We start from the raw sequence: 54,682 nt of genomic DNA, 5'->3' as shown, positions 1-54,682 counted from the left end.
AGATCGAGCGTGTTCTGGCCCAAGCCGGACTTGCGAGCGTTCCCCGTGACGCGATGTCCGTGCTCAGCGATCTGGCCACCGAACTCAGCCCGGGCGACTTTGCGCAAACCGTTGAAAAGCTGTCTCTGTACAAACGCGGTGATGCCTCAGACGTTGCCGTCGAAGACATCGAGGCCTGCGCGCCGCAATCCAATGAGGCGGCCCTGGATGACGTTCTCAACGTCGTTGCCGAAGGCCGATCCGGTGAAATCGGGCCCCTGATCCGGCGGTTGCAGGCGCAAGGAACAAATGCAGTGTCCCTGTGCATCGGCGCGACCCGCCATTTTCGCACGCTCTATGCCTGCGCCTCGGACCCCGGTGGCGCAGCGCAAGGGATCGGCAAACTCCGGCCGCCGGTTTATGGCAAGCGGCGTGACCGCATCCTTCGGCAGGCGCAGACTTGGGGCGCGCACAAGCTGCAGACGGCTTTGACCGTGCTGACGGATACGGATCTGTCTCTCCGGTCGGCAGGGCAGACTGCCCCGGCCATGGCCCTGGTCGAGCGCGCTCTGATCCGGCTGGCCATGCTGGCGCGGTCACGCTGAATTGAACTGACGGTGCGTCCGACTTGACGCGGCGGCGCAGTCCCCCACCCTGACGCCAGAGCAACCACGTAGGAGCATGACATGTACAAGATCTACGGGCGCATCCAGAGTCGTGCCTCTCGGGTGATCTGGCTATTGGAGGAACTGGGGCAGGACTATGAGTGGATCGATGCGGGCCCGCACGACCCGCGCGTTCTGGACCTGAACGGCACGGGCAAGATTCCTGTCCTGCAAGATGGTGATGCAGTCATTTCGGACAGCGCGGCGATCATGACTTATCTGGCGGACAAGCACAGGGCCTTCACCTACCCCGCCGGCACCCCGGAACGGGCCGAGCAGGATTCGTTGTTGCACGCGCTGTTGGAAGAATTCGATGCTCCGCTGTGGCTGGCCGCCCGCCATATGTTCATCCTGCCCAAGGACAAACGCGTTCCACAGGTCGTCGAAACCGCCCAGTGGGAGTTTGACCGCAGCTTTCAACGCATGGGGCAGCGATTCAAAGGGCCATTCCTCCAGGGCGAGCAGATGACGATCGCGGACATCCTGTGCATTCACTGCATGAGCTGGGCAAAGTCGGCTGGATTCCCGATGAATTCAGACAGCCTGAAAGCCTACGGCAAGCGCGTTCGCGAGCGTCCGGCCTACAAGAAACTGGGTGAAATGGCCAAATCCGCCTAATCCGCTTGGGGCAGCCCGGCCCATTCTGCGGCCGAGCGCCCCGCCCAACGACCTGTCGCCAGGCATGCGGTCAGCAGATAGCCACCGGTCGGGGCTTCCCAGTCCAGCATCTCGCCTGCGCAGAACACGCCGGGCTTGGCGTTCAGCATCAGCCCCGAGTCCAGCCCGCTTCTCGCAACCCCGCCTGCGGTCGAAATGGCTTCGTCCAGCGGGCGCAAGCCTGCGTTGCGAACAGGCAAAGCCTTCAAAGTCTTGACCCAATCATCCCGGCGCAGATTCTGCCCATGTGTCATTTCGTGGAACAAGGCGATCTTTGGCGGCGGCAGTCGCAGGCCGTTCTTCAACCAACGGGTCAAAGTGGTTTTCGGGCCAGCTTTTGACAAACGCCTGGACAGATCCTGAATCGTGCGGTCCGGCGCGAGGTCCACATACAGATCAGCACCCTGCCGCAGCGCGGGTGTCAGCGGGTAAAGACCGCCCCCTTCCAGGCCTTTGGCTGAAATGACCGCCTCGCCACGGCTGGCAAGGTCGCCCGCGCGCCACCGAACAGATTTCAGCGCCTGACCGAAATACGCGGCCATATGGGGGCTCCATTCGACGGACAGTGCGGCGTTCGATGGTGCAAAAGGGAACAGCGAAACCCCGGCATCGGCCAGAGCCGGCGCCCAGGCGCCATCCGACCCCAGACGCGCCCAGCTGGAACCGCCAAGCGCCAGAACCGTGACGTCAGCAACCACTTTCTGCCGACCTGCCGGCGTATCAAAGACCAGCGCGGGGCCGTCCCAACCCAGCCAGCGCCAACGGGTACGGATCTCGACCCGCATCTCTTCCAGCCGCGCCAGCCAGGCGCGCAGCAATGGCGAAGCTTTTTTTGATTTGGGAAATACCCGCCCTGTGGACCCCGTGAACAGATCTTGACCCAAGTCCCGCGCCCAGCTTTGCACGCTCTGCGCATCGAAGGCGGCAATCATTGGGTGCAACCAGTCCGCCGCATCGCCGTAGGCCGAAATCAGGCGGTCAAACGGCTCGTCCTTTGTCAGGTTCAGACCGGACTTCCCCGCCATCAGGAATTTGCGGGCCACCGAGGGTTTGGCCTCGGCAACCAGCACATTGTGCCCGGCCCCGGCAAGTTCTTCGGCGGCCATCAGCCCGGCGGGGCCTGCCCCGATCACCACTGCCTGTGCCATATCTGCCCTCTTGCCTCACTTGCGTTCAGCCGCGACTGTGTTCCGGTGATGACGAACAGCGATCCGATCTGCCCGCTCTGCAACCGCCCGATCCCGAACGGGACCGGCAGCCTGCACCATCTGATCCCAAAACTCAAAGGTGGCAAGGGCGGTCCCACGGTTCTGCTGCACAAGATCTGCCACAAGGAGGTGCACGCCACCCTGACCGAAGCCGAGCTTGCGCGAGACTTCAACACTGTCGAAAGCCTTCGCACGCATCCCCGGCTGAACCGATTTCTGGACTGGGTACGCAAACGTCCGCCTGGATTTCAATCCAAAGTCCCGGGCCGACGCCGCGGCCGTTGATCAGGCTGGCAAGAACGGGTCACCCATCGGGTCTGTTTCCGTTGCAGCCAGGCCCTCGACCTCGATGCCCAGAAAGTCTGGCGCGGGAACGATCCGCGCATCGGGAATATGCTGGTATTCCAAGGTGGTATAGGGACGTTTCCACAGCCATTCGCGATTTGCGACCGCCCAGGGATCAGGGTCCGGCGGCACCTCGGTCGTGAAGGCATAGAAATGCAGATCAAACCCGCGCGAGGCCACGTCCTGCATGGAGAGCAGGCGCAGGCCCAAATCCCTGCAAAACGCATCCTCTGCCGAAATGTCGCCGGTCCGCAGAGTGATCTGGCCCACGGCGGCCTGTCCGAACGGGGTCGCATCCCGCGGCTTTTCGGGTCGGTTCCCCTCGAAATCATGCTGAAGAAGCTCGATCGAGAAGTCTTCGGGGTCCGACAGATGGCACATGTAACCGATATCTCGAAACTGGGCCGGACGGCTAACGTTGATGCCAGCGCGCCGAAGCCATTCCGCAGCTTTGTCGAGATCCGGCAAGGTGATGCCGATTTTCCAGTATCTCTGACCCCGGTCGTGGGCGTATCCGCCGCCTCCGGGCAACAGCAGAAGGTCGGCGCTGGGTCCCGGATAGCCCACTCGCCGCGCATCTCCCTCGGCACGCACGATCATGCCGAAGTTTGCCCTGTAGAAATCGGCCAGCCGTGCGGGATCAGCCACACGCAGGCGAAGGGCAGCGATCCTCATCCGCACATCCCGGCGATACCGGCCGCCGTCTGCGGATCAGCGGCCAGGCTGTCGGCAACCAGGTCCCGCGCGGTCTGCATCAGATCTTCCGAGGCGACCACCCGGTCCACCAGGCCAAAGGCAAGCGCTTCGTCCGCCGTGACCTTCTGGCCTGCCATCAGGATCAGCTTGGTCCGGGCGGGGCCGATCAGCGCCCGCATGCGTTTCACGTCCGATGGCTGCGGCAGGAACCCCAACCGCATGACCGGGTAGAAGACCTTGGCCGTGGGCACCGCGATGCGCAGGTCACAGGCCAATGCCATACCGTTGGCCCCGCCCGCCATGGTGCCGTTCAACGCAGCGACGGTCAGGCAGGGCAGCGCCGCGATGGCTCCGGACAAACGCTCCCACAGGCCCGAGGTCGCAAGGCCTGCCCGCGCCTCGTTCAGATCGGCACCGGCACTGAACACCTTGCCCGCTCCGGTCAGGATCAGGGCGCGCGCCTCTTGGGCCGCTTCGGCGATCTGCAACAGGTCCGACAACATGGCCCCGGTCAGTGCATTGGCCTTGCCGGGGTTGTTGATCGTGACCGTCCAAAGACCGTCCTGCTGGGTCAGGTCGATCACGTCAGGCCGATCCTCTGGCGAATGTCGTCACGGCGCAGCGAAATCTCGGTTCCCAGAAACTCGTCCGCATCTTCCGAGCACATCCACAGCAGCGCCCGTGCGGGCCAGTCGGCAGGGATGTGATCGTCCCAGTCCAGCTGGCTGACCGGGTTGATGCCGCTGGCCTTGATGACCCGCTGCATATCGGTCGCCACCGTGCCCGGGGACAGGCCCATGGCGCGAATGCCGTGATGCGCCTCTTCCAGGTGCAGACATTCGGTCAGCATTTTCGCCCCGGCCTTGGACGCGCAGTAGTGGCTCCAAGCCTCGACCGGATTCGAGGCGGCTCCGGAGGAAACGGTCAGAACCGTCCCGCTGCCCGCCGCCCGCATCAGCGGCAGAACCGCGCGCATCCCGTGGAACACCCCTTTGAGGTTGATGTCGATGGCCTTGCTCCAGGCTGCTGGATCGGCATTTGACAGGTGAAAGATTGGATCGATCACACCCGCATTGCCGATCAGCACGTCCACGCGGCCAAAGCGGTCGGCGCAATCCGCAACCGCTTGTTCCACCTGCGCAAAATCGCTGACGTCGCAGGACAGCGCGATGGCGTTCTCACCCAGTGCCGCGGCCAATGCATCGATCTGATCATGGCTGCGCGCTACCAGCGCGACATTGGCGCCGGCTGCGGCAAATACGCGCCCTGCTTCGGCGCCGATGCCGCGGCTGGCTCCGGTGATCAGTACTGTTTTGCCCTTCATATGCATCCTGTAATCCTTTTGGATTGAAATCGGGTAAAGTGGTACCGCGCAAACGGGGAAATCGTCCAGCCCTTGCCCCTTGACGGCAGCCGCGACAACCACGACCATGCGCGCAATTTTTACCGAGAAGGGTTCCCTAATGTCCGTTTTCTTCCGCCGCAGCTGCGGTGCCGCGCTGGCCTATGCCGTTGCAACCCAAGGCGCTTTTGCCGATCTGTCCGCCAACGATGTCTGGTCGGATTGGCAGGCCTACATGGGCAGCATGGGGTACACCATCACGGGCGAGCAGAACACCTCTGGCGACGTCACCACCATCACGAACATGACCATGAAGATGGACCTTCCCGAGGGAGAAGGCTCGTTCGACATGGTCGTTCCGGAAATGACCCTGACGGAAAACGGCGACGGAACGGTCAGCATCGAATTCCCCGAAAGCTTCCCCATGACGGTATCCGGCCAGGCCGAGGAGGAAGAATTCTCGGTGGATATCCTGTACTCGCAGACCGGGTTGAAAATGCTGGTTTCGGGGTCGCCCGACGACATGACCTATGACTACTCTGCCAGCAAGCTGGCGCTGGCGCTCGACAACATCATGGTCGATGGCGAAGCGATGCCCGACGACGCGCTGGATCTGGGTTTTGAGATGATCAACCTGGCCGGTGCATCCCGGATGCAGATCGGAGAGGGCCGCAAGGTCGACCAGAATTTCACCGCGGCAAACCTGACCTATGACCTGAGTTTCCAAGACCCGGAAACGGGCGAAGATGCCCGCATCAACGGCAAGCTCGACCAGCTGGAGTTTGAAGGAAAGAACGTAATCCCCGAAGGCTTCAGCCTGGCGGACGTGGAAGGCGCATATGAGGCTGGTTTTGCCTTTGACGGGACCTTCACCTACGGCGCCGGCCAAACCAGCATCGCAGGCACCAGCGAGGGCGAGGCTTTCTCGATGGCCAGCAGTTCGGACGGTGGCCGCTTCGGTGCCAGCATCGACGCCGAGCGTCTGGCGTATGACGTCGAACAGAACAATGCAAAGCTCGAAGTAACCACGGCAGACCTGCCGTTTCCCATCGAGATTGCAATGGCGAAGGCCGGTCTGAAACTCGAGGCACCCATTCAGGCATCCGAAGAGGTCGAGCCGTTCGGCTTTGCGATGAATCTGACAGACTTCACCATGTCCGACATTCTGTGGAGCATGTTCGACCCTGCGGGCGCCTTGCCGCGCGATCCAGCCACGATCGCGCTGGATGCGACGGGCACCGCAAAGGTCCTCCTGAACTTCCTGGACCCGGAAGTTGCCGAAGCATTGGAAGGCTCGGACGAGGTTCCGGCCGAACTGCATTCGCTCAAAATCAATGAACTGCTGGTCTCGATGGTCGGTGCCAAGCTGACCGGCACCGGTGATTTCACCTTCGACAACTCCAACACCGAAGAGTTCGGAGGCGTTCCGGCGCCGGCGGGTGAGGCAAACCTCCAGTTGGTGGGTGCCAACGCCCTGATCGACAAGCTGATCGGAATGGGGTTCATGTCCGAGAACGACGCCATGGGCGCGCGCATGATGATGGGGATGATGGCCGTTCCTGGCGACCAGCCCGATACGCTGAACTCCAAGATCGAGTTCACCAAGGACGGCCAGATTTTGGCCAATGGTCAACGGATCAAGTAAGAAATTTTTCCTCAGTGAGGACGCCAAAAAAAGGCGGCCTCACACGTATACTACAGTTGCACGTTATTGTTTTCGAACGCGGCGGAACAGAACTGACCCGCCGCAACTAACTCTTTGATCGTATGCGAACCCCAATGCGGACAAGGAATCGAAACAAGACTGAATGCCGCGCAACCCGATCTTCCGAGTGTGCACTTCTAGGTAGATTTTTTGGATACCTACCAAATCTATGTCATCGAATAGAGTTCTTTCGCCCCCTTCAATATCGACAATCAAAACATTTGCTCTGGTCTCCCTTAGCACATCGGACAAAGGAATCTTGTCCACTTCTATTGACTTTTTGTACTCAGGCTCAGGATCAAGTGACGACGACCAGAATGGCTCCCGCAAGTAGAACCTTGATTTTCCCGCAACTTCACTGGCCCCTACTGCCACCGTGTTTAGTACGTTCAATCCGGTTGCGTCATTAGCTCTGTGAACACGACCGATGAACTCGCAGAGCGAAGGATTTGCTTCTATACAGGTTAACTTTGACACTCCAAGCTGCGTATACAGAAAGGTCGAAATAAAACCTATACCCGCACCAAGCTCAACAACGCGGTCGTCAGCCTGGATGAACTTCGGCAACCCCCCAACCTCGTCCCTCTCGTATCTTCCAGCGAGTATCGAGCGTTTAACTTGGGGGGTTATGATTTGAGGGTCGTCGGGAATCTGGACACCGCGTAGCGTAAGGTGTTTCTGCATCTTTCTCCTGTCTGTGACTGGCACTCCGATATTTCGTTTATGGCAGTGCTTGTTCCTTCGCATGAGCAGGTTGTGCGAACAACAACCAGCTCTTCCACGAAAAGGATGCTTCAACAAGTTGAAGAGAATTGCAAACGATCACAGGGCTTGCGAGGCGGGTTGACCAAGGCTAGGTCCAATACAATCAATTGGAGGCACCATGACCCGATCACTCGAAGCAATCAGCCACGAAATGCTGGACCTGGCCCGCAAGGCCGGAGCCGAAGCGGCCGACACGATCGTGATCGACGGATCCTCGGTCTCGGTCGAGGTGCGTGGCGGCGCTTTGGAGCACGCCGAACGCGCCGAAAGCACCGACGTGGGGTTGCGTGTTTTCATCGGCAAGCAGCAGGCCATCGTGTCCGGCTCGGACAGTCGTCCCGAAACGCTTGCCGCCATGGCCGAACGGGCCGTAGCGATGGCGTGCGAAGCGCCCGAGGATCCGTTCGCTGGCCTTGCAGATCCGGAACAACTGGCCAGCGATTTTTCCGTCGACTCCTTGGAGCTTTTTGACCCCACGCCCGAACCTTCAGCAGACGCTCTGATGCAGGACGCGCTGACCGCCGAGGCTGCGGCCCTGGCGGTGGAAGGCGTTACCCAGGTATCTGATGCGGCGGCATCCTATGGCACGCACCGGGTTCATCTGTCCGCGACAAATGGATTTTCCGGTGGCTATGGGCGCAGCAGCCGCTCGGTTTCATGCGTGGCGATCTCGGGCGAAGGCACCGGGATGGAACGCGACTATGACGGAGACAGCCGCAGCTTTCAGTCCGACCTGCGCAGCCCCGACGAGATCGGCCGGATCGCGGGAGAGCGTGCCGTGCAGCGAGTGGGTGCCCGAAAGCCGGAAACAGGACGTTTCCCGGTATTGTTCGACGAGCGGATTTCGTCCTCATTGATCGGGCATCTTCTGGCGGCCAGCAACGGCGCGGCGGTGGCCCGCGGCGCCTCCTGGCTCAAGGACAGCCTGGGCCAGCAGGTGCTGCCTGCACATCTGTCGCTGATCGAAGACCCCCATCGCCCCAGAATTGCAGGATCGCGCCCGTTTGATGCCGAAGGATTGCCGACCGCGCGCCGGATGATCGTCGAAAACGGCGTGCTGACCGGATGGACACTGGATCTTTCAAGCGCGCGCAAACTGGACATGAATTCCACCGGGAACGCCGCCCGTGGCGTGTCCGGTCCTCCATCTCCCAGCAACTGGAACCTGAGCCTGACCCAGGGCGAGTTCAGCCGCGACGACCTGCTTCGCGATATGGGAACGGGGTTGCTGGTGACCTCGATGATCGGGTCCACCATCAACCCCAATACCGGCGATTACTCACGCGGTGCGTCGGGTTTCTGGGTCGAAAACGGAGAGATCTCGCACCCGGTCAACGAATGCACCATTGCCGGAAACCTGCGGGACATGCTGATGCGGATCATCCCGGCCAATGACGCGCGTACCTATCTGTCCCGGGTTGTGCCCTCGCTTCTGATCGAAGGGATGACACTTGCCGGAAACTGACCTGTCCCTGCTGATCGACGCCGCACGTGAGGCCGGCCGGATTGCCGTCGCCTATGCAGGCCGCGAGATGCAGAGCTGGGACAAACCCAAGGGCGCCGGGCCGGTGACCGAGGCTGATCTGGCCGTCAACGCGATGCTGGAACAACGCCTGCCCAGCGCGCGGCCCGGATATGGCTGGCTGAGCGAGGAGACCGAGGACAATCAGGACCGGTTGACCCGTGACCGAGTGTTCATCATCGACCCGATCGACGGCACCCGCAGCTTTGCCGAAGGGTCGCGCACCTGGGCGCATTCATTGGCGGTCGCCGATCGCGGACAGGTCATCGCCGGCGTGATCTACCTGCCGATGCGCGACATGCTGTTTGCAGCCGCGCGGGGACAGGGGGCAACCCTGAACGGTCAGCCGATCCGGGTGACCGCGGCGGCCACAGAGGCCGAAGCCGAGGTTCTGGCCGCAAAGCCGAACCTGAAACCGGATCATTGGCAGGACGGGGTCGCGCCGATCTTCCTTCGGGCCTATCGTCCGTCGCTGGCCTACCGAATGGCACTGGTCGCACAGGGCAGGTTCGACGGGATGCTGACCTTGCGCCCAAGCTGGGAATGGGACATCGCGGCCGGAGACCTGATCCTGCGCGAAGCAGGCGGCACCTGTACTGACCGTACCGGGCACCCGCTGCGGTTCAACAACCCCAACCCACGGCTGAACGGTGTTGTTGGCGCCGGGTCTGAATTGCATAAGGTGCTGATGGGTCGACTGGATCAGCCAATTCAGGGGCAGCGGGCATGAGCAAACCGCGATCCCTCAGCCTGGCGGCCTATCGCGCGTTGTCCTGGGGTGTTCCCAAGCCCCCTGGACACAACACACCGCCTCGCCCCGCAGGTGAGTTGCTGTGGATTCATGTTGCCAACGTTCAGCGCCTGCGCGCGGTGAACGACTTTTGCAAGCGGCTGCAGCAGTCCCGGCCGGGGCTGTCGATTCTGTTGACCGTCCCGCCTGACGCTGACCTGACACGCTGGGCAGGCTGCGACATGGAACTGGTTCCGCTGCCTGACGAAAAAACCGGCGCGGCGCGTGGATTCCTGGAGCACTGGCAACCCGACATGGGGCTGTGGGTCGGCGGCGGCCTGATGCCCAACGTGATCACCCGCGCGGCCGAACGCGGTATACCCATGGTCCTGCTTGAGGGCGAGAACGACGTTCGTGTTGCCTTTGTCGGGAAATGGCTGCCGGACATCAACCGCTATACCTTTGACTGCTTCCGTGCGATCCACGTCACGTCCGAGGACGCAGCCCGGCAAATCCGACGTCTGGGCGTCCCGGCTTCGAAGGTGGCACTGTTTCCGCCGCTCAGTATCAGCCCCACCCTTCGCCCCTGGCCCGAGGACGAACTGATCGAGACGAACCATGCGTTGGCAGGGCGGCCGGTCTGGCTGGCGGCGTGGGTCGACGCCAAGGAATTCATCTCGGTTCTCAGCGCACATCGGCAGGCCATGCGGATGCTGCCGAGGCTGGCCCTGATCCTGCATGTTGCGGACATGTCCGAGGCGGCGCCCCTGCGCAAAAGGCTGGAAACGATGGACCTACGCTGTGCCAACTGGGAAGATGGGGACATGATCGAAGACATGACCCAAGTCATCCTTGCGTCGGACCCCGAGGCCCTTGGCCTTTGGTATCGCGTCTCTCCGGTGACGTTCATGGGCAGCACGCTCGAGTCGGGAATAGGCGGGCATGACCCGATCGCGGCCGCAGCCCTGGGCTCGGCCCTGATCCATGGACCGGACGTGAGCGGCCACAAGGCCCTGTATGACGCGCTAGATGGTGTAGGAGCCGTTCGAGAGATTCGCACCGCCACCGAACTGGGCGACACTGTCGTTGAACTGCTGGCCCCGGACCTGGCCGCGAACATGGCCCTTGCCGGCTGGCAACTGGTGACCGAGAGCGCGCCCCAGGTGGATACTCTGATCGACATGGTACAGGAACATCTGGACCAGCACGGAGCGGAACATGAGGGCGCCTGAATTCTGGGACAACGCGCCGGATCACCCCGGCCTGCGCGCAAGACTGCTGGCGCCGCTGGGCCGCGTCTATGCGCGGGCTACGGCCCGGCGGGTGGCGTCGGGGCCCGGGGTTGATCCGGGTGTACCCGTGATCTGCGTCGGCAACCTGAATGCTGGCGGCACCGGAAAAACGCCGACGGCGATCTGGGTTCTTGAACAGCTGCGCGACGCGTATCACACGCCGCATGTGGTCACCCGCGGCCATGGCGGATCGCTTGAGGGGCCGGTTCGGGTCGACCCGGTCCGACACACGGCGGCGCAGGTTGGTGACGAGCCATTGTTGCTGGCGGCCTTCGCCGAGGTCTGGGTCGCCAAGGACCGTGCCGCCGGCGCCCGCGCCGCAGCCGAGGACGGCGCCACCGCGATCGTGCTGGACGACGGATTCCAGAACCCTTCGGTGGCCAAGACATTCTCGGTCGTCGTGGTGGACGCGGTCCGTGGCTTTGGCAACGGCTTGTGCCTGCCGGCCGGACCGCTGCGCGAGCCGGTCGACGTGGGGCTGCAACGGGCCGATCTAGTACTGTCGCTGGGCGACTTGGCCGCGCAGGAACAGTTCGCGCAGCTATGGGGCAACAAGCTGGGCGTTGCGCACGCCACCGGTCAGGTCACGGCACTGCAAACCGGGATGGACTGGAGCGAGACTCCGGTTCTGGCCTTTGCCGGTATTGGCCACCCCGAGAAGTTCTTTCAGACATTGCGCCAGCAGGGCGCGCGCCTGCTGCGGGCCGAGGCGCTGGACGATCACCAGCCGCTGACGCCGGCCCTGATGACCCGGCTGGAAAACGAGGCGCGGTTGCTGGGTGCGCAGATGGTCACCACCGAAAAAGACGCCGTGCGCCTGCCGCCTGCTTTTCGCAGCAAGGTCATCACCCTGCCGGTGCGCCTGCAGGTGGATCAGGCCGACGACGTGCGTCAGCGGCTGCTGACGGCCGCGCCGCCGCCCTAGTCGTCTTCGCCCAGTTTCGGGGCAGGGCGCGAAAGGTTCAGATCGGCATCCGAAAAGACGAATGGCGCGCGAATCCCCGGCACCCCGTCCAGGTCGAACTGCATGCCGCGCGCGATCACCTGCGGATCGGCCATGACCTCGTCCAGTGTATTGATCGGCCCGGCGGGGATGCCTTGCGCCTCGCAGGCGGCCAGCAGGTCGGCTTTGGCCCAGGTCGCCGTGGCCCCGTTCAGCCGTGCAATCAGGGTGCGGCGATTGGCCAGCCGGTCCTTGTTGTGCAGATATTCGGGCGCCTCGGCCATGTCAGGCAGGTTCAACACCTGGCACAGGCGCCGGTACTGCCGGTCATTTCCGGTGGCGATGATGATGTGACCGTCGGCACAGTCGAACACCTGGTAGGGCGCCAGGTTCACATGCGCGTTGCCCATGCGCTGCGGCACCTGGCCCGTGGTCAGATAGTTCAGCGCCTGGTTTGCCGTGACCGCCACGGCCACGTCCAGCAGAGCCATGTCCACATGCTGCCCGCGCCCGGTGCGCTGGCGCTGGTGCAGCGCCGCCAGAACCCCGGCCACCGCATAGATGCCGGTGAACACGTCGGTGATCGCCACGCCTGCCTTCTGCGGCTGGCCGTCGGGCTCTCCGGTCACGGACATCAGCCCGGACATGCCCTGGATGATGAAATCATACCCGGCCCGATGCGCATATGGCCCGGTCTGCCCGAACCCGGTGATGGAGCAATAGACGAGGCGCGGGTTCAACTGGCTGAGGTTGTCAAAGTCCAGCCCGTATTTCTTCAGCCCGCCGACCTTGAAATTCTCGATCACCACATCGGCGTCAGCGACCAGCGCGCGCACCTTCTGCTGCCCTTCGGGGGTCGAGAAATCGGCGATCACAGACGCCTTGCCGCGATTGGTCGAATGGTAATAGGCCGCCGAGACATCCTGATCGCGGGTCACGAAGGGCGGACCCCAGGCGCGGGTGTCGTCGCCGGCCGGGGATTCCACCTTGATGACCTCGGCGCCCAGATCGGCAAAGGTCTGGCCGGCCCAGGGGCCAGCCAGAATGCGCGCCAGTTCGACAACCTTGAGACCGGCCAGAGGCCCGGTCATCAGTTGCCCAGTTCCTTTTCGATCAGCGCCTTGAACTCGTCATAGGACTGGTTGTCGACCTTCTTGCCGTTGACGACAAAGGACGGGGTGGCCTGGATACCGTCTTTCTCGGCGTTTTTCTGATACCAGGCGACGAGGGTCTGCGCCTTTGTGCCGTCCTGCAGGCAGGCTTCCAGCTGATCGTTGCTCAGCCCGGCCAGACGGCCGATCTTGCGCAGTTCTTCCACGATCTCGGCCGGGCCGCCGGCGCGTGTCCATTCGGACTGGCCCTGATAGATCAGGTCAGTGATGCCAAAGAACTTTTCGGGGCCACCACAGCGCGCCACCATCGACGCCCAGATGCCGTAGCGGTCGAAATAGACCTCGCGGTAGATGAACTTGACCTTGCCTGTGTCGATGTATTCCTTCTTGAGCTGCTTGTACGGCCCCTGATGGAAGTTCGCGCAGTGCGGGCAGGTATAGGACGCGTATTCGATGATTTCGACCGGTGCATCCTCGGCCCCCTGCACCATCTCGACGATGATCGAGGTGTCCAGATCGGCGTTTTGCGCTTCGGCGCTGCCGACCAGTTGTGGCACAGGCACGGTGCTTGGCGATTGGGTCAGCCAATAGCCGCCTGCGGCTAGCGCCACGGCCGCGCAGATTACGGTTGCAATACGGCTCATACTCAGCCCTTTCTCAGCGTTTTTGTTTGGATAGAACGTTCCGGCCCAGTCGTTCAAGGGCAGCACGCAAGTCTTGGTCGTGAACCTCGCGCGTCACTTTGTCTGCCTCGGCAACGATTTCCGGTGCGATGGTGGGTTTCGCCTGTTTCGGCCGATGCTCGAAACTGGCCTGCCCCTCGGCAAATCCTGTGGGAGCGGTCTGGGTGATGCGGATGCGGCTGATGGCACTGTAGCCATAGACGGCATTCACCTTGTCGCGCAGACGGTCCTTCTGCATCTCGAGCATCGGGGCCTGAGGTCCGGTGGTCAGCACGGTCAATGTGGCGCCGAACCCACCCTTTCCATAGCCCACCTTGACCGGTCGGGCGATGGCGGCGATGTCGGGGCCCACGATATCGGCCCAATGGGTCAACAGGCGCGACACGGCAAAGCCGCGGCTTTCACCGGCTTTGCGGATCCGATCGCTCAGCAAGGACGCGGTGCGTTTGAACCCGCGGGTGGTGGACCGTCTTGGTTGCATCTGGTTTCCAGCTCCTGCGCCGCTATTGTAATGGGCGTGCATCCGGGCGCCAGCGAAACCCGACAGAGAAATGGATAAAACTTGCGTGACACCGCCACTTTCGACCTGAGCCGCAGCCTGCTTGCCTGGTACGACCGCCATGCCCGCGACCTGCCGTGGCGGGTCAGCCCCGCCGACAGGGCGGCAGGCGTGCAACCCGACCCCTATCGCGTGTGGCTGTCCGAGGTGATGCTGCAGCAGACCACGGTGGCCGCCGTGCGGGATTATTTCCTGCGCTTCACCGCGCGTTGGCCGGATGTCCGGGCGTTAGCCGCTGCGCCCGATGACCAAGTGATGGCGGAATGGGCCGGGCTGGGTTATTACGCCCGCGCGCGCAACCTGCTGAAATGCGCCCGCGCGGTGGTGGACCAGCACGACGGACGCTTTCCCGACAGCCATGATGCGCTGCTGAAGCTGCCCGGCATCGGCCCTTACACCGCCGCTGCCATCGCGGCCATCGCCTTTGACCGGCCGGAAACCGTGCTGGACGGAAATGTCGAGCGGGTCATGGCCCGGCTGCATGACATCCACGACCCGTTGCCGAAGTCGAAACCTCTGCTGAAGGCGAAGGCCGCCGCGCTGACCCCTGACGAACGCCCCGGCGACTATGCCCAGGCGGTGATGGATCTGGGGGCCACGATCTGTACGCCGAAATCTCCGGCCTGTGGCATCTGCCCCCTGCGAGACCCGTGCCAAGCCCGCGCTGCCGGAACACAGACGGACCTGCCGCGCAAAACACCCAAAGCGCCGAAGCCCACCCGTCTTGGCCACGTCTACATCGCGCAGCGCGCCGATGGCGCAATCCTGTTGGAGCGCCGACCGGAAACGGGGCTGTTGGGCGGGATGCTGGGCTTTCCGGGCTCGGACTGGGCCGAGGACGCGGCCGAGACGCCGCCCTTTCCGGCTGATTGGACACTGTTGCCCGCCGAGGTGCGCCATACCTTTACCCATTTCCACCTGATCCTGCGCGTCTGGACCGCCGCCGTACCCGCAGAGGTGGACCCCGTGGGGTTGGTCGTGATGCCTAAACATGCCTTTCGCCCCGGCGACCTTCCGACCGTGATGCGCAAGGCGCATGATCTGTGGCGCGGCAGTTCTGCATCTGGGAAAATGGATCGGGCAGGATTATCCTGACGGCAGAGTTTCGGAGCCTGACCATGATCTCGACTGACACCCTGTCGCGCTGGCAAACAGCCCTTCCTTTCTGGGTTTCGTTCCTATTGATCCCGATCCTGTGGTTCACCGCTTTCGCCGGCGGCTGGTGGGTATTGCTGGTGCCGCTGTCCACCTGGTGGTTGTTTGCAGCGCTGGACGGGCTGACCGGGCTGAACCTTGAAAACGCCGACCCCGAAACGCCTGAGGACGCGCTGCGCTGGTACGTTCTGCTGACCAAGGCCTGGGTTCCGGTCCAGTTTTTCACGCTCTATGGCCTGATCTGGTACGCCACCCGCGCCGAACATCTGTCATCACTGGAAAAGATCGGGCTGTTCTTCGGGATGGGCGTGATCTCGGGCACGATCGGCATCAACTACAGCCACGAACTGATGCACCAGAAGGGCCGGCTGGAGCGGTGGCTGGGCGACATCCTGCTGGCGATGGTTCTGTATTCGCATTTCCGGTCCGAACACTTGCTGGTGCACCACCGCTATGTCGGCACGCCCCGCGACCCGGTGACCGCGCGCTACAACGAAGGGTTCCACCGCTTCTACCCGCGCGTCCTGCGCCAGTGCCTGGTGTCCGCGTTTCATGCCGAAAAGGCCAAGCTGGCGCGCAAGGGGCTGAACTGGACGGACCGGTCGAACCCGTTCTGGCGGTATTGGGCGCTGCAGGGATTGATGCTGGTGCTGGCGCTGCTGCTCGGCGGATGGGCGGGGCTGGGGCTGTTCCTTGTTCAGGCCGGCACCGCGATCTGGCAGCTGGAGCTGGTCAACTATGTCGAACATTACGGGCTGACGCGCAAATACCTGGGCGACGGAAAATACGAACATGTCCGGCCGCGCCATTCGTGGAACGCAGCGCACAAGGCCTCGAACTGGCTGCTGATCAACCTGCAACGCCACTCGGACCATCATTACAAACCCAACCGGCGGTTTCCGCTGCTGCAAAACCATCCTGCCGAGGCGGCCCCGCAACTGCCCTATGGCTATCCCGTGATGACGATCGCGGCGATGGTCCCGCCGCTGTGGCGGCGTGTGATGAACCCGCGGGTGCGGGCCTGGCGGCGACAGTACTACCCCGAGATCACGGACTGGAAGCCGTACAACAAGGCAATGCTTCCGATGCCGCGGTCCTGAGAGCGGTCAACGCAGCGCCCAGATATCGACCGGCCGCTCGACGCCGCCAACCGCCTGTGCATCGTGGCGCTGGAACCCGTCCATCAGATCGGCAGCCGTTGACGCTTCGCTTAGGGCCTTTTCGCGCAGCGCGTCGCTGATGACGATCCGCGCACCCATTTTTCGCGTCATTGCTTCAAGCTTGGCAGCCAGATTGACCGCGTCTCCGATCACCGCGAATTCCAGCCGGTTGGCCCCGATGTCGCCCAGAACGACCGGACCGTAGTGAACACCGATGCCAACCTGAATCTCCTGCTCGCCTGCCCGTCGGCGTTCCAGATTCCAACGGTCGATGATGTCAGCCATTGACCGCGCGCAGGACAGGGCATTGACCGCGTCCAGCGGGGTTGGAACCGGCGTGCCGAACGTGGCCATCAGCCCGTCGCCCAAATACTTGTCCAAGGTGCCGTGGTGATGGAACACCTCGGCCTCCATTCGCGCATGGAAGCCCCGCAGCACCTCGATCACCTCATACGGGTCGCGGCCGGCAGCGAATTTCGTGAAGCCCACGATGTCGATGAACAGAACCGCGATGTTTTCCTTGCGCACCTGCTTGAGCGGCTCGTCGTTCTGGCTCAGTTCCTCGACCACGTTGGGCGAGAAGTATCGCGACAGGTTGGCGCGTTCCCGCTCCAGCCCGGCATTCGACATCAACAGGCGATTGAGCCGCCGCATCGACACTCCCAGCGTAACCGCGACCATCATGAATACGATCACCTCTTGGACGCGCATCGGAACCATGAAGCTGTTGGGGTCCAACAATTCAGCCACGGCCGGATAGCCCTGCAACGCGGCCGCAACCTTTTCGCTGAGCCCGGGGATGGGCGTGGCCACCCACCAGGCGACGACCCAGCCCGCCGTCCACATCAGGGCCGTCCAGCTGCCCATGGCGATCACCGTGCGCCAGGAATAGGCCAGCGTACCTGCGGCCAGGATGATGAAGAAGTACTGGAAATTGTCGAACCGGTACTGCATCGCCAGCGGGCGTACATCGTCGCTGAACGGGTTGGGAACGACCATGCCCAGCGTCATGATCAGCAGATCGGCGAATATCAGCAGAAGCTCGATCCGGGATTGGCCCACACGGCCAGCGCGCCGGATCAGCCAGCCGTTGCCGCAGAGCAGCAGCAGGATGAAATGATACCACATCACATCCCAGTTCGGATTCAGAAACACCAGCAGGACACCGGTCAACGCCATGGCGATCCAGCGGGCGCGGACGGCCAGTTCCAGCCCCTCGCGCTTGTGCCGTTCCAGCGCGGCTTCGGTGTATTTGTTGTCCAAATTGAGTTTGTCCGGCGTGGTCACGAAAAACCGCTGAAACCGGGATTGGCGGGCCGTGGTATCAGACATTTCTGATGCTCCCTCGCTATGTAGCGGGATATGGGGTCGAACCATCCAAACATCACGGGGCCAAAAACAAAAGACCCCGCCGGGTTCGGCGGGGCAAGGCTTGGTACCATGTGTCAGGCCACAGGCACCGGCGGTATTGGTGTGATCAGTTGTGCAGTTCGGCCCGGATCTGCTGGCGCAGCACGTCGATCGGAACGGTTTTTCCGTCGCGCTTGAAGCACCAGTATGTCCAGCCATTGCAGGACGGCGCGTTTTCCAGATGCGCGCCCACCTGATGGATCGAGCCCTTGATGTTGTCGCCCACCAGCGTGCCGTCGGCCCGCACCTTGGCCTTGTGCCGCTGGTTCATCGAATACAGCTCTTCGCCCGGGCGCAGCATGCCGCGTTCGACCAGCTGGCCGAAAGGCACGCGCGGCTCGGCGCGTTTGCTGGCGCTGACCTCGAGCGCGTCACGGTCGAACTTGCGCACCTTGGCGATGCGCTTTTCGGCCACCTTGCGATAGCTGTCCTCTCGCTCGATCCCGATGAACTCGCGGCCCAGCATCTTGGCCACCGCGCCGGTGGTTCCGGTGCCAAAGAACGGATCAAGCACCACGTCGCCCGGATTGGTCGAACCGACCAGAACCCTGTGCAACAGTGACTCGGGCTTTTGCGTTGGGTGCGCCTTGTCACCATTTTCATCCTTTAGACGCTCGTGGCCCGTGCAGATCGGCAGCACCCAGTCGCTGCGCATCTGCACGCCTTCATTCAAGGCCTTCAGCGCCTCATAGTTGAAGGTGTATTTCGCGCCTTCCCGCTTGCTGGCCCAGATCATCGTTTCATGCGCGTTGGTGAACCGCTTGCCCCGGAAATTCGGCATCGGGTTCGATTTGCGCCAGATCACGTCGTTGAGAATCCAATAGCCCGCATCCTGCAGGGCCGAGCCCACGCGGAAGATGTTGTGATACGAGCCGATCACCCAGATCGCCCCATTGGGCTTGAGCAGGCGATGCGCGGCCTTCAGCCACTCGCGGGTAAACTGGTCATAGGCGGCAAAGCTCGAGAACTGGTCCCAATGATCATCGACCGCATCCACCTGGCTGTTGTCCGGGCGATGCAACTGTCCTTTCAGCTGCAAATTATACGGCGGATCCGCAAAAATCAGGTCGACCGACGCCTCGGGCAGACTGTTCATCACCTCGATGCAGTCGCCAGATAGAATCGTGTTTAAAGGGAGCGCGGATGCGCCCTTTGTCTTGGTAGTTGTCATGTCTCTGCCTCAAGTTCCACGGCGCTTTTGCGCTCATTTGGTTGAGACTAGGATGAGTCAAACCGGATTCGGCGTCAAATTCTTTTTTGAATCAGAGGGTTACGATTTACTCTTGATACAAGATATTGTGGACGGGCTTGAATGAACGTCTATGGTGTGGGGTTACCCCAAGATTTTGCAGCGCCTCGCGGTGTTGTTTGGACGGATAGCCCGCATTGGTTTCCCAGCCGTAGCCCGGATGCTGTTGCGCCAAATCCACCATCAGCTGATCGCGCCAATTCTTTGCAAGGATCGACGCCGCCGCAATCGAGACTGACTTCGCATCCCCTTTGACCACAGCCTGCGCCGGCAAGGTCAGCCCTTTGGGGATCAGATTGCCGTCGATCAACAGGTAGTCCGGCGCAGGATGCAGGGCGGAGACTGCGCGCTCCATCGCCAGATGAGAGGCATACAAGATATTGAAGTCATCAATTTCCTCAACCGACGCCTCGGCAATGGCAAACTCGGCCCGGGCGCGCAGATCTTCTTCAAGGGCGAGCCGCCTGCGCGCCGTCAGCTTCTTGGAGTCATTCAAACCGTCGGGAATGTCTTGCGGATTCAGAATGACCGCAGCCGCCACGACCGGACCGGCCAATGGGCCGCGGCCAACCTCATCTACACCTGCTATTCGGGGGTAGCCCTGCGCAATCAGCGCCTGTTCCAATTCAAACGTCGGAGTCGTCATCCCATCGGCAAACCGTTTTTTGGCCCGAACCGCAACAAAAAAGAAGGAGGCGACCCAGGCCGCCCCCCTCCCGCACAGCGCTTCTGCGGCGCTGCTCCTGCTCGAAACCGATTACTGGTAAACCACGCGGTATCCTTTCTGGCGCAGGCAGGCGGGTTCGTAGGCCCGCTTCACCTTCTTGCCGTCCCAGAACCCCACTTTGCACTGTTGTGGTAGGCTATTGGCATGTTTGTAGTGTTTCTCGAGGCAGTTCGGCCCCAGCAAAGGACGTTTCTTCGAATAGCCGTTGTAGGTCTTCAGGCAACGTTGCGGCAGGTCATAGCGGGCGACACGCCGGGGCAGAGGGCGGATATGATCCGGCCGAACGTTTTGCGGCTGGTGGACATAGTTGTTCTGCCGGGTGACACGCTCTTTGCGCTTTTCCTTGTTATAGTGATTGACGGCCGCGCCGATGATGGCAATGGCCGCCAACCCGCCCAGAATGTCATGGGCGTCGGCCGCCTTGGCCTGGGATGCGGAAACGCCGGTGATGGCGACTGCGGTGGCGACGACGAGGGCGATGAACTTCCGGTGCATGACAAGTGTCCTTTCAAAGCTGGACGCGGCGCCACTGGCTAACCGCGAAACTGATGCAACAGCTTTCGGCCACCCGCCGACAGACAAGCAATAACGGCCCGGTGTTATCCGATATCATCGCCGCAAACCCTTTGAGATATTGAATATCGTGCCAAGCCATGCGCAGGATGCAGCCTATGAAACAGATCCTCTCTTTCCTGGTCGTTGCGACGTTGATATCGCTGAGCACCACCGTTTCGGCGGCCGAATGCTATGCCGATTACAAGGCCAAACAGGACAACCCGCTGCGCCTGCACTATGGCGTGATGCAGGTGTCCGCCTGCAAAAAGGGGCAGGCCAAGCAAGAGGTGGCCAAAAGGCTGAAATCCTCGGGGTGGACGTTGCTCAACGTGATCAGCGTTTTCGGACCGGAAGGGTTGGATCAAAGGAAGGCCAATGCCGGAAAATTCTATCTCCGTTTCTGAGGCGCGGCGGTCTGGCACCCGGCTGGTGGGAGCAGGCATCGCCGCAATCGTCGTGATCCTGATTACGGCCGCCGCCTTCTTGTTCTGGACCCTGCCCGATGCCAATGCGTTCAACGCTCGGGTCGAGCGGCTGTTCGTCGAAAGTGATCTGACCACCCAGGCTGAAATCCGATTGCTGGAGATCCTCGCGCAATCCGGAACCGCATTTGCCGATACGCTGGCCAGCTACCGGATGGTGATCTTCGTGCTGCTGATCTTTGCCACGGCCATGCTGTTGGCCGCCTTGGTGTTTCTGGTGATGCTGGTGACGTTGAACCGTCGAATGGCCCAGATCGAGCGCACGGGGATCCAGGTCACGTCGCTGCTGATCAGTCGCGAAGAGAACACCGTCTACCTGAACAACATGGATTTCAAGCTGACGCCCGCAGCGATGGAAACGCTGGCCGTCCTGGCCGAGTCCCGCCTTGACGACGAAGTGCTGTCGGGGGTTCAGATCGAAGCCATGATCTCTGGCCGAGACATATCGGACTGTGACGAAGCTGCCGGGGCCACGCGCATCAAACGGTTGCGCGACGCGCTGGGCAATCAGATGGTCAGCGAGTTGTTGGTCAAAAACATCGCCAAAAAGGGCTATATGCTGGCGATCGAAAAAGACGTGATCCAGATGGTCTGACCACCTCGGCCGTGGATCGCGATCGGTAAATTCTGTGTCGCGCCCCTTGGAAATCGGGCTGCAAAAGCCCATCCTCTAGGGACCCGGGCAAGGGAGACGGCCGATGAATGTCCACGCCACACGGAATACGAACGGCTACGGAATTTCGATCGAAACGCTTGACGGCAGGGTTGCCATCTACCGCGATGACATCCTTCTGGCTGAAAGCACGAATGCCAAGGTCATGTATGAAACCCGCCTGCCGCCTGCGATTTATGTTCCGCGCGAAGACGTGCGCGTTGATCTGAGCGGCGAGACCGAGTTGCAGACCTTCTGCCCGTTCAAGGGCACAGCAACCTATCACGATGTCCTGATCGGCGACGAACGGTTGGCAAACTCGGTTTGGGCCTACGAGGATTCCCTGCCTGAAAGCAAAGCCATCCAGAGTCACATCGGCTTCATGCCGGCGGCCTACACTCATATCGATCTGGGCGACAATCAATTGCGCCAACCGCGAGACGGCAACATCAGCGGCCCGTTGATCGATTGGTTGATGCGTGGCGCGGGGTCGATCTCAACACCGGAAGATTTCACCAAGACCCTGGCCGAAAAAATGCTGGAACACGGCATCGCCATTCAACGCCTCAGCATCCTTGTCTGGTCGCTGCATCCCCTGATCGCAGGCAAGCACTACATTTGGGAAAAGGGTGCCGAGGAGATTTCGACCAATATTCCAACCTACGAGATTCACGACCACCCCGCGTTCATCAACAGCCCCTTGCGGCATGTCTCGAACGGGTTGGGCGGCGTTCGGCAACGGCTGAACGTCGACAACCCCCACAACAGCTTCCCCATCATGGAGGACCTGCGCGCCAAGGGGGGCACCGATTACGTGGCAATGCCTCTGCCGTTTTCCGACGGGCGTATCAATGTCCTGACGTTGACCTGCGACCACCCCAACGGCTTTACCACGGAAAACCTGGGGCTTGTCTTTGAGTGCTCGGCCGTCATCGCCCGCTACTATGAGGTGTTCATGCAGCGCGAGAATGCCCAGGCCCTTCTCGAGACCTATGTGGGCAAACGAACCGGGGCCCGCGTTTTGGGCGGCGACATTCGTCGCGGCGACGGAGACGACATCGACGCGGCCATCATGTTCTGTGACCTGCGCAACTCAACCAGCCTGGAAGAGGATCTGGGCCGCACGGAATACATCAACCTGTTGAACGAATTCTTCGAAACGGTGTCCGGCATCGTCCACGACAACGACGGTGAGGTTCTGAAATTTATCGGCGACGCCGTTCTTGCGGTTTTCCCGGCAGATGAGGACCCCGGCAAGGCACGGTCAGACGCTCAGCGCAGTGCCGTTGAAATCGTCGAGAAATTGGCCGAGCTGCGTCGCTCCGACAAGAACCGGCAATGCGATTGTTCGATCGGCGTATCGTTCGGACGTGTCACGTACGGAAATGTCGGTTCGCGCGAGCGGCTTGATTTCACGGTAATCGGACATGCAGCCAATGTCGCGGCGCGGTTGGGCGAGTACGGCAAGCTCAATGGCCATCGGATCGTCGTGTCCGAAGATATCGAGCCGGCCTGTTCCCGGGCCGTCCCACTGGGGCCGGTCGACCTCCACAACGTTTCGCATCCGGTGAAGTCTTTTGCCTTGCAGACATCCGCTGACACGGTTCTGGACGCCTGAGCATCCGGCACCCTTGCCCCCCGATCCCAAATAGCCACTCATAGCTGCGCACGGCACTGGTGCGCATTCTGATCCTGGCGCGAGGTACTGACCTTAGCCCGAACGGTTCAACTTGTGGCGCCCAGCAAAATCAACGCAGTCTGCGCGGGAGAAATCGAACTTTGCATCTGTGCGATCTGAGTTCGGGCGAGATAAGTATCCGTCAGTTCGGCAATTGCATCGGCATCGACGAAGTGCGAAAGGTTCGGCGAACCAGTCACTCTGCTCAGCTTGTCCCGAAATACGTCCAACTGCTTGTCGATATCCAGCTGCCCAAAGCTTGACGGCAGGCCCAGCGCTGTTTCCATCATGCTGCGCAACGGCGGCAGGCTCATCAGATCGTACCACTTCTTGGTCTCGCTTCCGGACTGCCCGGCAAGGTCTTTCAAAGCGTGCTGGGCAAAAAGTGCGATCCGCATGGAGTCGTCGGTTTCTCCGACCGAGCTTTCGAACCGGGCGACGGCATTTTTCTGAGCGATCTTTTCCATGTCAGTGATCAGTGCGGTTTTCCGAACCTCGCCCGGACCCAAGCCGAATGCTTCGGAAAACTCCCGATATCTGCTGTCAGCAAGCCGGTTCGCAAGGGTGTCATCCGAACTCGTACCGTCTGACAAGACCTTTTGAACGAAGTACCGATTGTCCAGGTCACCTTCCAATCCGAACGCGCCCAACGCGACCTGCAGCAGGCGTCGGTCAGAGACCAGATCTTCTGCCGATCGGACGTTTCGGATGTTTTCCACAAAATACTGCGTGTCCCGGTCATTGACCGCCGAGGTGGAAAAGGCCTGCAACTGGGCGTCATAAGTGCGCTGCAAAAAGCGCCACCCCACGATACCCCCAGTTGGAACGACCGGCAGGAATGTCATTGCCGATAGGCCATCAGACGCTCTTCGCGCGGCAGCAACGATCGAAGCGCCTTCAGGCATTTGTAGTACTGCTCGGTCACCAGGGCTTCGGTCGCCTGTGCAAGGACCCTGCGACTGTCGACATCCGTGAAGACCTGGCTCAGTTCCTCGATCCGTCGCAGCAGCTGTTGTTTTGCGTCTCCGGCTTCCAGATCTCCTGACAGGACCAGCTGGGCCGCGTAACACACGCGCCGGACCGGGGTTGTCACTTCGTCGGGATGTATCGCGTCGCGCAACCGAAGGACATTTGCCTCGGGCGTCATGATTGAAAAGCGGGTCCGTCGGTCGCCGTTCTCGATCACTACGCCATTGATCAGAACCTGCTCTTTCGGAGCCAGCTTCAGAACCAGCCCGCCCATTACGCGGTCCCCCGCTGACGCAGCCCGCGCAAAACCGCCAGATTGATTTCAAGCAGCGGCTCGACTCCGGCCTTGCTGGCCAGAACCTGGCCCGTGTGCTGCTCGGTGAACTCGGCCAGATAGAAGATCCGCGCGCGCAGCTCATTCGGCAGTGCATTATCCGAGTCCACGACGCCATTGGCCAGGACGGACCACAAGCGGCGGTTTTCATGCAGGGCCTGAACAAAGCCCGCGAAATCCGAGGCTTTGCGCGCAGCCGCTGCCTTGAGCTGATGCGTGATCTTTGAAATCGCCTCATACTCGGTATCACGCGGGGTTCGCGTCGGAGCGGCGGACTGAGCATATGCCCGTTGTGCAAGCGTTTGCGGGGTCACTTGAAATCCTTTCAAAAGGCCGTCGTATTTGCAGTCACAGCCGGGGCGCGTTGGTGACGCCCCGACCAAGTTTCCGCCTTAGCGGAACAGCGACAGGATCGACTGCGGGGCCTGGTTGGCGATCGACAGCGATTGTGTCGCCAATTGCTGCTGGACCTGCAGGGCCTGCAGACGGGCCGAGGTTTCTTCCATATCGGCGTCCACCAGCGAGCCGATGCCGGATTTGAAAGAGTCAGTCAGGTTCGAGATGAACTCCTTCTGGGTCTCGATCCGGCCTTGCGCCGAACCGAACGCGGCCGAAGCGTCAATCGCCGTATCGATCAAGGTTTCGATCGTGCCCAGTGCTGCGGCAGCGCCGGCGCTGGTCGAAACGTCAATCGACGACAGCGCGCCAAGACTGCCAGAACCGGCATTGGTGAACTGGGCCGAAACGGTTACGTCGCGATCTGCGTCAGCACCAGCGGTTGCGGTCCCGGTCACGAAGGACAGGGTGCCCGGCGCGCTGGAGTCATAGTCGATCGCTACACCGGTGATCCCAAGCGCGTCGATCTGGTTCTTCAGCCCCACTGCCACGATGGCATCTGTGTAGGCAGAGTCATAGGTTCCCGAAGGGTCCAGATCGCTGGCTTGCACGGTGTATGATGCAACTTTGTCCCCGATGGTGATCGACACCTTGTCACCGACGGCGAAGTTGTCGGTCGAACTGTCGATCACGATGTCACCGGACCCGCCGGACTTGTCCATTGTGAACCCGGCGGCGTCATTGTCAGTGGTCGCGTTGTCCGAGCCGGCCAGAACGCCCTTGCTGGCATACCCACCGGTCGACAGGTCCTGGCTGGCCACCGAAATCGACGACGCGGTCACGTTGCCTGCGCTGTCGCGATCCAGCGACGACAGGATCGATGCGGTGCCCGCTGACCCATCCACAAGATTGAGGCCGTTGAACTGTGCGGCACCGACAACCGATGCGATCTGGTCCCGCAGGGCGGTTACGTCATCATTGATCTTGCCGCGGTCGACGTTGTCCTCCTGTGCGGCGACGATCTTGTTCTTCATCTGGGTCAGCAGGTCGGTCACGGTTTCCGAAGCGTTCCGGGCCACGGCGACAGTCGATTCACCCAGTGCCAGGCTATCCTTGATCGCATTGAAACCGTTGACGTCGGATTCCATCACCTTGGAAATCGCCCATACGGCCGAGTTGTCCTTGGCCGTAGCGACATCCTTACCTGTCGAAATCGCGTTCTGGGTTGCTGCAAGGTTCTTGTTGACCGATTTCAGAGTCTGCAGCGCAACCATCGCGCCGTTGTTTGTCAGAATGCTGGACATGTTTTTCATCCTTTTCCATTCGGGCCTTCTTCGCCCAGTGACGCCCAACCATCATTGGCGGACGTGTTGTCGTTCTGACCTGTGCGAGCTACCGATCGGTGCTCGCGCCACCTTCTTTCGAGGTGCGGGACCACTTTTGGGCCTGATCTCCTAACGGAGTGCTAAGGCGGCCCGACGGAAAAAGACGGATTTGAATCAAACCCGCCGCTAGGCACGTTTTTCCAGCTTGGGGTCCTGACGGACGGCGAAACCATTGCGTTGCCCAGCCGAGTCATAGGTCGTGAATTCCTGCCGGATTTTTTTGAGCTCAGCCATCCGGTTCATGACCGCCCGAATCCCTTCGGCCGCGCTGTTCAGCAGGCCTTGATTGCGCTCGACCTTCTTGTGCAACCGAATCAAGTCGTCACTGTCGTGCACCTGCATCTCGTTGAGTGCGCCGATCAGTTTTTCCTTCTGCGGCATCATCTGGCCCAGCCGATCCAGGTCTCCTTCGACCAAAGCCCTGCGCTCGAGATCGAGAACCTCCTCGAGAGCCTGAATCAGTCCCTGCTTGTGCTCAGTCGGCATGGGTCTTCTCCATCATTGCATTGAATAGGGTTTCCGACAGTCCGATCCCGCCGGATCGGGCCAATTGCCTGGCCTGCTCCTGCAGCAGGAAAGACGAGAACTGGTCTTCGCCCGCGCCACCTCCGAAAGCCTGCCGCGCCTTGTCCAAGCCTGCGGCTTTCAGCATTTCGGCTAGAAAAGTTGCCTCAAGCTCGACCGCTGCGGCCTTGAGTCTTTGTTCGGTCATATTGCTGCGTGGTACCGGCGCGAGGTTTGGGATTTCCATCGCCCTCTCCGAAAATTGTTTCGATCTTTGTCGATCAAAGCGAAGAGCGGTTAAAATAAACGTAACTACCTTGAGGGCAGGTTTGGGCCAAACAACCGGAGCCGGAGCAAAATGCCCAACGCCCTGACCATGATGACCAATGTGATTTCCGGCGGAAAGCCGAATTGGGCCGCAAAGTCCGAGCCCCAAACAAAAGGCGACTCTGATTTCGCGGAACTCATGGCCGAAGATGAGATGCCGAACCTAGAGGCCGAGGCGAAACCTCATCCGGACAGCCGCGCGGGTCCGGAAATCGTGGATGGCGATGAAAACACCGACCCTGACGTCCCGCAAGCCGAACCCGATTTGGCTGAACCGCTGGATTTGCAGGGATCACAACAGGACGCCCGACAGAAAGACACGCCTCTGTCCGCGGCAACGCCCGGTGAACTTCCAAAGCGCGAGGCGACGGCGCACGCCACTCTCGAGGCAAGTCCCCCCGCGGACGGGCGCCAGTCAACTGCCGCCGCGGCCATGCGCGCAGCAACCTCTGATCCCGATCGCCGATCGCTCGCGGGCGACACGGGCAAGGGAACCGAAGCGCCCGAGCGTGTCGCGAGCACAGCGTCTCAACATGGGTCAGCGGCAAAAGAGCAGTTGAACACCACCGAACCTGGAATGAGTGGAGGGCTGCAGAACCGAAAGGACGAATTGCGCACTGCAACCGGTAAAGATGCCAGGCGCGACGAGCAGACCACCGGATCGTGGGGGGTGGATCAACGGCCGGCCAAACCTGCGGGCCAAAGAACGGACTCCATCATCCGGGCGCAGATCGTCGGTACATCGGAACGCGCAGCACTGAAGGACCGGATGCCAGAGGACAGTCTGCACGACCGGATGCCAACGCCGGACTTGGGTACGACCCCAGCGCAAAGGGATACAGGCCCGACCAACGGCGCCCCGTTCTCGGGCCGGGCGGAAATTGCTCGGGCGGTCGCCGGGCAAATGGCGGCCACCATCGTCGCAAAGCCGGGAAGCGGTAGCGTGGAGATCGCACTGACTCCGGAAGAGCTGGGCAAAGTTTCGATCAAGGTGACCGCGCGCGAAGACGGGTTGCACATGATGATCGTCGCTGACCGGCCTGAAACCATGGACCTCATGCGCCGGCATGTTTCGATCCTGTCAGCCGAATTCAAGGAGATGGGGCTGGGCGATCTCTCCTTTGATCTGGGCACCTCGGCGAACCCAGATCAGAATGCTGAGCCACCTGAACGCAGCACATTCATCACCGCGGGGGAGCTTGCCCCCGCAACGGAAACACCCGCTCGGGCCCGCCCAACCCAGGTGGACCGGGCGTTGGACCTGAGGCTTTGACCCATGATCACCACAGCGGCATCCGCGACACAAACGCCCTCAACAGCGCAACCAACAGGAACGTCGGCGGCAACAGGCCTGACCTCGGACTTCGAGACGTTTCTGATGATGTTGACGGCGCAGGCGCGCAACCAGGACCCTCTGGAGCCACTTGATTCGTCGGAATATGCATCGCAGCTCGCCCAGTTTTCGATGGTCGAGCAGCAGGTTCAGACCAACGACCTTCTGGCAAACCTCACCGCCGCCCTGAGCAGCGTCAACCTGGATGAGCTGTCCAACTGGATTGGGGTCGATGTGCAGGGGGCAACCACCTTCCGGTTTGATGGCCAGCCACAGACCATATTCACTCAGCCCGACCTGGGCGCGGATGCGTCTGTGCTGGTCATCAAGGATTCTGACGGAGCCGAAATCGACCGAATCTCTGTTCCGGTATCTGAAACCGAGTTTCTTTGGGCTGGAGTGGATGCATCGGGCAACCCGCTGCCCAACGGCACCTATTCCGCAACACTGGAAAGCTATTTGGGTGATGAACTGTTCTCGGCGCGGCCCGCTGCCACCTACAGCCGCGTCGTCGAAGCACAAGTCGGGGCCGGTGTCGTCATGTTGACCTTGGACAGCGGCGTCGTGATTCCGGCGACCGACGTCGTTGCCGTTCGTACCGGCGCTTGAACTTGGGAGCGCTGCGGGCCAAGGATTGGCCGTCCAGATTCGCAACGCTCCGGTGTCCCAACTGTCCGTTCCAACCGCTCCTCCACCTGGCCTTTCAGACCAACTTGTCGAAAGCGGGTTGATCGCAAAAGACGCCCAGTTCGAGACGCTGTATGGCGGACGCACGAACCAGGTGTGGAAGGTATTGGACGCCGAGCCGGACCGGGTTTTGAAGTTCTACCGGTCTTCGCTACAAAACCCGCTGTTTCGCAACGACGCCCAACTCGAAGCAGCCTGTCTGCACGCGCTTGCAGCGACGGGGTTTGTTCCGCGGCTTCGCGCGTCGGGCAGCTTTGGCCCGGATCGCTGGGTTTTTTATGACCATGCGGCTGGGACTCCATGGCGAGAAGGCACCGCGCAGGTGGCGAAACTGCTGCATGATCTGCACACTCAAGAAGTCGTGCTTGAGGTCCCTAAGGGATGCAATGGAAGCGTTGATCTCGATCATCACGGCACCCGTATCTTGAAGGGTTGCCGCTCGGAACTCAGCGCCGTTCTGGCCGACTGCAAACCCGGGACCCAGGTGCCGCCAACCCCCCGAGTATGCCTGATCCATGGCGACCCGGTGGCCGGCAACATCCTCGTCTCCTCTGCGGGACTGACACTGATCGACTGGCAATGCCCGGCGATGGGTGACCCATGCGAGGATCTTGCCCTGTTCCTGTCACCCGCTATGCAGCACCTCTATCGCGGCAAGGCGCTGAGCCCCGAGGAAGAGGCTACGTTTCTGTCGGCCTATGACAGCCCGCAGACGGTGCGCCGATACCTCGCGCTGAAGCCCTGGTACAATTGGCGCATGGCTGCCTACTGCCTGTGGCGGGCCGAGAATGGCGCGCCAGCCTATAGGGCCGGCTTTGACCTTGAGGTTGCGGCCCTCTGACTGTGGGCCGTATCACAAATCGGCAAGTGCCATCGCCGCATAAGCCGGTGGCATCAGAAGTCGCCGCCAGCGCCCGAAGGGGAACTTTGACGGCGGTTTGGCGATGACGTCCGGAATATTCGCGGGCTCACCCAAAACCAAGCGGGCCAATGCCCGCCCGCAATAGCTGCCCATCGCCACGCCGTTCCCGTGATAGGCCAGACCGGCAAACAAGCCCGGGTGGCCCGGAACCTCCCCGACAAAGGGCAGCAGGTCACGGGTCAGGCAAACCATACCTGACCACATATGAGTTGCCTCAACCTCGGCCCAACCCGGGAACATGCGATCAAAGTCACTGCGTACTTTGCGACGGATCGCAGCTTCGGCGCGCGGCGAGGACATTAGGCCTCCTCGCATTCCGAAAAGGAACCGGTTGTCCGGCATCAGACGGAAATAGTGCAGCAGGTTGCGCGTGTCGTACGCCATCTGGCGCGAAGTCCAACCCTGTTCCTGCAATTCAGCTTCGGTCAGCGGACGTGTCACCATGACCGTAGACTGGGCGGGCATGTAACGGGCGTCCAACCAGTCGGGCAGATCGTCGCTGGAATAACCGTTGGTGCAGATCAACACCGTCTTGGCCTGGATACGGCCCGCGGGGGTGGTCATCTTGTACTCGGACCCGGCTTTTCTGATGTCCTGAACCGGGCTTTTCGAGAATACTGCGGCACCTTGCGCCTGCGCGGCCCGGGCCAACCCGAACAGGTATTTCTGCGGGTTCAGCCCAAAGCCGACTGGATCGGTATATCCGCCAAAGAAACGGCCCCCCATACCGAGGCGTTCCAAATCCGACGGCTCATGCAGAACCCCACCGCTTTCCGCGCGACGCCGCAGCCGCTCCATCGCGCGCGGGCTGTGCGCAAGCTGCGTCTCTCCTTCGGAGTGAACGTCTGCGTCGATCCGAAAGCGCTGCAAAAGATCCGCAACCAAGGCGACCGCGTCGGTTTCGGCCTGCGCGTAATCCTGTGCCGCCGAAATCCCATAGCGCCGCGCAAGTGTCGCCGAACCAAGCTTGGACCCTCCTTGGCAGCAAAACCCACCATTGCGCCCCGAAGCGCCCCAGCCCGGAGTTTCGGCCTCGAACACTGCGACAGACACACCGCGTTCGGCGAGGTGCAGGGCCGCAGACAATCCGGTGAACCCGCCGCCGACAATCGCAACGTCGGTCGACAAATCACCCGAATGAACGGGCCAGTCAGGCGCCGTAGTGGTTTCATCCCACCAACACCCCTCACGGGGGCCGGGGCCATAGGTATAGGCCGGAAAGATCCGCCTCATTCGGTGCGCGCGGCGGCTTGTTCCTCTTGCCGCTGCCGGACCATCGCACGTTTCGACACCAGCGACGCAGTGATCACACCGACGGTGACCACGGCGATCATGATGGTCGACAGCGCGTTGATTTCCGGGCTGACCCCCAGACGCACCGCCGAGAAGATCTTGATCGGCAGGGTCGTGGCCGAGGGGCCGGACGTGAAGGACGCGATCACCAGGTCATCCAGCGACAGGGTGAAGGCCAGCAGCCACCCCGAGATCACCGCCGGCGCGATGATGGGGAGCGTCACCAACCTGAAGGCCTGTGCCGGCGAGCAGCCCAGATCCAGCGCCGCCTCTTCCAGCGACTGATCGAACGTCACCAACCGCGAGGACACCACGACCGACACGTAGCACATCGAAAAGGTCGTATGCGCCAGCACGATGGTCAGGATTCCCCGTTCCAGCCCGATCCCGATGAACAGCAGCAGCAGCGACAGGCCGGTGATCACCTCGGGCATCACCAGCGGCGCGTAGATCATCCCGGAGAACAGCGTGCGGCCGAAGAACCGCCCGCCGCGCACCATGACATAGGCCGCCATGGTGCCCAGAATGGTCGCCAACGTCGACGAGAACACGGCAACGCGAACGGTGACCCAGGCCGCATCCAGAAACGCCTGGTTCTGCATCAGCTCGCCATACCATTTGGTCGAGAACCCGGCCCAGACCGTGACCAGCTTGCTTTCATTGAAGCTGAAGATGATCAGGATCACCATCGGGATGTACAGAAACGCAAAGCCCAGCGTCAGCGAGACCGTGTTGAACCAGCTCAGCCTGTTCATTGCTCTGCCTCCGCCTGTTTCTGCTGGTTGCGCTGGAACAGCACGATCGGGATCACCAGGATCAGCAGCAGGATCACCGCCACGGCGCTGGCCACCGGCCAGTCGCGGTTCGAGAAGAACTCCTCCCACAAGACCTTGCCTATCATCAGCGTGCCCGACCCGCCCAGCAGCGAGGGGATCACGAATTCACCGATCACCGGGATCATCACCAGGAAGCATCCCGCAATGATGCCCGGGCGCGACAGTGGGATGGTCACCAGCCAGAAGGCCTGCGTGCGCGAACAGCCCAGATCCTCGGCCGCCTCGATCAGCGAGCCGTCCAGCCGATCGAGCGCGGCGTAGATCGGCAGGATCATAAACGGCAGATAGGTGTAGACGATGCCGATATAGACGGCCGTCTGCGTGTTCAGAATGGTCAGCGGGGTCGAGATGATGCCCGTCCACAGCAGGAACTGGTTCAGGTAGCCTTCGTTCGACAGGATCCCCATCCACGCATAGACGCGGATCAGGAACGAGGTCCAGAACGGCAGGATCACCAGCATCATCAGCGTCGGACGCCATTCCTCGGGCGCGCGGGCCATGCCATAGGCGATGGGATAGCCCACCAGCAGGGTCAGCGCGGTCGCGATCAGCGCGATCTTGACGCTGGACAGGTAGGCTTTCCAGTACAGGTCATCCTCGGTCAGCCAGACGAAATTCTCGAAATCCAGTAGGCTGAAGAATTCCTTTATCCCGGCCCAGCCCTGCGACAGATCAAGGGTCGGGGTGTAGGGCGGGATCGCAAGCGCGATGTCCGACAGCGAGATCTTCAACACGATGAAGAACGGCACCAGGAACAGGGCCAGCAGCCAGACATAGGGAATGGCGATCAGGACCGCGCGGCGCATCAGTCTGCCAGCAGAACCGCCGCCGTGGCTGTCCAGGACAGCCAGACAGGGTCTTCCCAAGTAAAGGACCGGCGGGAAATCCGCCGTGTGTTGGCCGTTTGCGCCTTGATGATCGTCCCGTTTGGCAATTCGACATGGTAGGTCGACAGGTTGCCCAAATAGGCAATGTCATGCACCTTGCCCTGCACTGCGTTGACGGCATCGGCAGGACGCTCGGCCGAGATCGTTACCTTTTCCGGCCGGATGGCCAGGTGGCAGGTCTGACCGTTTCCGAAGCTTGCCGCGGACGTGGCGGTCAGAGGCGGCTGGCCCTCGGCCCATTCGATACTGTACGTGCCCTCACCGGCTGCGGTTGCACGACCTTCGATAATGTTCACGTCCCCGATGAAATCGGCGACATAGACGGAATTGGGGTTTTCATAAATGCGGTCGGGCGTTGCGACCTGCATCAGCTTGCCCTGATCCATCACCGCAACACGGCTGGCCACCGTCATCGCCTCTTCCTGGTCGTGGGTCACGATCACGAAGGTGGTGCCGGTCTTTTCCTGAATGTCCATCAGTTCGAACTGGGTGTCCTGGCGCAACTTTTTATCCAGTGCACCAAGAGGTTCGTCCAGCAGCAGCAGTTTGGGCGCCTTGGCCAGCGACCGGGCCAGCGCCACGCGCTGACGCTGGCCACCGGAAATCTGGTGCGGTTTGCGGCGGGCGAATTTCTCAAGACGGGTCAGGCGCAGCATCTCCTCGACCCGGTCTTCCAAATCATGCTTGGGCATGTTGTCCCGGCGCAGGCCAAAGGCGATGTTGTCCCAGACGTTCAGATGGGGAAACAGCGCATAGGACTGGAACATCATGTTGACCGCCCGCTTGTTCGGCGGCACCGGGTCGATGTCCTGACCACTCAGCATGATGTGGCCTTCGGTGGGTTTCTCGAACCCCGCCAGCATCCGCATCATCGTCGTCTTGCCGCAACCCGACGGCCCCAGCAAAGCAAAGAATTCCCGCTCGAAGATGTCCAGCGACAGATTGTCGATGGCAGTAAAGTCCCCGAATCGCTTGGTCACATTTTTGAACTGGATCAAGGGTTTCGCCTGCGGATCTTCCCACGGCGCAAAGACGGTAGAGTTCAAATCGGCCCCCGTAAGTCAGCCTGTACAGGTTGTGCGCAAGGCAGAACCATTCTGCCTTGCGCAATCATTTCGGATCAGGTGCCCGATTTGATCTTGGTCCACAGGCGGGTCACGACCCGCTGCGTTTTGGCCGGGTAAGGCGTGGTGATGTAGAGGTTCTGCATCGTGGCATCATCCGGGTAGATCGCCGGATCGCCGATCACGTCTTCTTCCAGAAACTCCTGCGACGCCTTGTTGCCGTTGGCGTAGTAGACGTAGTTCGACGCCGCCGCCATGTTGTTGGCATCCAGGATGAAGTTCAGGAATTTATGCGCGCCGTCCGGGTTGGGTGCATCCACCGGAATGGCCATCTGGTCGAACCACATCAGCGAGCCTTCGGCAAACGGATGGTATTCGATGGTCACACCGTTGTCGGCCTCATCCGCCCGATCGCGGGCCTGCAGAATGTCGCCCGACCAGCCCACGGCCACGCAGATGTCGCCATTGGCCAGCGCATTGATGTATTCCGAGCTGTGGAACTTCTGGATGTAGGGACGCACGCCCATCAGCACTTCTTCGGTCTTGGCGATCACGTCGGTGTCATGGCTGTCCGGATCTTCGCCAATGTACTGGAGTACCATGGGAATGATCTCGGACGGGGCGTCCAGGAAATGGACGCCGCATGAGGCCAGCTTTTCCATGTTCTCGGGCTTCAGCACCAGGTCCATGCTGTTCAAGGGCGCATCGTCGCCCAGCACTTCCTTGACCTTGTCGACATTCACGCCCAGCCCCGTGGTGCCCCACATGTAGTTGATCGAATAGGCGTTGTCCGGGTCATAGCCGGCCGTGCGTTCCTGGATCACGTCCCAGAGGTTAACTGCATTGGGCAGCTTGGACATGTCCAGTTTCTGGAAGGCTCCAGCCTGGATCTGGCGCTGAAGGAAGGTGCCCGACGGCACCACCACATCGTAACCGGATCCCCCGGCCAGCATCTTGGTTTCCAGAACCTCGTTGCTGTCGAACACATCGTAGATCAGGGTCAGACCCGTCTCTTCCTGGAATTTGCTCAGCAACTCCTCGTCGATGTAGTCCGACCAGTTGTATACGCGCACCTCTTCCGCAACAGCGGCCGACGTCCCCAATGCGACAATTGCCGTCATCGTCAGCGTTTTGATTTTCATTTTCTTCTCCCTGCAAGTGTACGGGCATTTTCCCGTTTTTTTGGATTTGATCAAGTTTTGCGTTTTCCCTCGATACGTCGTATGGTTTCACGGGGCAAGAAACCTGACAAGCCGGGAGCATTGGGATTGGGGTGAACCAATTGGATTTGATCAAAAATAAGGCATCTGCTGCAGTGACCCAGACCGAAAAACGACCAGCACATGAACAGGTGTACCAGACACTGAAGTCGCAGATCATGTTCGGCGATCTGGTGCCGGGGCAACCGGTCACGATCCAGGGCCTGACCGATTCGCTGGGCGTGGGCATGACCCCGGTGCGCGAGGCCATCCGGCGCCTGATCTCGGACGGTGCGCTGATCTTTCAGGGCAACCGGCGGGTCAGCGTTCCCCTGCTGACCGCAACAGATGTCGAACAGATGATTTTCGCCAGAAATGCTGTAGAATCAGAGCTTTCCCGGCGCGCAGCAGTCAACATGACCACGGCGGATATCGACCAGCTTGAAAAGATCGACGAACAGCTGGATCGCACGATCGCCGACGGGGACGTTGGCGGCTATCTTCGCCTGAACCATGCATTCCACGAAAAGCTCTATGACCACGCCGGTGCGCCGATTCTAAAGGATCTGGCCGAGCGCCTGTGGCTGCGATTCGGGCCGTCCTTGCGCGTCGTCTGCGGGCGTTTCGGCACCCAGAGCCTTCCGGACCGGCACAAGGACATCATCGATGCCTTGCGCGCCAGCGACGCTGAAAAAGTCGCAAAAGCAACGACCCAGGATATCGAACAGGGCATGGAACTGATGGCCGAGGCGCTGGCGACCGAATAGGTCAGCGCGATTCGATTGACAGAAAAAAATTTGATCATATTGTGACGGCAACCGCTGTTTCAGGAGTAGAGACCGATGTCGACCATCACCAACCACATGCCGACCGCCGAATTGCAGGCTCTGGACGCGGCGCATCACCTTCACCCATTTTCGGCCAACGGCGCACTGGGCAAGGAGGGCGCACGCGTCATCACTCGTGCCAAAGGCGTTTATCTGACCGACAGTGAGGGCGAAGAGATCCTGGATGCCATGGCCGGTCTGTGGTGCGTGAACGTCGGCTATGGCCGCGACGAACTGGCCGAAGTGGCGGCGCGCCAGATGCGCGAACTGCCCTACTACAACACCTTCTTCAAAACGACCCATGTCCCGGCGATCGCGCTGGCCGCGAAACTGGCCGAGCTGGCGCCGGGTGACCTGAATCATGTATTCTTCGCCGCCGGCGGGTCCGAGGCCAATGACACCAACATCCGTCTGGTCCGCACCTATTGGGCGGAAAAGGGCCATCCGAACAAGAACATCATCATCAGCCGCCACAACGCCTATCACGGGTCGAGTGTGGGGTCGGCCTCGCTGGGCGGCATGGCCGGCATGCACGCGCAGGGCGGCATCCCGATCCCGAACGTCCACCACATCAACCAGCCCAACTGGTGGGCCGAGGGCGGCGACATGACGCCCGAAGAGTTCGGTCTGGCCCGCGCGCGCGAGCTGGAAGAGGCGATCCTGGAACTGGGCGAAGACCGCGTTGCCGCCTTCATCGCCGAGCCGGTCCAGGGTGCGGGCGGCGTGATCGTTGCGCCCGACACCTACTGGCCGGAAATCCAGCGCATCTGCGACAAGTACGAGATCCTGCTGATCGCCGACGAGGTGATCTGCGGCTTTGGCCGCACCGGAAACTGGTTCGGCTCGCAGACCATGAACATCCGCCCGCACATCATGACCATCGCCAAGGGGCTCAGCTCGGGCTATGCGCCCATCGGTGGCTCGATCGTCAATGACGAGATCGCCGAAGTGATCGGCGGGACCGAGTTCAACCACGGCTATACCTATTCGGGCCACCCCGTCGCGGCGGCCGTTGCGCTGGAAAACCTGCGCATTCTGGAAGAAGAGAAGATCGTCGAGCATGTGCGCGATGTCGCGGCCCCCTATCTGAAACAGAAATGGGAGGCGCTGGTCGATCACCCGCTGGTCGGCGAGGCCAAGATCGTGGGCATGATGGCCTCGATCGCGCTGACGCCGGACAAGGCCAGCCGGGCCAAGTTCGCCTCCGATCCGGGTACTGTCGGGTACATCTGCCGCGATCGCTGCTTTGCCAACAACCTGATCATGCGCCATGTGGGCGACCGGATGATCATCTCGCCGCCGCTGGTCCTGACCCCGGCAGATATCGACGAGATGTTCGTGCGCATTTACAAGTCGCTGGACGAGGCGCAGGCCGAGATCATCGCCCAAGGCTTGATGAAAGCGGCCTCGTGAGTTCAGCGAAATATCAAAAAAGGGCGGTCCGGTAGGGCCGCCCTATTTCGTTCACCGCATCCGTTCCAGCAATTGCACGGTTGCGTACCCATCCGGCAAAAGACCACGCGCCATCTGATAGGCCCGCAGCGCATTGATGGTGTTCGGACCGATCCGCCCGTCGATGGCCTGCGTGTCGAACCCGGCCAGGGTCAGGCGCAGCTGCAATTCCTTGCGTTCGGTAAAACTCAGCACCCGGTCACCGCGCGGCCAGCTTGCGCGGAACGGACCCTGACCGGCCAGCCGGTCCGACAGGTGACCGATGCCGATCACATAGGCATCGGCGCCGTTGTAGCGCTCAATCACGCTGAAATTGTCAAAGATCATCAAGGCCACGCCACCGCTGCCGGCCGGCAGCAGGATCGAGGCGGGTCCAAAATCTGCGATGCCACCGCCGTTTGCAGCGCGGACGCCGCGTGCGGCCCATTCCGAGGGCAGCAGACTAACGTCCCGACTGGCGCTGGCATAGTCGAACCCTTTCGGCAAACGCACCTCGACCGCCCAGGGCTGACCTTTGGTCCACCCGAACTTGGCAAGGTAGGCGGCAGCGGACGCAAGCGCATCCGTAGGATCGTCCGACCAGATGTCGCGGCGTCCGTCGCCGTCGAAGTCAACCGCATGCTCCAGGTATGAGGTCGGCATGAATTGCGTGTGCCCCATGGCACCCGCCCAACTGCCCTTCATTCGGTCCGAGGTGATGTCGCCGGCCTGCACGATTTGCAATGCCGCCAGCAACTGCGTTTCAAAAAACTGCGCACGCCGCCCGTCATGGGCAAGCGTTGCAAGCGATCGGATTGTCTGACTGCTGCCCCGATACGTGCCGTAGGACGTTTCCAGCCCCCAGACCGCGACCACCACCTCTTTTTCGACCCCGTACCGGGCTTCGATCCGGTCCAGCGTATCGTTGTACCGCACCAGCGCCTTGCGCCCATTCGCGATGCGCAGGTCTGACACCGCCGAATCCAGATACTCCCAGATCGGTTTCGAAAACTCGGCCTGACTGCGATCGCGCTTGATGGCGTCGGTGTCATAGGTCAGGCCGGACAATGACCGGTCCAGGACCTGTGGCCGGATACCTGCCGCAACTGCCCGGTGCCGGAAGGCGTTCAACCAGGTCTCGAAGCTGGTGTTGCCTTCGACGACCACCCGGTGCATGCCCGTGGTCGGCCTTGGCACCGGCCGGATCGAAACCGTCAGATCGGCCGACGCCAACTGGATCGAATCCAGCGCCGGTCTGATCTGTGGTCGTTTGGTTGTATTCGAAGTCTCCGCCTGCAAGATGGATGCCCAAAACGCGGCGGCCACAAAGCCACACACATATTTCATGATTCAGGTTTTCCTGATTACTGCTCGCGGACAGGGTACCCCAGATTGCGCAAATCACAAAGCGCTCAAGACTGGCTCTCTTGATCTTTTGCTTCACGCTCGGCCCGGATCTTGGCCAGGGCCTCGCGCAGTAAAGGTACCCGGTTGGGGCGGAAACTGTCCTCGGTGACGGACATTGAACGCATCCGGTCCAACCGAAACACGCGAAAATCCCGCCTCAGATGGCACCAACTGAGAAGCACGCTGGCATGATCCATGTACACGATGCTCAGTGGGCTCACGTGGCGCTGCGTGTCGTCACCTTTCGCGTCGGTATAGTCGAACTCGACCACACGCTCGTCCCACGTCGCCTGCCGCAGGTCGGCAACTTCTATGCTGGGTGCGGCGGGACGGTCGAACCGGGTGGCGGTCAGGACTGCGTGGCTTAGGCGGTGGGATTGGCGGTGGGGCAGCCGGCCCTGCAATTTGCGTAGTGCCGCGCCAGCGGCGTCGGACAGAGCCGGGTCTCCGATCAGTTGCACCTCGCGCAGGCCAAGAACCAGCGCCTCCAACTCGTCATCGGTGAATCCCAGCGGCGGCAGTGTCGCGTCTTCGATCAGGGTAAACCCGAACCCGGCCTCGCCATCAATGACTGCACCGAGACCACGCAGGGCGTCGATGTCGCGATGCACCGTGCGGGCCGAAACCCCCAGATCCTGCGCCAACTGCGCCGAGGTCTTGGGCGACGGGCCAGACCGCAAGGCCTGCATCAATTGGAACAGTCGGGCGGTTCGGGACATGATGTCATTCAATCTAAACCTATTGACAGAAACTGTCATTAGCTCGCGTTAGACCGGCGGCACCCCAATTTCGGAGCCTATTGTGTTGACCCTTCTTACCTACCCTTCCGCTTTCGGACTTTTCAGCGCCAGCCCCTTTTGCGTCAAAACCGCCTATATGCTGCAGCTGGCCGGGCTGCACTGGCGCCGCTCGGACATGGTTGATCCGCGTCAGATGCCGCACAGCAAGTTGCCGGTTTTGCGCACACCCGAACGTCTGGTGCCGGACAGCGACCAGATTCGCGACTGGTTGGAAGCGCAGGGCGCCGAATTCGACCGTGGCCTGAGCGATGTGCAAAAGAGCCAGTCCCGCGCGTTGATCCGTATGGCCGAGGAACATTTGTACTTCCAGATTGTTATGGACCGCTGGGCCAACGACGAGGTTTGGCCAGTTCTGCGCGACACCTTCTTCTTTGAGATTCCCCGAATCGTCCGACGCCCGATCTCGAACTCGGTCCGGAAATCGGTCTTGAAAGGCCTTCGGTCCCAAGGGATCGGGCGCTTCTCCGAGGCCGAACGGATGGCACGGGTCGAACGCGACCTCGAGGCGATCTCAGCCTATCTGTGGCAGTCCCCGTATCTTTTGGGCGATCACCCCACTTCGGCCGACCTCAGCGTTGGCCCGATGCTGGCTGCGATGCGGGCCACTCCGGCCGATACCCGGCTGACCCGGCGCATCAAACAGGATACGCTGCTGAACAGTTATGTTGACCGGATGGAACAGGCTATCCCCCTGCCATGAGGCTTTTCGATGACCCCAACGTGGCGTCTGCTTACGAGGCATTCGCCGCGGACACCAGAAGCGGCGCTCTGGCTCTGCGCGATCTGGTCTTCGCCACTGCGCAGGAACTTCAGCCGGCGGTTTCGGTGACCGAGGCTCTGCGATGGGGTCAACCGGCCTATCTGAGTCCCAAGGGGACAACCATCAGGCTGGGTGGACACACCTCCGCCCGGTTTGCCCTGTTTGTCCACTGCCAGACCCGGCTTATCGGTGAGTTTACCTCGGCCTTTCCCGACGCTGACAGGATTGACGGCAATCGCGCCATCCTGTTCGACGGGATCGAACAGATCGACCCCATCCGGCATGGACGGCTGATCGCCCGGGCGTTGACCTATCACCGCTGACGGCGTTTGCGCTCGACCTTGCGTTTGATCTTGTCCTTTTTGCGCTTGGTGCTGACCGCCTTGCGCCGTGTCGGACGGCCAGGCCGCCCACGTCCGCCGCCGCGCGGCATGGCCTGATCTTCGATCGACAGCAGCTCCAACTCCAGCCCGCCGGTCACCGGTGTGGCCTCGGTCAGGCGCACTGTGACACGCTGGCCAATGGCGATGGTCAGGCCGGTATCGGCCCCCATCAGGGTGCCGGCCTCGGCGTCGAAGTGAAAGAACTCGCGCCCCAGCGACCGCACCGGCACCAGCCCGTCGGCCCCGGTTTCGTCCAGTTTGACGAAGGCCCCGAACCGGGCGATGCCGCTGATGCGGCCGGTGAACTCGTTGCCGACGCGCTCGCTCAGATAGGCCGCCAGATAGCGGTCAGTCGTGTCGCGCTCGGCCATCATCGAGCGGCGCTCGGTGTCCGAGATGTGGGTAGCAATCTCCTCCAGCCGCTCGATCTCGTCGGCGGTCAGCCCGTCCTTGCCCCAGCCATGGGCCGAGATCAGCGCCCAGTGCACGATCAGGTCGGCGTAGCGGCGGATGGGCGAGGTGAAATGCGCATAGTTGCGCAGCGCCAGCCCGAAATGGCCAAAGTTCTCGGGGCTGTAATAGGCCTGCGCCATCGACCGCAAGGTGCTGAGATTGATCAGCTCGGCATCCTCGGTGCCGGCGGCGGCATTCAGCAGCGCGTTCAGGTGACGGGTCTGCAACACCTGCCCCTTGGCCAGGTTCAGCCCGGCGGCCTGCGCCGTCTCGCGCAGGCTTTCCAGCTTTTCGGGCGCGGGTTCCTCGTGCACGCGGAACAGCAGCGGGCTGCGCTTGGCGATCAGCGTCTCGGCCGCGGCCACGTTGGCCAGGATCATGAATTCCTCGATCAGCCGGTGCGCGTCCAGCCGTTCGCGGAAGGCCACGCTTTCGACCTCGCCCTTGTCGTTCAGCACGATCTTGCGTTCCGGCAGGTCCAGGTCCAGCGGCTGGCGTTCGTTGCGCGCCGTCTTCAGCGCGCCATAGGCGGCATAGAGCGGCTTCAGAACGCTCTCCAGCAGCGGGCCGGTCCGGTCATTGGGGGTGCCGTCGATGGCCGCCTGCACCTCGGCATAATGCAGAGACGCGGCCGAGCGCATCAGCCCCCGCACAAAGCGGTGGTCAATCTTGTTGCCGTTTGCATCGATCCGCATCCGCACCGCGATACAGGCGCGCGGCACGCCTTCGTGCAGCGAACACAGATCGCCCGACAGACGGTCGGGCAGCATCGGCACGACGCGGTCGGGGAAATAGGTCGAGTTGCCCCTTCTGCGCGCCTCGCGGTCCAGCGTACTGCCGGGGCGCACATAGGCCGCCACATCGGCAATGGCGACCCAAATCACGTGACCGCCCGGGTTTTTCGGATCATCATCGGCATGGGCATAGCAAGCGTCGTCATGGTCGCGCGCGTCCGAAGGGTCGATCGTCAGCAGAGGGATGTCCCGCAGATCCTCGCGCCCTTTCAGCCCGACGGGCTTGGCCCGGTCGGCCTCGGCGATCACGTCATCGGGAAAATCATCCGGGATGCCATGCTGGTGGATCGCGATCAGCGACACCGCCTTGGGCGCGGACGGATCGCCCAAACGTTCCACGATACGCGCACGCGGCAGCCCCATACGATTTTTCGGCCCCGCCTGCTCGGCCTCGACCAGTTCGCCATCCCTGGCGCCCAGCGCCGCGTCTTCAGCCACCAGCCATTCGGTCGATCCGGCCTTGTCGATGGGCACGATGCGCCCGCCCTCGGCGCCCTTGCGGAAAATCCCCACGACCCGGCGCGGATTGGCGCCGATGCGGCGGATCAGGCGGGCCTCGTAATTGTGGTCCTCTGCATGCACCTGGGTCAGGCGGGCCAGGATGCGGTCACCCTCGCCCAGCGCCGGGTCGCTGGCGCGCGGAATGATCAGCACGATCGGCTCGACCCCTTCGCCATGCCATTCCAGCGGCCGCGCGAACAGGTCGCCATCGGCGTTCGGCGCCTTGACCTGCAGCACGCTGACCGGCGGCAGGCGGTCCGGGTCGCGATAGCTGCGCTTGCGCTTTTCAAGATGGCCCTCGGCCTCAAGCTCTTTGAGAATCCGTTTCAGGTCGATCCGGTCCGCGCCCTTGATGCCAAAGGCCTTGGCAATGTCGCGTTTCGAGGTGAGCGTGGGGTTCGCCGAGATCCAGTCGAGGATCTCCTGCTTGGTCGGTATGCGTTTCATGTTTTCCGCCTAGCACGCCGATACGACCGCGTCATGACCAAAAAGTGGCCGGGCGCATCAATCGCTCAGGCGAAATAGTCGGCCAGGATCCGGGCATAGATCGCCTTGAGCTGGCGGATCTGCTCGACCGGGACGGATTCGTCCACCTGATGCATGGTGCGCCCGACCAGGCCGAACTCAACCACGGGGCAGTGGTCCTTGATGAACCGAGCGTCCGAGGTGCCCCCGGTAGTCGACAGCTCGGGCCGGCGGCCGGTCTCGGCCTCGACGGCTCGGGCGACCAGATCCGACAACGGCCCCGGAGGGGTCAGAAAGCTTTCGCCCGAAACTTTGATCCGCGTGTCGATCTGCACGCTGAACTCGGTCGCCACGTCGGCCGCCTGCGCCTTCAGCCAGTCGCTGAGGCTGGCGCCTGTATGCAGGTCGTTGAACCGGATGTTCACCGCGCCACGGCACTGGGCGGGAATGACGTTGGTGGCCGCGTTGCCGGTGTCCATCGTGACCACCGCCAGGGTCGAAGCGTCGAAATGGTCCGTCCCCCGATCCAGTTCGTGACTGGCCAGCCGATCCATCAGCCGCGCTAACGCGGGCAGCGGGTTCCTGGCGCGATGCGGATAGGCCGAATGACCCTGCACGCCCGTCACCTCGAACCACGCGGTCATCGACCCGCGGCGGCCGATCTTCATCATCTCGCCCATCTCGTTGGGGCAGGTCGGCTCGCCCACCAGACAGACCGACATCCGCTCGTCTTGCGCCTGCATGTAGTCCAGCAGCGCGGTGGTGCCGTCCACCGCATCGCCTTCTTCGTCCCCCGTGATAGTCAGGATGATCGCCCCGTCGGGCGGGGTGTCGCGCACGAAATCCACCGCCGCCGCGACAAAGGCCGCCACCCCCGATTTCATGTCGGTGGCGCCCCGACCGTACAGAATGCCATCATGGATTTCCGCGCCGAACGGCGGGCGGGTCCATGCGGCCTCATCGCCCACCGGCACCACGTCGGTATGGCCGTTGAACCCGAAACTGCGCGCATGCCCCTTGTCGCCCCACCGGGCGAACAGGTTGCAGACGCCGCCGCGATCCACCCGCGTGCAGGTGAAACCGGCCCGCGCCAGGATATCTTCCAGCAGAATCAGCGCCCCGCCTTCCTCGGGTGTGACCGAGGGGCAACGGATCAGGTCTGCGGTCAACTGGACAGAGTCGGTCATTCAGGGGCCTCGCAGGGTCGGCAGGATGTGGGTTCACGCACAGATTCAACGAATTGGCCGCAATGCCAACCCCGATCGGTGGTTTTCCGGTCGCCCAGCCCGAAAAAACGGCAAAAAAGAAATCCCGGTCGATGACCTCGCGACGACCTTGCCGCGCCATGGCAAATTGCGCTAGAGCGCCGCGAAACAGGTGAACCAGCCATGACGCGCGCCCTTTTCGCATTGATCTGCCTGACCTTCGCGGTCTTTGCACGACACAGCCAAGCCGAAACTCTGACGGTCACGACGGTGGAGCGTCCTCCGTTCTCGTATGTGGATGAGGGCGAGGGCACCGGCTTCTCAATGGACCTCTTGGCCGCGCTGGCTGAAGAACTGGGCTGGGAATACACGGTCGTTCGTGTCGACGCGTTCGGGGACATGCTTTCGGCGGTCGAGAACCGCGAAGCCGACATGGCGATCGCGAATATTTCGATCACAGCAGGCCGAGAAGCCCGGATGGATTTCAGCCAGCCGATTTTTGAAGCCGGCCTTCAGATCATGGTACCATCAGACGCGGCGCGCAGCCCGTCCCTGATGCAGGCGCTGCTGTCGCGCGAACTGTTCATCGCCATCGGGCTGGCCTTTGCCATCCTGCTGGGTGGCGGGATGCTGATGTGGGGGTTCGAACGCCGATCCCAACCCTATTTCGACCGCGACCTGAACGAGGCCTGGTTCCCGTCCTTCTGGTGGGCGTTGAACCTGGTGGTCAATGGCGGCTTTGAAGAGCGGATGCCCCGGACCCCATTCGGGCGAATTCTGGGTGTGATCCTGGTCGTATCCTCGCTGTTCATCGTGTCGGTTTTCACCGCACGGATCACCTCGGTCATGACGGTGGATGCGATCACCAGCAACATCAACTCGGTCAATGATCTGTACGGCAAACAGGTCGGGACAATCTCGGGTTCGACCGCCGCCAGTTTCCTGAACCGGCGCGAGGTCGAATTCAACGGGTACGAAGACCTGGACAGCATGTTGACCGCATTCAAGGATGGGGACCTGGATGCCGTCGTGTTCGACGCACCGATCCTGTCGTATTTCGCCGCACATGAAGGCCGCAAGATTGCGGCAATGACCGGCGGCGTCTTCCTGCGCGAGAATTACGGTATCGTCTTCCCGACCGGGTCACCTCTGGTCGAGGATGTGAACCAAGCGCTTCTGGGCCTCCGCGAAGATGGCACCTATGACCAGATCTATCGCAAGTGGTTCGGCACGCGCCGCTAGGCGCCTTCGGGCTTGTCGCCGAAAAACGGTGTCATCTGCGCAACAATAACCGCATTTTCCTCAAGCGCCCTCTGCATCAGAGCGCGTTCGTCCGGGTCGATCTCATGCCCCTGCGCCTCGCGCTCGGCCAGGGTGCCATAGCCGGTCACGTCCAGCGGAGCCGTATCGGCCTGCTTGAGAATGGCCACGGTTTCGCGCACGGCCTCGGCCTCGTCCACGCCGCTGGCATAGCACATCAGCGCCGCGCCGGTGGCGCCTTCGGGCAGGCCGTCGCCATCCTTGCGGCCAATCTGGACCAACAGAGTATAGACCTGCTGGCGCGAGGGTTTCTTTTGCTTTTCCATGCCGTGGGCCTTAGCCGGGGGGCGGTCGATGGTCAAGCATGGCAGCTGGACGCGGTTCCCGGATGCCGTGTCGTTTTTTGACGCGCTCAAGCCCACCGTCCAGTCAGACTGGTCCCGAAAAACGACGGAGGACATCATGACCAAACGCGGCCGCTGCCTGTGCGGTGAAACCCGCTGGGAGTTTGAGGGCGCCGAGACCTGGAGCTGCTATTGCCATTGTGACGATTGCCGCCGCAATTGCGCCGCGCCCGTGGTCGCGTGGTTGGGCGTACCCTTGTGCAATTTCCGATGGACCGCCGCAACACCGCGTAGTTTCGCTAGTTCGAAAGGCGTCCAGCGGCATTTCTGCGCCACGTGTGGCTCTCCCATGGGGTTCGAGGCCGACCACTATGAGGGCGGGATGCACCTGTACGCGGCCTCGCTGGAAGACCCGTCAGACTTTGCGCCAACGTTTCACGTCAATTATCAAAGCAAGCTGCCCTGGCTGGATCTGCGCGATGACTTGCCGAAATACGAAAGCACCCTGCTGCACGCGCAAGAGGATCTCGCCGACTACGAGGCGGGATAGGTCCGACCCTGCCAAACAAAAAAAGGCCGCGGACCAGAGCCGCGACCTTTGAGACGTTGAATAATGTCTGCGATCAATCGCGCAGCAGCTCGTTGATCCCGGTCTTCGAGCGGGTCTTTTCATCCACCCGCTTCACGATCACCGCGCAGTACAGGTTGATCCCGTTCTTCGACGGCATCGAACCGGAGACCACCACCGAATAAGGCGGCACCTCGCCATAGAAGACCTCGCCCGACTCGCGGTCGACGATCTTGGTGGACTGGCCGATGTAGACGCCCATACCCAGAACCGAGCCTTCGCGGATGATGCAGCCCTCGACCACCTCGGACCGCGCTCCGATAAAGCAGTTGTCCTCGATGATGGTCGGGCCGGCCTGCATGGGTTCCAGAACGCCGCCGATGCCGACGCCGCCCGAAAGGTGCACGTTCTTGCCGATCTGCGCGCAGGACCCGACCGTGGCCCAGGTATCGACCATGGTGCCTTCGTCTACATAGGCGCCGAGGTTCACGAAAGACGGCATCAGCACCACGCCCGGCGCGATATAGGCCGATTTGCGCACCACGCAGTTGGGTACCGCGCGGAAACCGGCCGCGCGCCACTGGTTTTCACCCCAGCCGGCAAACTTGCTGTCGACCTTGTCCCACCAGCCGCCGTCCTGCGGGCCGCCGGACTGGATTTCCATGTCCTTGATGCGAAAGCCCAGCAGAACCGCCTTCTTGGCCCACTGGTTCACATGCCAGCTGCCATCGGCCTGCTTCTCGGCGACCCGCAGCGTGCCGCTGTCCAGCGCGTTCAGCGTGTCCTCGATCGCTTCGCGCTGTTCACCGGTGGTGGCGGGCGTGATCGTGTCACGGGCCTCCCATGCGGCCTCGATGGCGGTTTCCAGTTGGGCGTTGGACATGGGGTTTCTCCGTGCTGACTCTCGTTTGTTTGGTGTTGCCTATATGAAAGCCGGGGCCAATGCGCAATGCGACGTTGGCGGAGCTGTTTGCGGCCACCCGGCGCGAAACCCCGGCGGTCTCAGCTGGCGCGGCGGATATGGCGCACCAGAATCGCGGTAGCCGTGGCATTGTCGCGGCGCTTCATCGCCTGCACGATGGCGGCGTGGTCGGTATCCTTCCGCTGGACCCAGCGGTGACGCCAATGGGCGAACAGATGGCGGGCGCTGGCGATATGCAGATCGTCGATCGTATGCAGAAGGCGCGGCCGCGCACTGGGTGTCAGGATCGCCCGATGAAAGGCGCGGTTCCGGGTTTCCCATGTGGGCATGTCCTGCGCCTCGTCGCAGGCGATGCGGGCCTTGTCGGCCGCCTTGATATCCGCCGGTGTCAAATTCTGGATCGCATGTTGCAGGGCCAACGATTCCAAGGCCACGCGCATCTCGATTACCTCGCGCACCTCGGCCGGGTCCAACGCGGTGACGCGCATGCCGCGCCGTGGTTCGCTGTGGGCCAAGCCATGCGCCTGGAGCCGCAACAGCGCCTCGCGCACTGGGACATGGCTGGTGTCGAACGCCCGCGCGATGTGGTCCTGCCGCAGTTTCTCACCCGCAGGCAGCTCGCCCGTGATGATGCGCTGGCTGAGCCGGTCATAGATGGAATCTGCAATCGTGGCGGTCATGAGATTTTATCTATAATCCCAAGGCCCGGGCCTCAAGGCGCAAATTCAGGCGGTCAAGGGGTCAGGTGCGATATTGCCCCCGCAGACCAGAACCGCGACCCGCTCGCCCGGTTCCGGCGTGTAGACGCCCGAGGTCAAGGCCGCCAGGGCCGTCGCGCCCGCCGGCTCGACCAGAATGCGATGCGCCTGCCACAGGCGCTGCTGCGCCTCGGCGATCGCGTCATCGCTGACCAGCACCGACGTCATCCCCTGCGCCAGCCCGAAACAGATGTCGCCGATCCGCCGCGCACCCAGCGCGTTGGCGGCTATGCCGGAAACGGACACATCCACGGGCGCTCCGGCCTGCAACGCCGCGTTCAAGGCACATGAGGTTTCCGGCTCGACCGCAACGACCTTGCGCGCGCCCTGAAACCAGGCCAGCGCCCCCGCAATCAGCCCGCCGCCGCCCACTGCCACCAATACGGTATCGGCCTGCAGGCCCTGGCTGTCCCATTCGGCAAAACAGGTGCCCTGCCCGGCCACGGTGGCCGACGCATCATAGGCATGGATCTGCATCGCACCTGATCGATCTTCGTGGTCACGCGCCATCGCCAGGGCGTTTGCGTATTCACCCGGCACCACGCTCAGATCCGCGCCGATCTGTTCGATCAGAGCAATTTTGGACGGTCCGGCCATTTCGGGCACGAAGATCTTGGCCGGATGGCCCAGCGCCTGCGCGGCATAGGCCGCAGCCGCACCGTGGTTCCCACCCGATGCCGCCACGACCCCTGCCGCCGGCACATCGAGGCTGAGCAACGTGTTGAACGCCCCGCGCGCCTTGAAACTGCCGGTGTGCTGGAAATGCTCCAGCTTCATCTCGACCGGCTGCGCCAGTCCCAGCGCGTCGCTTGTCATGACCGGTGTCACCTGCGCGTGGCCATTGATGCGTTCGGCTGCGGCCGAAATTTCCGTCTTCCAATCCATTCTCGTCTTTCCGTGACTGGCACTCTGCCCGCGAACCCTATAGCTGTTTGAAAAACACGCAAGCAGGGAACCCCCAGCAATGAGAGAAGACCGCCTCAGCCCTTTCCGCGATGCGCATACCGACCGCTCGACCGCAAGCGAAGTCCCCGACACGCCGCAGACACGCTCGCCCTCGTACCGGCTGGCCTTTGCCGATGACGATTTCCTCTGCCGCGAGGAACTGCGGCCCGTGCGTCTGCAACTGGAACTGCTGAAGCCCGAAATGATCATGGCCGAACGCCAGATCACGTCGACCATCGTGATGTTCGGCGGCGCGCGTATCCCGGAACCAGCCAAAAAGGACAGCGCCCGGACGGCCACGCTGGCCGGTCTGTCGCAATACTATGACGAGGCGCGCGAATTCGCCCGGCTGATGACCGAGAAATCCAAGCAAAGCGGGTGCCGCGAGAACGTCATCGTCACCGGCGGTGGCCCCGGCGTGATGGAGGCCGGAAATCGCGGCGCCAAGGATGCCGGTGGCTGCTCGATCGGGCTGAACATCGTGCTGCCGCACGAGCAGGCGCCAAATGCCTATGTCACCCCTGAACTGAGCTTCAATTTCCACTATTTCGCCATACGCAAGATGCATTTCCTGATGCGCGCCCGTGCGATCACCATCTTCCCCGGCGGGTTCGGCACGATGGATGAGTTGTTCGAGTCCCTCACCCTGATCCAGACCGGCCGGATGGAGCGCGTGCCGTTCCTGCTGTTCGGGCGCGAGTTCTGGGAGCGGGTGATCAATTGGGAAGCGCTGGCCGATGCCGGAACCATTTCCGAAGAGGATCTGGACCTGTTCCGCTTTGTCGATACCGCGCAGGAGGCGGTCGACATCATCGAGCGCTGGGAACCCGCCCCGCCGCGCGACGACATTCCGGGGCGCTGAGCGATGGAGCGCACCCCCAAGACCGGTGAGATGCTGCATCTGCGCGGCAATGCCCTGAGCAAAGGCGAACCAGTGGCGCTGCCGCTGACCCAAAGCAGCATGTTCCACCTGCCCGGCGCGCCGGACGGGCACCCTACCTATGGCCGCGTGGACAACCCGACCTGGACGCAGGTCGAGCATGTGCTGGCGCATCTCGAAGACGCACCCTGCCTGATCTTTCCGTCCGGCATGGGCGCGATTTCGGCCGCGTTGTTCGCCACCGTGCGGGCGGGGTCGCGCATCCTGATCCCGTCGGACGGGTATTATGTCACCCGCCTGCTGGCCGACCGGTTCCTCGCCCCGCTGGGCGTGTCGGTCGAAGAGCGCCCCACGACCGCATTTGCGCAGGGCGGATTCGACGGGTTCGATGTTGTCTTCGTCGAAAGCCCGTCCAACCCCGGGCTCGACATGATCGACCTGGCGCAGGTGGCCCGCGATGTGCGCGCCGCGGGTGGCATCACCATCGCCGACAACACGACGCTGACCCCGCTGGGACAGCGCCCGCTGGACCTGGGCATCGACATCGTCGTCGCCTCGGACACCAAGGCGATGGGCGGGCATTCCGACCTGCTGATGGGCCATGTGGCCAGCCGCGATGCCCAGATCATGGAACGGGTCGAGGAATGGCGCCGCGTCTCGGGCGCGATCCCAGGCCCGCACGAAGCCTGGTTGCTGCATCGCGGGCTGGAGACGCTGGACGTCCGGTTCGACCGCATGTGCAGCTCGGCGCAGGTTCTGGCCGAACGGCTGGCCGATCATCCGGCGGTCACGCAGATCCGCTATCCCGGCCTGCCGACGGACCCATCGCACGATCTGGCCCGAGAACAGACCGCACGGTTCGGCTTTCTGCTGACGATCACGCTGGCCTCGGAAGACCAGGCCGAACGGTACATCAATGGCTGCCCGCTGTTGCGCCCGGCCACCTCCTTCGGTGGCGTGCACAGCTCGGCCGAGCGGCGCGCGCGCTGGGGGGATCAGGTCGATCCCGGTTTCGTGCGCCTGTCGGTCGGGTGCGAACCGGTGGACGAGCTGTGGCAGGCTCTGAACGACAGCCTGAATGCGCTGGCCTGAGCCTTATTTCTTGGGCTCGCGCAGTTCAGTGAACACATAGATCGGCAGCAGAACCCCGGCGATCAGGGCGCCCAGCCAAACCAGCAGCGTCGCCGCAAGCAGGTTCGAGATGCCCCCCACGGTCAGCCCCGCGGCGACCAGATCGGTGATCAGCAGGCCCACGAAGGTGACCACCAGCGCGATGCCGCCCTTCAGCGCCGGCACGTTCTTTTCCCCGATCTTCAGGATCAATGGCTCGGCCACGACCTGAACCAGGGTGAACACGATCACCACCACGATGAAGGACACCGGCTTGATCGAAAAGCCGGTCAGCAACAGGCTGGCCAGCAACAGACCGATGGCATTGCCCGCCAACAGGGCCAGGGCCGACTTGATTCTGCGTGACATGCGTTTGACTCCATCCGCAACAGTTCGAAACATGCGGATACTATCAGGATGCCGGAATTTTTCGAGAAAATTCAATCTCCTCGGTATTCGGTCCTGTTGAAATTCCATGACACGGCACAATCTGAAAGGTTAACTGCCAACAACATCCACTGGCGAAACCCATCAGAAACGAGAGATATATGAGCGACAATCCATATTCGGTGTTGGGCGTCTCGAAAGACGCCAGTGCCGCCGAAATCAAGAAAGCCTACCGGAGCATCGCCAAGGACTGCCACCCGGACCTCAAGCCCGGGGACGCCAAGGCCGAAGCCAAGTTCAAGGCCGCCGCCGCAGCCTATGACCTTTTGAAAGACCCCGAAACCCGGGCAAAATTCGACCGGGGCGAGATCGACGCCTCGGGTCAGGAACGCCCGCAGCAGCAATACTACCGCGAATATGCGGAAACCGCGGGCAACCCCTATCGCGCGGGCGGCGGGGTCGAGGACGACGACATGTCGGACATCTTCGCCCAGTTCTTCGGGAACCGTGGCAACGGTGGCTTCAGCGGGGGGAGTGCGCGCGAGTTTCATGCGCCCGGTCACAACGTGAACTACAGCCTGCAGATCAGTTTCCTGGATGCCGTCTTTGGCGCCACGCAAAAGCTGACCCTGCCCAGTGGTGACCGGATCGAGGTGAAGATCCCCGCCGGCATCACCGACGGCCAGACCATCCGCCTGCGAGGCAAGGGTGCCCCGGGCTATGGTGAAGGGCCACCGGGCGACGCGCTGGTCACGATCCGCGTGGCCGAACACCCGGTGTTCAAGCGCGAGGGCGACGACATCCGCATCACCCTGCCGATCACCATCGACGAGGCCGTTCTGGGCGGCAAGGTCCCCGCGCCCACGATCGACGGCCGCGTGAACGTGACCGTGCCCGAGGGCACCAGCAGCGGCAAGACCCTGCGCCTGCGCGGCAAGGGCGTCAGGAAACGCGGCTCGGACAAACGCGGCGACCAGCTGATCGAGCTGAGCGTGGTGATGCCCGACAAGATCGACGACGAACTGAAGCAGTTCATGCAGAACTGGCGCAAGTCACACAGCTATGACCCGCGGAAAGGAATGCCGGCATGACCCGTTCTCTGACCGAAGCCGAACTGATCGAAGCCGTCCAGAACCTGACGTCCGAGCGGTTGTCCCGATTCCTGTCCGCCCGGATCGTGATCCCGCGCCAGTCCGACCAGGGGCTGGTCTACGAGCGGCTGGACATGGCGCGCCTGCAACTGGCCTGCGAGCTGGACGACCAGTACGAGATGGAGCCCGACGCCCTGTCGATGGTGCTGTCGCTGATCGACCAGATGCACGGCCTGCGAGCCGAACTGCGCGAGGTGCTGCGCGCCATCGACGCCCAACCCGACCCGGTGCGCAGCCAACTGGTCGAACGGATCGGAACAGCGCGGTTCCGCCGCAGCTAGGGCCTGCGTGCAAGGCGGGTTTGCCCTTCTGGACTCGGTGGTTTTGCCTTAGAAGACGCCATCGAGTCGGAACCGGGTGATGCGATGACACGGACCAAGTCGGAGCTGCTGATGCCTGCGGGCAATCTGCGCAAGCTGAAACTGGCCATCCTGTACGGCGCGGATGCGGTGTATCTGGGCACGCCCGACATGTCTCTGCGCACCAAGTCCGAGTTTTCGCTGGACGAGGTGATTGAAGGGGTCGAGTTCTGCCACGCGCATGGCCGCCGCGCCTATCTGACGCTGAACCTGTTTTCGCACAACAAGGACATCCCCAAGCTGGACGAATACATCGACACCGTGCGTAAGGTACGGCCGGACGGGTTGATCATCGCCGACCCCGGCGTATTCCAGTATGTGCGCGACCGCGCGCCCGAACTGCCGCTGCATATCTCGACCCAGGCCAATATCTGTTCGTGGCTGTCGGTGAAGTTCTGGCAGGATCAGGGGGCCGAACTGGTGGTGCTGGCGCGCGAGGTCTCGTACCCCGAACTGGTCGAGATCCGCGAGAAATGCCCCGACATCCGGCTCGAGGCTTTCGTGCACGGCGCCATGTGCATGACCTATTCGGGCCGCTGCCTGCTGTCGAATTTCATGGCGGAACGCGGCGCCAACCAGGGCAACTGCGCCAATTCCTGCCGCTGGAACTATGCGCTGAAGCTGCGCCTGAAGGACGGCACCCATCAAGACCTGCGGATCACCGAGGAAAACGCCAACCTGTTCGAATTCCTGCTGGAAGAAGGCTGCCGCCCGGGTGAATTGATGCCGATCGAAGAGGATGATCGCGGCTCGTACATCCTCAATTCGCGCGATCTGTGCATCATGCCCAAGCTGGACGAATACCTGAAGATCGGCGTCGACAGCCTCAAGGTCGAGGGGCGCGGCAAGTCGGAATATTATGCCGCCATCGTCGCGCGCGCCTATCGCATGGCCATCGACGATTATTATGCCGACCCCGAGAACTGGGACCCGAAGCCTTACATGCGCGAGTTGGAGACCGTGGGAAACCGCGGCTACACGCTGGCCTTTCACGAAGGGCGGCTGACCAATTACGCCCATGATTACGAACACACCGCGACCATCGCCCAATGGGAATATGCCGGGCTGGTGACCGACGTGACCGAGGATGCCTTCCTGGTCGAAGTGAAGAACAAGCTTGAACCCGGCGACGTGCTGGATTTCGTCTCGCCCATCTCGCGCGAGACGGTCCTGCTGCGCGTCTACGAATTCGAGCGCGCCAGTGACGGCGCCAGGCTGGACGTGGTGCATGGCAGCACGAAAACCGTGATCCGCCTGCCGTTTTCCCTGTTCGATCACGAAGACCGCGACGACCTGCGCGCCCGTTTCCCGGTATATTCGGTCCTGCGCAAGGAACGCGCCTTGACCGACGAACATTGGAGCCGCATCCGCTTTGACAAGCTGGTGCAGGGCTTGGAAACCTCGGGGCGCGACAATCCCGCCGCCTATGCGCGCCGCCGGGACGAGCTGGTGGAGAAGATCGGTCAGCACGGCACCGAGCGCCGGTTCAAGACCAACCGCGTGGGGACCGAGGGCTGCTGTGGCAAGGGGTGCAACGGCTGCCTGATCTTCTGGCAGGATGACAAATACGCCCTGGCGCGCGAGGTTCTGTCAAAACGCAAGCAGGGAGAGCAGCTCAGCCGGCG

At 62.0% G+C, this 54,682-nt stretch carries 59 protein-coding genes (2 of these 59 only partly in view); 27 read left to right on the top strand and 32 right to left on the bottom strand.

Translation table 11 applies throughout. The features are described 5' to 3' along the window. Together holA and ACR0JC_RS12545 are read left to right on the top strand one after the other, a co-directional pair. Positions 1–584: the 3' portion of a DNA polymerase III subunit delta gene (holA, locus tag ACR0JC_RS12550; RefSeq protein WP_170342235.1), read on the top strand. Its footprint begins 445 nt before the window's first position; only the last 584 of its 1,029 coding nucleotides appear in the window; the start codon falls outside the window, past its left edge; its stop codon occupies positions 582–584. Between the two features lie 81 nt (positions 585–665). Continuing rightward, positions 666–1,262 carry a glutathione S-transferase family protein gene (locus ACR0JC_RS12545; protein ID WP_170342233.1) on the top strand — a complete coding sequence of 199 codons (597 nt, stop codon included), beginning with the start codon at positions 666–668 and terminating at the stop codon, positions 1,260–1,262. Here ACR0JC_RS12545 and ACR0JC_RS12540 read toward each other — a convergent pair. After that, positions 1,259–2,449, bottom strand: coding sequence for a TIGR03862 family flavoprotein (locus tag ACR0JC_RS12540; RefSeq protein WP_170342231.1), 1,191 nt, complete (start codon positions 2,447–2,449; stop codon positions 1,259–1,261). The genes ACR0JC_RS12545 and ACR0JC_RS12540 overlap by 4 nt on opposite strands. 48 nt (positions 2,450–2,497) lie before the next feature. On the opposite strand from ACR0JC_RS12540, the gene ACR0JC_RS12535 reads away from it, so the two are divergent. Next, the gene (locus tag ACR0JC_RS12535; RefSeq protein ID WP_170342229.1) at positions 2,498–2,794 is read left to right on the top strand and encodes an HNH endonuclease; all 297 of its coding nucleotides are present in this window, start codon (positions 2,498–2,500) and stop codon (positions 2,792–2,794) included. Here the strand turns inward: ACR0JC_RS12535 and ACR0JC_RS12530 are convergent, their stop codons facing one another. From ACR0JC_RS12530 to ACR0JC_RS12520, 3 genes are read right to left on the bottom strand one after another with little or no spacing between them, the layout of a single operon-like run. Then, positions 2,795–3,529 carry a VOC family protein gene (locus ACR0JC_RS12530; RefSeq protein ID WP_170342227.1) on the bottom strand — a complete coding sequence of 245 codons (735 nt, stop codon included), beginning with the start codon at positions 3,527–3,529 and terminating at the stop codon, positions 2,795–2,797. It abuts the gene before it with no gap. Then, the gene (locus ACR0JC_RS12525) at positions 3,526–4,134 is read right to left on the bottom strand and encodes an enoyl-CoA hydratase/isomerase family protein (protein WP_170342225.1); all 609 of its coding nucleotides are present in this window, start codon (positions 4,132–4,134) and stop codon (positions 3,526–3,528) included. Before ACR0JC_RS12525 ends, ACR0JC_RS12530 begins: the two co-directional genes overlap by 4 nt. After that, a complete protein-coding gene (locus ACR0JC_RS12520; protein WP_170342442.1) occupies positions 4,131–4,880 on the bottom strand; it encodes an SDR family oxidoreductase in 750 nt (249 codons plus the stop codon). Before ACR0JC_RS12520 ends, ACR0JC_RS12525 begins: the two co-directional genes overlap by 4 nt. Positions 4,881–5,013: 133 nt before the next feature. Here ACR0JC_RS12520 and ACR0JC_RS12515 point away from each other — a divergent pair, with 133 nt between their 5' ends. Continuing rightward, positions 5,014–6,537: a DUF2125 domain-containing protein gene (locus ACR0JC_RS12515; protein ID WP_170342223.1), complete on the top strand. Its 1,524-nt coding sequence runs from the start codon at positions 5,014–5,016 to the stop codon at positions 6,535–6,537. Between the two features lie 63 nt (positions 6,538–6,600). Here ACR0JC_RS12515 and ACR0JC_RS12510 read toward each other — a convergent pair whose 3' ends face one another. Further along, positions 6,601–7,281 carry an FkbM family methyltransferase gene (locus ACR0JC_RS12510; protein ID WP_170342222.1) on the bottom strand — a complete coding sequence of 227 codons (681 nt, stop codon included), beginning with the start codon at positions 7,279–7,281 and terminating at the stop codon, positions 6,601–6,603. Positions 7,282–7,480: 199 nt separating this feature from the next. Here ACR0JC_RS12510 and ACR0JC_RS12505 point away from each other — a divergent pair, with 199 nt between their 5' ends. The 4 genes from ACR0JC_RS12505 to lpxK are packed head-to-tail and all read left to right on the top strand — an operon-like array spanning position 7,481 to position 11,831. Continuing rightward, a complete protein-coding gene (locus ACR0JC_RS12505; RefSeq protein WP_170342220.1) occupies positions 7,481–8,827 on the top strand; it encodes a TldD/PmbA family protein in 1,347 nt (448 codons plus the stop codon). Continuing rightward, a complete protein-coding gene (locus ACR0JC_RS12500; RefSeq protein ID WP_170342218.1) occupies positions 8,814–9,614 on the top strand; it encodes a 3'(2'),5'-bisphosphate nucleotidase CysQ in 801 nt (266 codons plus the stop codon). The genes ACR0JC_RS12505 and ACR0JC_RS12500 overlap by 14 nt, the downstream gene beginning before the upstream one ends. After that, entirely contained in the window at positions 9,611–10,846 is a 1,236-nt protein-coding gene (locus ACR0JC_RS12495) for a 3-deoxy-D-manno-octulosonic acid transferase (protein WP_170342217.1), read from the top strand. Before ACR0JC_RS12500 ends, ACR0JC_RS12495 begins: the two co-directional genes overlap by 4 nt. Continuing rightward, positions 10,833–11,831: a tetraacyldisaccharide 4'-kinase gene (gene lpxK / locus ACR0JC_RS12490; protein WP_170342215.1), complete on the top strand. Its 999-nt coding sequence runs from the start codon at positions 10,833–10,835 to the stop codon at positions 11,829–11,831. The genes ACR0JC_RS12495 and lpxK overlap by 14 nt, the downstream gene beginning before the upstream one ends. Here the strand turns inward: lpxK and ACR0JC_RS12485 are convergent. The 3 genes from ACR0JC_RS12485 to ACR0JC_RS12475 are packed head-to-tail and all read right to left on the bottom strand — an operon-like array spanning position 11,828 to position 14,125. After that, positions 11,828–12,940, bottom strand: a complete 1,113-nt coding sequence (locus ACR0JC_RS12485) for a CaiB/BaiF CoA transferase family protein (protein WP_170342213.1) — start codon at positions 12,938–12,940, stop codon at positions 11,828–11,830. The genes lpxK and ACR0JC_RS12485 overlap by 4 nt on opposite strands. Then, positions 12,940–13,605 (bottom strand): DsbA family protein, encoded by a 666-nt coding sequence (locus ACR0JC_RS12480; protein ID WP_170342211.1) that lies wholly within the window; start codon positions 13,603–13,605, stop codon positions 12,940–12,942. Before ACR0JC_RS12480 ends, ACR0JC_RS12485 begins: the two co-directional genes overlap by 1 nt. A 13-nt stretch (positions 13,606–13,618) precedes the next feature. Further along, positions 13,619–14,125: a DUF721 domain-containing protein gene (locus tag ACR0JC_RS12475; RefSeq protein WP_170342209.1), complete on the bottom strand. Its 507-nt coding sequence runs from the start codon at positions 14,123–14,125 to the stop codon at positions 13,619–13,621. Positions 14,126–14,206: 81 nt separating this feature from the next. Between ACR0JC_RS12475 and mutY the strand changes: the two genes are divergently transcribed. Both mutY and ACR0JC_RS12465 read left to right on the top strand, forming a co-directional pair. Then, a complete protein-coding gene (gene mutY, locus ACR0JC_RS12470; RefSeq protein WP_480763956.1) occupies positions 14,207–15,298 on the top strand; it encodes an A/G-specific adenine glycosylase in 1,092 nt (363 codons plus the stop codon). 23 nt (positions 15,299–15,321) lie between these two features. Then, on the top strand, positions 15,322–16,458 hold the full coding sequence (locus tag ACR0JC_RS12465; protein WP_170342205.1) for an alkane 1-monooxygenase: 1,137 nt from the start codon (positions 15,322–15,324) through the stop codon (positions 16,456–16,458). A gap of 6 nt (positions 16,459–16,464) precedes the next feature. On the opposite strand, the gene ACR0JC_RS12460 is transcribed toward ACR0JC_RS12465, so the two are convergent. The 4 genes from ACR0JC_RS12460 to ACR0JC_RS12445 form a co-directional block, all read right to left on the bottom strand. After that, complete coding sequence (locus tag ACR0JC_RS12460) at positions 16,465–17,850, bottom strand: adenylate/guanylate cyclase domain-containing protein (protein WP_170342202.1); 1,386 nt, start codon at positions 17,848–17,850, stop codon at positions 16,465–16,467. 145 nt (positions 17,851–17,995) lie between these two features. Beyond that, on the bottom strand, positions 17,996–19,099 hold the full coding sequence (locus ACR0JC_RS12455; protein ID WP_170341272.1) for a site-specific DNA-methyltransferase: 1,104 nt from the start codon (positions 19,097–19,099) through the stop codon (positions 17,996–17,998). Positions 19,100–19,205: 106 nt separating this feature from the next. Continuing rightward, positions 19,206–19,823: a ribonuclease HII gene (locus ACR0JC_RS12450; RefSeq protein ID WP_170342200.1), complete on the bottom strand. Its 618-nt coding sequence runs from the start codon at positions 19,821–19,823 to the stop codon at positions 19,206–19,208. A gap of 111 nt (positions 19,824–19,934) precedes the next feature. Next, positions 19,935–20,399, bottom strand: coding sequence for a hypothetical protein (locus ACR0JC_RS12445; RefSeq protein ID WP_093964236.1), 465 nt, complete (start codon positions 20,397–20,399; stop codon positions 19,935–19,937). Positions 20,400–20,575: 176 nt separating this feature from the next. On the opposite strand from ACR0JC_RS12445, the gene ACR0JC_RS12440 reads away from it, so the two are divergent. The 3 genes from ACR0JC_RS12440 to ACR0JC_RS12430 all read left to right on the top strand — a co-directional run bounded on the left by ACR0JC_RS12440 (position 20,576) and on the right by ACR0JC_RS12430 (position 23,211). After that, positions 20,576–20,863 (top strand): hypothetical protein, encoded by a 288-nt coding sequence (locus ACR0JC_RS12440; RefSeq protein ID WP_093964235.1) that lies wholly within the window; start codon positions 20,576–20,578, stop codon positions 20,861–20,863. After that, entirely contained in the window at positions 20,835–21,536 is a 702-nt protein-coding gene (locus tag ACR0JC_RS12435) for a winged helix-turn-helix domain-containing protein (protein WP_093964234.1), read from the top strand. The genes ACR0JC_RS12440 and ACR0JC_RS12435 overlap by 29 nt, the downstream gene beginning before the upstream one ends. A 103-nt stretch (positions 21,537–21,639) precedes the next feature. Further along, the gene (locus ACR0JC_RS12430) at positions 21,640–23,211 is read left to right on the top strand and encodes a DUF427 domain-containing protein (protein WP_170342198.1); all 1,572 of its coding nucleotides are present in this window, start codon (positions 21,640–21,642) and stop codon (positions 23,209–23,211) included. Positions 23,212–23,318: 107 nt separating this feature from the next. Here the strand turns inward: ACR0JC_RS12430 and ACR0JC_RS12425 are convergent, their stop codons facing one another. From ACR0JC_RS12425 to ACR0JC_RS12400, 6 genes are all read right to left on the bottom strand, one after another. Continuing rightward, entirely contained in the window at positions 23,319–24,116 is a 798-nt protein-coding gene (locus ACR0JC_RS12425; RefSeq protein ID WP_170342196.1) for a DUF1217 domain-containing protein, read from the bottom strand. Beyond that, the gene (gene flbT / locus ACR0JC_RS12420) at positions 24,113–24,514 is read right to left on the bottom strand and encodes a flagellar biosynthesis repressor FlbT (RefSeq protein ID WP_170342194.1); all 402 of its coding nucleotides are present in this window, start codon (positions 24,512–24,514) and stop codon (positions 24,113–24,115) included. The genes ACR0JC_RS12425 and flbT overlap by 4 nt, the downstream gene beginning before the upstream one ends. Next, positions 24,514–24,888, bottom strand: coding sequence for a flagellar biosynthesis regulator FlaF (gene flaF / locus ACR0JC_RS12415; protein ID WP_170342192.1), 375 nt, complete (start codon positions 24,886–24,888; stop codon positions 24,514–24,516). Before flaF ends, flbT begins: the two co-directional genes overlap by 1 nt. 78 nt (positions 24,889–24,966) lie before the next feature. Next, complete coding sequence (locus ACR0JC_RS12410) at positions 24,967–26,214, bottom strand: flagellin (RefSeq protein WP_170342190.1); 1,248 nt, start codon at positions 26,212–26,214, stop codon at positions 24,967–24,969. A 207-nt stretch (positions 26,215–26,421) separates the two neighbouring features. Continuing rightward, positions 26,422–26,781, bottom strand: coding sequence for a flagellar biosynthesis protein FlgN (locus tag ACR0JC_RS12405; protein WP_170342188.1), 360 nt, complete (start codon positions 26,779–26,781; stop codon positions 26,422–26,424). Continuing rightward, entirely contained in the window at positions 26,771–27,007 is a 237-nt protein-coding gene (locus ACR0JC_RS12400) for a rod-binding protein (RefSeq protein WP_367647301.1), read from the bottom strand. The genes ACR0JC_RS12405 and ACR0JC_RS12400 overlap by 11 nt, the downstream gene beginning before the upstream one ends. 150 nt (positions 27,008–27,157) lie before the next feature. Here ACR0JC_RS12400 and ACR0JC_RS12395 point away from each other — a divergent pair, with 150 nt between their 5' ends. Genes ACR0JC_RS12395 through ACR0JC_RS12385 form a run of 3 tightly spaced genes read left to right on the top strand, consistent with a single transcriptional unit; the run spans position 27,158 to position 29,987 of the window. Next, complete coding sequence (locus tag ACR0JC_RS12395; RefSeq protein ID WP_170342186.1) at positions 27,158–28,399, top strand: flagellar hook-length control protein FliK; 1,242 nt, start codon at positions 27,158–27,160, stop codon at positions 28,397–28,399. Positions 28,400–28,402: 3 nt separating this feature from the next. Beyond that, positions 28,403–29,068 (top strand): flagellar hook capping FlgD N-terminal domain-containing protein, encoded by a 666-nt coding sequence (locus tag ACR0JC_RS12390; protein ID WP_170342183.1) that lies wholly within the window; start codon positions 28,403–28,405, stop codon positions 29,066–29,068. Positions 29,069–29,093: 25 nt separating this feature from the next. Further along, positions 29,094–29,987, top strand: coding sequence for an aminoglycoside phosphotransferase family protein (locus tag ACR0JC_RS12385; RefSeq protein ID WP_254430788.1), 894 nt, complete (start codon positions 29,094–29,096; stop codon positions 29,985–29,987). Positions 29,988–29,999: 12 nt separating this feature from the next. On the opposite strand, the gene ACR0JC_RS12380 is transcribed toward ACR0JC_RS12385, so the two are convergent. The 5 genes from ACR0JC_RS12380 to ACR0JC_RS12360 form a co-directional block, all read right to left on the bottom strand. Then, entirely contained in the window at positions 30,000–31,301 is a 1,302-nt protein-coding gene (locus tag ACR0JC_RS12380; RefSeq protein WP_170342182.1) for an NAD(P)/FAD-dependent oxidoreductase, read from the bottom strand. Continuing rightward, positions 31,298–32,116 (bottom strand): ABC transporter permease, encoded by an 819-nt coding sequence (locus ACR0JC_RS12375; RefSeq protein ID WP_170342179.1) that lies wholly within the window; start codon positions 32,114–32,116, stop codon positions 31,298–31,300. The genes ACR0JC_RS12380 and ACR0JC_RS12375 overlap by 4 nt, the downstream gene beginning before the upstream one ends. Then, the gene (locus ACR0JC_RS12370; protein ID WP_170342177.1) at positions 32,113–33,003 is read right to left on the bottom strand and encodes an ABC transporter permease subunit; all 891 of its coding nucleotides are present in this window, start codon (positions 33,001–33,003) and stop codon (positions 32,113–32,115) included. The genes ACR0JC_RS12375 and ACR0JC_RS12370 overlap by 4 nt, the downstream gene beginning before the upstream one ends. Then, complete coding sequence (locus ACR0JC_RS12365) at positions 33,003–34,130, bottom strand: ABC transporter ATP-binding protein (protein ID WP_170342175.1); 1,128 nt, start codon at positions 34,128–34,130, stop codon at positions 33,003–33,005. The genes ACR0JC_RS12370 and ACR0JC_RS12365 overlap by 1 nt, the downstream gene beginning before the upstream one ends. A gap of 74 nt (positions 34,131–34,204) precedes the next feature. Further along, positions 34,205–35,290 (bottom strand): polyamine ABC transporter substrate-binding protein, encoded by a 1,086-nt coding sequence (locus ACR0JC_RS12360; protein WP_170341249.1) that lies wholly within the window; start codon positions 35,288–35,290, stop codon positions 34,205–34,207. A gap of 140 nt (positions 35,291–35,430) precedes the next feature. Between ACR0JC_RS12360 and ACR0JC_RS12355 the strand changes: the two genes are divergently transcribed. Both ACR0JC_RS12355 and ACR0JC_RS12350 read left to right on the top strand, forming a co-directional pair. Beyond that, entirely contained in the window at positions 35,431–36,114 is a 684-nt protein-coding gene (locus ACR0JC_RS12355; protein ID WP_093964408.1) for a GntR family transcriptional regulator, read from the top strand. Between the two features lie 75 nt (positions 36,115–36,189). Beyond that, a complete protein-coding gene (locus ACR0JC_RS12350) occupies positions 36,190–37,587 on the top strand; it encodes an aspartate aminotransferase family protein (RefSeq protein WP_170342172.1) in 1,398 nt (465 codons plus the stop codon). A gap of 51 nt (positions 37,588–37,638) precedes the next feature. On the opposite strand, the gene ACR0JC_RS12345 is transcribed toward ACR0JC_RS12350, so the two are convergent. Both ACR0JC_RS12345 and ACR0JC_RS12340 read right to left on the bottom strand, forming a co-directional pair. Continuing rightward, the gene (locus tag ACR0JC_RS12345) at positions 37,639–38,952 is read right to left on the bottom strand and encodes a lytic murein transglycosylase (RefSeq protein ID WP_170342170.1); all 1,314 of its coding nucleotides are present in this window, start codon (positions 38,950–38,952) and stop codon (positions 37,639–37,641) included. Positions 38,953–39,017: 65 nt separating this feature from the next. Beyond that, positions 39,018–39,731, bottom strand: a complete 714-nt coding sequence (locus tag ACR0JC_RS12340; RefSeq protein ID WP_170342168.1) for a helix-turn-helix transcriptional regulator — start codon at positions 39,729–39,731, stop codon at positions 39,018–39,020. An 82-nt stretch (positions 39,732–39,813) separates the two neighbouring features. On the opposite strand from ACR0JC_RS12340, the gene ACR0JC_RS12335 reads away from it, so the two are divergent. Beyond that, a complete protein-coding gene (locus ACR0JC_RS12335; RefSeq protein ID WP_367647300.1) occupies positions 39,814–40,512 on the top strand; it encodes a glutathione S-transferase family protein in 699 nt (232 codons plus the stop codon). Further along, the gene (locus ACR0JC_RS12330; RefSeq protein WP_170342166.1) at positions 40,509–40,895 is read left to right on the top strand and encodes a DUF1801 domain-containing protein; all 387 of its coding nucleotides are present in this window, start codon (positions 40,509–40,511) and stop codon (positions 40,893–40,895) included. Before ACR0JC_RS12335 ends, ACR0JC_RS12330 begins: the two co-directional genes overlap by 4 nt. Here ACR0JC_RS12330 and rnr read toward each other — a convergent pair. Together rnr and dapE are read right to left on the bottom strand one after the other, a co-directional pair. Next, positions 40,886–43,150, bottom strand: coding sequence for a ribonuclease R (gene rnr / locus ACR0JC_RS12325; RefSeq protein WP_170342164.1), 2,265 nt, complete (start codon positions 43,148–43,150; stop codon positions 40,886–40,888). The two genes, ACR0JC_RS12330 and rnr, sit on opposite strands and share 10 nt — an antisense overlap. Before the next feature lie 65 nt (positions 43,151–43,215). Continuing rightward, entirely contained in the window at positions 43,216–44,355 is a 1,140-nt protein-coding gene (gene dapE, locus ACR0JC_RS12320) for a succinyl-diaminopimelate desuccinylase (protein ID WP_170342162.1), read from the bottom strand. A gap of 201 nt (positions 44,356–44,556) precedes the next feature. Between dapE and ACR0JC_RS12315 the strand changes: the two genes are divergently transcribed. Then, positions 44,557–45,615, top strand: coding sequence for a transporter substrate-binding domain-containing protein (locus ACR0JC_RS12315; RefSeq protein ID WP_170342160.1), 1,059 nt, complete (start codon positions 44,557–44,559; stop codon positions 45,613–45,615). Here the strand turns inward: ACR0JC_RS12315 and ACR0JC_RS12310 are convergent. Then, positions 45,612–45,959: a hypothetical protein gene (locus ACR0JC_RS12310; protein ID WP_093964213.1), complete on the bottom strand. Its 348-nt coding sequence runs from the start codon at positions 45,957–45,959 to the stop codon at positions 45,612–45,614. The two genes, ACR0JC_RS12315 and ACR0JC_RS12310, sit on opposite strands and share 4 nt — an antisense overlap. Before the next feature lie 28 nt (positions 45,960–45,987). Here ACR0JC_RS12310 and ACR0JC_RS12305 point away from each other — a divergent pair, with 28 nt between their 5' ends. Continuing rightward, positions 45,988–46,527: a GFA family protein gene (locus ACR0JC_RS12305; protein ID WP_170342158.1), complete on the top strand. Its 540-nt coding sequence runs from the start codon at positions 45,988–45,990 to the stop codon at positions 46,525–46,527. 73 nt (positions 46,528–46,600) lie between these two features. On the opposite strand, the gene dapD is transcribed toward ACR0JC_RS12305, so the two are convergent. The 3 genes from dapD to ACR0JC_RS12290 form a co-directional block, all read right to left on the bottom strand. Beyond that, positions 46,601–47,428, bottom strand: a complete 828-nt coding sequence (gene dapD, locus ACR0JC_RS12300) for a 2,3,4,5-tetrahydropyridine-2,6-dicarboxylate N-succinyltransferase (protein WP_170342156.1) — start codon at positions 47,426–47,428, stop codon at positions 46,601–46,603. Positions 47,429–47,547: 119 nt separating this feature from the next. Continuing rightward, positions 47,548–48,147 (bottom strand): GntR family transcriptional regulator, encoded by a 600-nt coding sequence (locus tag ACR0JC_RS12295; protein ID WP_170342154.1) that lies wholly within the window; start codon positions 48,145–48,147, stop codon positions 47,548–47,550. 45 nt (positions 48,148–48,192) lie between these two features. Continuing rightward, the gene (locus ACR0JC_RS12290; RefSeq protein WP_480763955.1) at positions 48,193–49,110 is read right to left on the bottom strand and encodes a threonine/serine dehydratase; all 918 of its coding nucleotides are present in this window, start codon (positions 49,108–49,110) and stop codon (positions 48,193–48,195) included. Between the two features lie 79 nt (positions 49,111–49,189). On the opposite strand from ACR0JC_RS12290, the gene ACR0JC_RS12285 reads away from it, so the two are divergent. Continuing rightward, positions 49,190–50,032, top strand: a complete 843-nt coding sequence (locus ACR0JC_RS12285; protein ID WP_093964208.1) for an LOG family protein — start codon at positions 49,190–49,192, stop codon at positions 50,030–50,032. 3 nt (positions 50,033–50,035) lie between these two features. After that, positions 50,036–51,142 carry a cystathionine gamma-lyase gene (locus ACR0JC_RS12280; RefSeq protein WP_170342149.1) on the top strand — a complete coding sequence of 369 codons (1,107 nt, stop codon included), beginning with the start codon at positions 50,036–50,038 and terminating at the stop codon, positions 51,140–51,142. 3 nt (positions 51,143–51,145) lie between these two features. On the opposite strand, the gene ACR0JC_RS12275 is transcribed toward ACR0JC_RS12280, so the two are convergent. Next, complete coding sequence (locus ACR0JC_RS12275) at positions 51,146–51,529, bottom strand: hypothetical protein (RefSeq protein WP_093964407.1); 384 nt, start codon at positions 51,527–51,529, stop codon at positions 51,146–51,148. Positions 51,530–51,708: 179 nt separating this feature from the next. Here ACR0JC_RS12275 and ACR0JC_RS12270 point away from each other — a divergent pair, with 179 nt between their 5' ends. The 3 genes from ACR0JC_RS12270 to ACR0JC_RS12260 form a co-directional block, all read left to right on the top strand. Beyond that, the gene (locus ACR0JC_RS12270) at positions 51,709–52,638 is read left to right on the top strand and encodes a DnaJ C-terminal domain-containing protein (RefSeq protein WP_170342147.1); all 930 of its coding nucleotides are present in this window, start codon (positions 51,709–51,711) and stop codon (positions 52,636–52,638) included. Then, positions 52,635–52,979: a hypothetical protein gene (locus ACR0JC_RS12265; RefSeq protein ID WP_093964205.1), complete on the top strand. Its 345-nt coding sequence runs from the start codon at positions 52,635–52,637 to the stop codon at positions 52,977–52,979. Before ACR0JC_RS12270 ends, ACR0JC_RS12265 begins: the two co-directional genes overlap by 4 nt. A gap of 84 nt (positions 52,980–53,063) precedes the next feature. Continuing rightward, positions 53,064–54,682, top strand: partial view of a U32 family peptidase gene (locus ACR0JC_RS12260; protein WP_170342145.1) — the 5' portion only. 61 nt of this gene lie beyond the right edge of the window; the window shows 1,619 of its 1,680 coding nt (coding positions 1–1,619); the start codon lies at positions 53,064–53,066; its stop codon lies beyond the right edge, outside the window.

Source organism: Ruegeria sp. CH5, from assembly GCF_056537025.1.
Note: the sequence above shows the minus strand (reverse complement) of the source record. Positions and strands in the feature narration are given on the sequence as shown.

Bases quoted from the DNA above. Each gene is read 5' to 3' on its own strand.
- ACR0JC_RS12545 (WP_170342233.1), top strand. From the start codon at position 666: ATGTACAAGATCTACGGGCGCATCCAGAGTCGTGCCTCTCGGGTGATC.
- ACR0JC_RS12540 (WP_170342231.1), bottom strand. From the start codon at position 2,449: ATGGCACAGGCAGTGGTGATCGGGGCAGGCCCCGCCGGGCTGATGGCC.
- ACR0JC_RS12535 (WP_170342229.1), top strand. From the start codon at position 2,498: ATGACGAACAGCGATCCGATCTGCCCGCTCTGCAACCGCCCGATCCCG.
- ACR0JC_RS12530 (WP_170342227.1), bottom strand. From the start codon at position 3,529: ATGAGGATCGCTGCCCTTCGCCTGCGTGTGGCTGATCCCGCACGGCTG.
- ACR0JC_RS12520 (WP_170342442.1), bottom strand. From the start codon at position 4,880: ATGCATATGAAGGGCAAAACAGTACTGATCACCGGAGCCAGCCGCGGC.
- ACR0JC_RS12515 (WP_170342223.1), top strand. From the start codon at position 5,014: ATGTCCGTTTTCTTCCGCCGCAGCTGCGGTGCCGCGCTGGCCTATGCC.
- ACR0JC_RS12510 (WP_170342222.1), bottom strand. From the start codon at position 7,281: ATGCAGAAACACCTTACGCTACGCGGTGTCCAGATTCCCGACGACCCT.
- ACR0JC_RS12505 (WP_170342220.1), top strand. From the start codon at position 7,481: ATGACCCGATCACTCGAAGCAATCAGCCACGAAATGCTGGACCTGGCC.
- ACR0JC_RS12495 (WP_170342217.1), top strand. From the start codon at position 9,611: ATGAGCAAACCGCGATCCCTCAGCCTGGCGGCCTATCGCGCGTTGTCC.
- lpxK (WP_170342215.1), top strand. From the start codon at position 10,833: ATGAGGGCGCCTGAATTCTGGGACAACGCGCCGGATCACCCCGGCCTG.
- ACR0JC_RS12485 (WP_170342213.1), bottom strand. From the start codon at position 12,940: ATGACCGGGCCTCTGGCCGGTCTCAAGGTTGTCGAACTGGCGCGCATT.
- ACR0JC_RS12480 (WP_170342211.1), bottom strand. From the start codon at position 13,605: ATGAGCCGTATTGCAACCGTAATCTGCGCGGCCGTGGCGCTAGCCGCA.
- ACR0JC_RS12475 (WP_170342209.1), bottom strand. From the start codon at position 14,125: ATGCAACCAAGACGGTCCACCACCCGCGGGTTCAAACGCACCGCGTCC.
- ACR0JC_RS12465 (WP_170342205.1), top strand. From the start codon at position 15,322: ATGATCTCGACTGACACCCTGTCGCGCTGGCAAACAGCCCTTCCTTTC.
- ACR0JC_RS12460 (WP_170342202.1), bottom strand. From the start codon at position 17,850: ATGTCTGATACCACGGCCCGCCAATCCCGGTTTCAGCGGTTTTTCGTG.
- ACR0JC_RS12455 (WP_170341272.1), bottom strand. From the start codon at position 19,099: ATGACAACTACCAAGACAAAGGGCGCATCCGCGCTCCCTTTAAACACG.
- ACR0JC_RS12450 (WP_170342200.1), bottom strand. From the start codon at position 19,823: ATGACGACTCCGACGTTTGAATTGGAACAGGCGCTGATTGCGCAGGGC.
- ACR0JC_RS12445 (WP_093964236.1), bottom strand. From the start codon at position 20,399: ATGCACCGGAAGTTCATCGCCCTCGTCGTCGCCACCGCAGTCGCCATC.
- ACR0JC_RS12440 (WP_093964235.1), top strand. From the start codon at position 20,576: ATGAAACAGATCCTCTCTTTCCTGGTCGTTGCGACGTTGATATCGCTG.
- ACR0JC_RS12435 (WP_093964234.1), top strand. From the start codon at position 20,835: ATGCCGGAAAATTCTATCTCCGTTTCTGAGGCGCGGCGGTCTGGCACC.
- ACR0JC_RS12430 (WP_170342198.1), top strand. From the start codon at position 21,640: ATGAATGTCCACGCCACACGGAATACGAACGGCTACGGAATTTCGATC.
- ACR0JC_RS12425 (WP_170342196.1), bottom strand. From the start codon at position 24,116: ATGACATTCCTGCCGGTCGTTCCAACTGGGGGTATCGTGGGGTGGCGC.
- flbT (WP_170342194.1), bottom strand. From the start codon at position 24,514: ATGGGCGGGCTGGTTCTGAAGCTGGCTCCGAAAGAGCAGGTTCTGATC.
- ACR0JC_RS12410 (WP_170342190.1), bottom strand. From the start codon at position 26,214: ATGTCCAGCATTCTGACAAACAACGGCGCGATGGTTGCGCTGCAGACT.
- ACR0JC_RS12405 (WP_170342188.1), bottom strand. From the start codon at position 26,781: ATGCCGACTGAGCACAAGCAGGGACTGATTCAGGCTCTCGAGGAGGTT.
- ACR0JC_RS12400 (WP_367647301.1), bottom strand. From the start codon at position 27,007: ATGACCGAACAAAGACTCAAGGCCGCAGCGGTCGAGCTTGAGGCAACT.
- ACR0JC_RS12395 (WP_170342186.1), top strand. From the start codon at position 27,158: ATGCCCAACGCCCTGACCATGATGACCAATGTGATTTCCGGCGGAAAG.
- ACR0JC_RS12390 (WP_170342183.1), top strand. From the start codon at position 28,403: ATGATCACCACAGCGGCATCCGCGACACAAACGCCCTCAACAGCGCAA.
- ACR0JC_RS12380 (WP_170342182.1), bottom strand. From the start codon at position 31,301: ATGAGGCGGATCTTTCCGGCCTATACCTATGGCCCCGGCCCCCGTGAG.
- ACR0JC_RS12375 (WP_170342179.1), bottom strand. From the start codon at position 32,116: ATGAACAGGCTGAGCTGGTTCAACACGGTCTCGCTGACGCTGGGCTTT.
- ACR0JC_RS12370 (WP_170342177.1), bottom strand. From the start codon at position 33,003: ATGCGCCGCGCGGTCCTGATCGCCATTCCCTATGTCTGGCTGCTGGCC.
- ACR0JC_RS12360 (WP_170341249.1), bottom strand. From the start codon at position 35,290: ATGAAAATCAAAACGCTGACGATGACGGCAATTGTCGCATTGGGGACG.
- ACR0JC_RS12350 (WP_170342172.1), top strand. From the start codon at position 36,190: ATGTCGACCATCACCAACCACATGCCGACCGCCGAATTGCAGGCTCTG.
- ACR0JC_RS12345 (WP_170342170.1), bottom strand. From the start codon at position 38,952: ATGAAATATGTGTGTGGCTTTGTGGCCGCCGCGTTTTGGGCATCCATC.
- ACR0JC_RS12340 (WP_170342168.1), bottom strand. From the start codon at position 39,731: ATGTCCCGAACCGCCCGACTGTTCCAATTGATGCAGGCCTTGCGGTCT.
- ACR0JC_RS12330 (WP_170342166.1), top strand. From the start codon at position 40,509: ATGAGGCTTTTCGATGACCCCAACGTGGCGTCTGCTTACGAGGCATTC.
- rnr (WP_170342164.1), bottom strand. From the start codon at position 43,150: ATGAAACGCATACCGACCAAGCAGGAGATCCTCGACTGGATCTCGGCG.
- dapE (WP_170342162.1), bottom strand. From the start codon at position 44,355: ATGACCGACTCTGTCCAGTTGACCGCAGACCTGATCCGTTGCCCCTCG.
- ACR0JC_RS12315 (WP_170342160.1), top strand. From the start codon at position 44,557: ATGACGCGCGCCCTTTTCGCATTGATCTGCCTGACCTTCGCGGTCTTT.
- ACR0JC_RS12310 (WP_093964213.1), bottom strand. From the start codon at position 45,959: ATGGAAAAGCAAAAGAAACCCTCGCGCCAGCAGGTCTATACTCTGTTG.
- ACR0JC_RS12305 (WP_170342158.1), top strand. From the start codon at position 45,988: ATGGTCAAGCATGGCAGCTGGACGCGGTTCCCGGATGCCGTGTCGTTT.
- dapD (WP_170342156.1), bottom strand. From the start codon at position 47,428: ATGTCCAACGCCCAACTGGAAACCGCCATCGAGGCCGCATGGGAGGCC.
- ACR0JC_RS12295 (WP_170342154.1), bottom strand. From the start codon at position 48,147: ATGACCGCCACGATTGCAGATTCCATCTATGACCGGCTCAGCCAGCGC.
- ACR0JC_RS12290 (WP_480763955.1), bottom strand. From the start codon at position 49,110: ATGGATTGGAAGACGGAAATTTCGGCCGCAGCCGAACGCATCAATGGC.
- ACR0JC_RS12285 (WP_093964208.1), top strand. From the start codon at position 49,190: ATGAGAGAAGACCGCCTCAGCCCTTTCCGCGATGCGCATACCGACCGC.
- ACR0JC_RS12280 (WP_170342149.1), top strand. From the start codon at position 50,036: ATGGAGCGCACCCCCAAGACCGGTGAGATGCTGCATCTGCGCGGCAAT.
- ACR0JC_RS12275 (WP_093964407.1), bottom strand. From the start codon at position 51,529: ATGTCACGCAGAATCAAGTCGGCCCTGGCCCTGTTGGCGGGCAATGCC.
- ACR0JC_RS12270 (WP_170342147.1), top strand. From the start codon at position 51,709: ATGAGCGACAATCCATATTCGGTGTTGGGCGTCTCGAAAGACGCCAGT.
- ACR0JC_RS12265 (WP_093964205.1), top strand. From the start codon at position 52,635: ATGACCCGTTCTCTGACCGAAGCCGAACTGATCGAAGCCGTCCAGAAC.